This is a genomic window from Noviluteimonas lactosilytica, assembly GCF_020866925.1.
GTDB classification, from domain to species: Bacteria; Pseudomonadota; Gammaproteobacteria; order Xanthomonadales; family Xanthomonadaceae; genus Noviluteimonas; species Noviluteimonas lactosilytica.
On the sequence record NZ_JAJGAK010000001.1, the window covers coordinates 1,254,225 to 1,311,076 of the forward strand.

The following is a 56,852-nucleotide window of genomic DNA, read 5'->3' on the forward strand; positions in this document are numbered from 1 at the left end:
GCACCAACTCTCGCCGCCGGGCGGGCGGAAATAGAACTTGCCGACCAACTTGCGCTGCTCGGCGAGCTCGGGGAATTTCTCGGAAGCAGAAGGCGATTTGATCCGCTGCAATCGACTGCACGAACGAGTAAGGCGACGGTGCGGGCGAGACGCTTCAAACCAATACCACGACATACGCCAATTAGCCTGTAGAATCAACAGCTTGCACAGGCAATGATGCGGCGTTCGCGGAGTGTGGGAGGCGGCGCCTCAGCCCGCCTCCACGTCGACGTGGGCCAAGTAGGCCTCCGCGCCGTCGAGCAGCGCACAGGCCGCCATAGCTTCGCGGCGCTCTTCTTCAATTCCCAAGGCATTGCGCGTGGCTTGCAGCTGTTCCAGCAGGCTCGCAAGTGCTGTCATGCGCGAGGGGTCCTGATAGGTCCAGAACTTGGGAGAGACCATCAGCTTCTCCAAGTAGCCGATCACCCATTCCAGGCGGCTCACCTGCTTGTTGCGACGTTTGCGGTAGATGGGCTCGAAGACCATCAACTCCTGCGGGAAGGTCCACGTCTCAGCGTACGTTGGGCTCTCCAGGAGGATGCGTTCGACTGACCACCCCCGGGACAACCGCTTCGACACGGTGTTCTGCGACAGGTTGACCAGCTTCGCCAGCTCGCTCGTCGTGAGGCGGCGGCCATCGGGAAGTGATACTCGGCCGCGCACGCGACGCTGATTCGCGCGCTGGGTCCGCTTGGATGCCCACCGCACGTTCCCCGGGCGATACCCCTTAGATTTCGTTCCGGCGATGTTGTCGACCGTCCAGTGCGTCTCGGGCTGCGGTCCGAGGTGAATTAGCCATTCGCGGAAGTCGCCGAACGCCGGGTGGAACTCGGTATGCGTGGTACGGGCCCACTGCTTGCGGCTGCGGTAGCTGTTGTACTCGCGGGGGTATCGGCGATGGAGGTCGGTCAGCCGTTTCGACATGACCACATCACGCAGGAGGGTCAGGTACGCAACGTTGTACCCGAGCTGCCGCTCCCACAACTCGTGCACCTGCTTCGATGGGCCCAACACCGGTATGAATTGCAGGTCCTCGCAGCGTGCCACGGCACGCGTCACAGCGAGCGTGATCTTCTTGTTGTGGACGAGGTCTTTGAGACGAGGAGGCAAGTGATCAAAGCCTGCATACGATGCAGTAGTGCACGCTGTCACGTCCGAAATCGCCGCGAGGTTGGTCTTCAGGACCGACAAGTGCGGCAAGTCGATGATGCCGGTGAGGAAATCCGGCGAACCTACGACTTCGGCCTGTGGCTGATGTTGCAAGTGACATGTCATGCAAAATGCCTTGGTGTCCTGATCATCGTCGCGATCAAGCTGCGTGTCAGTCGTACCGCGCGTGCGCGTCATGACGCACCCCCTTGGCGGTCGAACTCGACGTACTCGCGAATGTCTCGCCCGAGGTACCGCACGCGTCCTTTCACCTTGACGAACTTCGGCCCCGTGCCGGCGGCACGCCAGTAGGACATCGTGCGCACGCAGACGCCTAGGGCGCGCGCGGCCTTCGGCGTGGTGAGCAGGTCCTCCTCGTCGGGGATCAGCTCCAAGTGTGGGTTGAAGGGAACGATGGCACGCTTGCGAAAGATTTCGGCCAGCGCAGCGTGCTTAGGCGTTACGGCCAGATGCCGGTCGAGGTCCTTCGGCCAGTAGCGCACCTCGTCACCGATTCGGAAGTGGTGAGGACCAATTCCTTCTGCCCTCATGCTGTCGAGGGTGCGGGGTGATACGCCGATGTAGCAGGCAGCGTAGAAGCGGCATAGACCCGGCGCGGGCAATTCCAGGTTGCTCTTACCCATGGCCCTGCCCCCCTTCGGTACCACCCTTCTTTAGCAGTGCACGCACGGCAGCTTCGTCGTACATGATGCGTTTCGGCCCGATGCGGACATACATCGGCCCCGCGCCAGTCTCACGCCAGTTAAACAGGGTGCGCACCGATACACCCAGCAATGCGGCTGCTGCCTTGCAGGACAAACGCTTTGGCATATCGTTCACGATGCACCCCCTTGCTGTTCGAACAGCGGGCGAATCGTCGAAGTCAACCAGTAACGGCGGCCATCCTTTCCATCGGCGGGGGGAATTCGCCCGCACTTGAGGTACGCGTAGACCGTGGAGTGGCTGCAGCCATAGAGGTACATCAAATGCCCGACGCGAAGCCGGCCAGGTTGGTCGAGCGGCACGGGCAGCGGCTTGGGGCGAATCGCGTGGGAGCGCGAGGTGGAGTTGCTGATTTTCATGTTGCGAGCACCAAAATCTGGAGTAATGAAGTCGGCCCCATCCGTGGCCATCACTCCATTGGTGTCCGCTTGAACTTGCGCAACGCGCTCAGTTCTCAGCTGGATGAAATCTTATTTCTTCCTCGCCATATTGCAAGGTTTGTCAGTCACTCCTTGCCTATTCGTTAAGGCCTTCGACCATCAAAGACCACTTCTCCATCATGTCGCGACGCTTTTCGAAATACTGCGCCTTGTTGTACGTCGACGCGATCCGATTTCGCGGCTCATGTGCCAGTTGCTTCTCAATGATCTCTGAGGCAAAGCCCGCTTCGTGAAGCACCGTCGACGCGGTAGCGCGGAAGCCATGGCCACTCAGGCGGCCCGAGTAGCCGAGGTATTCGAGCGCCCTGTTGATCGTCGTGGCGGACATGGGCTCATGGGGATCGCGCCGGTTCGGGAAGAGCCAATGCGTCGACAGCCCCATCGCCCTCAACTCGCCCAGCAGGGCCACCGCGCGCAGACTTAGCGGCACCAGATGGTCGCGTCCCATCTTCATGCGCGCACCTCTGATCGACCACAGGCCGTTCTCTAGGTCGAATTCGTCCCAGGTGGCGTTACGCAGCTCTGACGTGCGCACGAAGGTGAGAAGCAGTAGCTCGATGGCGATGGCCGTGGCGGGGCTCGTGAATCGGCTCCGGTGACCGTACGAGCGAACCGCCTCCAGCAAGCCTGGTAGTTCCGCCTGTGCAAGACCCGGGTGATTACGAACTCGCGGGCGGATGATCGCGCCCTTAAGATCCGCCGCAGCATCTCGGTCGCACAGCTTTCTCGCGATCGCGAAGCGGAACACCGCACCGCATAGCTGACGCTCGAAAAGCGCCATGCTCACCGCTCCCTTCTTCCTGTCGTTCTTCTTGCCGGGCGGCACGCGACGTGCCGCGACGGCTTCCAGCGCGATGAGCAGTTGCGCGGCCGTGATCTCGCTGATCGGAAAATGGCCGAGGGACGGGAAGATGTCCGCGTTGAGCGCGCGCTGCACCTGCGCGGCATAGCCCTCGGACCACGTGTTCTTCTTCTTGCCCATCCACTCCAACGCGACGGCTTCGAACGTCGAGGCCTCGCGGGCGCGCTTCAGTTCAAGGGGGTGGTGCCCAGCCGCAACGGTCGTCCGCGCGCGGTCATGGAGGTCACGCGCGTGACGGAGCTGAAGCTCTGGGAAGGGGCCCACCGTGAAGGAGTACTGGCGGCCGTGGAGGCGATACTTGTAACACCACGACTTCGCGCCCGAGGGACGGACTCGGAGGTAAAGCCCTCCGCCGTCGGTCAGCTTGTACTCGCGTTCGCGAGCCCGCGCGTTAGTTACTGCAGCGGCCGACAGGGCGCGCCTCACGGCATGATCCTCAATCGAAAACCCACGCGAGAATTGTATCGCGGGACCACCAAGCGGACCACCAAAGTGCGCTGATGGTTCTTTAGGGGGATTGAGGAAAAATAGCTAAAAACACGAACAAAACGTGAATTCGACGAAGTGACCTTGAGGCCCTTTTAGTCAGTGTTACGACACTGGTGATTTTCGATCATCAACAGCATGGAGGGACGACCGGGGCCGCGGGCCCGCTCGGGGCCCTCCATGATGCCCGTTTTCCCCCGGCACCGGGGCCGCCCCTCAATGCGATGGTGATGCGGCCCATTCGAGCGGCGTCGTCGTGGGGCGGAATGCCCGGAATCCCACGAGACGCCGCTCTTTTACGTCAGTAGGCGCCCATCACCGAAACATTGCCGAATGCGTTCTCGCCGACGACCAGCAGGTAGTACGTTCCGGCGGGCGGATTCGTGATCTGCACCGTTTCGCTGTTGCCAGGCTTGGCCGAGCTGCGATCGAAACTCGTCGCCGTCGGCACGCGATCGCGAGCCACGTACAACGACACGTTGCCGGTGCCGCCGTACGTGCGCAGGTTCAAGCTGGTGCGGCCGGCGGGCACGACGATGCGGTACGTCACCGCCTCGCCGGCCGTGCCGCCCAGGCCCGAAACGGCAACGCGGTTGCTCAGGAGGGTGCCGGTGTCGACCGGGATATCCTGGGTGGAGGCGGACACCGCCGCAGCGGCGTCGACGATGCCCGAGCCGATCGACTGGCTGAAGGGCGGCGCCACCGTGAACGGCTGCGCGGTGCTGCGCAGGATGGTCTTCACCTGTGCTGGCGTCAGCGCCGGCCTGCCGGCAGCGACGGCGGCGCTCTGCATCAGCGCGACCACGCCGGCCACGTGCGGGCTGGCCATCGAGGTGCCGATCATTCCGACGTACGAATCGCCACCCGGACTGGCGATTGGTGCCTGCGTGCCGGTGTTGCCCAGCGACCAGATCCAGCGGTCATTCGGATCGGAACCGCTGGTGGCATTGCCGCCCGGTGCCGCCACGGCAACGGATGCACCGTAGTTGGAGAAGTGCGAGCGTGCGCCATCGATACCGGTCGCGCCGATCGTGATGACGTTCTTGCAGCTGGCCGGCGAGAACTGGGAGGCGTCGGTATTGCTGTTGCCCGCTGCAACCACCACGGTGGTGCCGCGACTGACCGCGCTGTCGATGGCGTCCTGCGTCACACGATCGCTGCTGCAGGCGCCGTAACCGCCGAGGCTCATGTTGATCACTTCGGCCGGATTTGCATTCGCCGGCACACCCACCACGGTGCCGCCGGACGCCCACACGATCCCGTCGGCGATGTCGGAGGTGTAACCACCGCCCGTACCGAGCACGCGCACCGGCTGGACCTTGGCGTTGAACGCCACGCCAGCCATGCCGATGTTGTTGTTGGTCACTGCTGCCACGGTACCGGCGACGTGGGTGCCATGGAACGAGCTGGGATCGCCACCCGCCCAGTCGCCCGGATCGTGCGCATCGGCATCGCGGCCATCGCCATCGTTGGCGACAGCGGTGTCGTTGATGAAGTCGTAGCCCGGCACGATATTCGCGTTGAGATCGGCATGGTCGAGATAGCCCGTGTCGAGCACCGCCACGACAACACCCTCGCCGGCCGTCGTGCCCCAGGCTTCCGGCGCGTGGATGCCGGTGGTGGGGTGGCTGTAATGCCATTGCAGGCCGTAGTACGTGTCGTTGGGAACGAAGGCGAGACGCTGCTTGAGGTAATCCGGCTGCGCGAATTCGACTGCCGGATCGGCTCGCAATTGACCGAGCAACGCATCGGCCTCGGTCTGCGTCAGGCCGCGCGACAGTCGAACCAGGTCGGCGCCGATGGCGAGCTTGCGAACGTGCTCCAGGCGCAGTGCGGTGCGTGCACCGTTGGCCTGGATCGCAAGACCGGCGACGCCCGCGCGCGTCGCAGCGGCATTGACCTCGCCCACCAGGATGTCGGCGTTGCGCGAAGCCGCTGCACCGCTCTTGTACTTGACGATGAAGCGATCAAAGCGCGTCTGCTGCGCCAGGCGCTCCGGCAAAACCTTGCGGCCGGAAACCGGCGATGCCGCTCCCGTTGTGGCGTTCGCCGCCTGCGCATCCAGCGACGACGCAATCGGTGCCGTGCGATTGGCATGGACCGCCGCGAGCGCGGACAGGGCGGTGAATATGGCGCCGGTCAGCGCGCCGACTCCGAGAAAACGGGTGCTTCTTTTCATTACTCTCTCCACAGAAATTGATGCGTCGTGAACTGTTCGATATGCGCGGGGATCCCGCGCATATCGGTGGCGGTCGTGCTGGGCTGGAACGCTCCGCTTACCAGCCGAGGCCCAGGCCAGCGCCGACCGAGGTGTCATCGCTGCTGCTGGCGCCGCCGATGGTCACCGTGGCGCGATCGGAGATCGCACGCTGATAACCGATCGAGATCGCGGTGGCGCCGTTCTGGAAACCGACGCCGACGCCGAAGCGGTTCTGGGTACGGACACCGGCCGCACTGGTGGCCATGTTCAGCATTGCCGCGCTCATTGCGCCCTGCTGGTCGATGCGGTGGTCCTGCTGGTCGAGGCGATTCCACACGTCGCCGGTCAACTGGCTGAACTGATCGCTCAACGCGTTGATGCGGCTGTCGGTGTAGGTGTTGGCACGGGTGAGCGTCTGCGTCGCGGTGGTGTCGGTGTAGGTGTTGGCCGACGCCAGCGTCGCCGCATCCCCCGTCTGCATCTGCTGCATGTTCACCGCATCGGTCGCGTTGACGGCCGCGGCGACGTTGGTCACGCGACGCTCGTTGCCGTCGCTGCCGACCGAAACCGTGTTGGCTTCGTTCGCCACCGAGCCCTGACCGATCGCCACCGCACCATCCGCAGTCACCGAGGCGCCTTGACCGATGGCGGTCCCGTTGGCCGCGGTCACGTTGCTATCGGCGCCCACTGCCACCGCGTTGGTGGCCACAGCATCGATGGTGCTGTTGTTGCCGAGCGCCGTACCGTTGGCGGCGCCGACGGTCGAACCGTTGCCGACCGCGGTGTCGTTGACGTCGTTCGCGTGACTGCCGTTGCCGATCGCCAGACCGTCGCCGGTGCCGCCGGGCAGGCCGGCGCCGGTTTCCAGCGACGACAGGCGGCCGTCGATTCCGCTCAGCACCCCGTCGATCGCCGCAAACGCAGTACCGACGTTGCCGTAGCTGGCGCCCTGGATCGTGTAGCTGGGCGCCGTGAACATGCCGTTGGCGTCGAACATCGCACCGCCACCGAACATCGCCGCCATCGACGACAACTGACCGAAGTTGGCCGCATCCATCGCAGTCGTGCCGGCCTTGACGTTACCGATCGTGGTGCCGCTGGCGCCCGACAGGGTCAGCGTGTCCTTGCCGGCATCGTCATAGCTGACCGCGTGGGCGATCGTTCCGGCGAAGTTGCCGATCTGCGTCTCCAGCGTATCGACGCGACCTTCGACCACGGTGACACGGTTGTTGGTGTCGAACAGCTGGCTGCCGTTGACCGCTTCGCTGCTGGTCGCGCTGAGTGCGCCTGCCGCCACGTTCGCGATCACCGTGCCGTTTGCACCGGCCAGGGTCGCGCGATCCTTGCTGGCATCGTCGTAACCCACCGCGTTCGATGCGACGGCACCGACCGCGGCAGCGACCGTGTCGAGCTGGTCCTTGTTCACTGCATCGGTGGCCGCGGTGCCTGCTGCGACATTGGTGATCTGCCGTTCGTTTCCTGCCGAACCGATCGACAGCGCGTTGTCACGGTCGGCCAGCGAATTGGCGCCGATCGCGACGGCGTTTTCAGCCACGACCGTGCTAAATGCGCCCAATGCGGTGGCGTTGTCGTTGAAGGTTTCCGATCCAAGGCCGAGGGCGATCGCGCCGATTCCCATCGCCACCGTTGGGCGCAACTCGTAACTGCCGTCAGCGAGGACCCTCGCACCGAACCCGCCAATCGCGATGCCCTGCGCATCGCCGACGTAACTGCCAGTGCCGATCGCGACGCCCTGATAGGCACCGCCGGCGACCGTGGCCATCAAACCCAGCGCGAGGCCGCCCGTGGCGTCGGCACCGATGGAGGCGGCAGCGCCCATTGCGACGCCGCCTGAAGCGCTGGCGTCGACGCCCGGACGCGCACCAGTCCATATCCCTTCCGTCGTTCCGGTATTGATCGCCACCGACACGTCGGCGGCCGCACTCGACCCGGCGCCCATGGCCACGGCATAGAGGCCCGATGCATTCGACGAAGTGCCCATGGCCACGGCATTGACGCCCGATGCATACGACGAGGTGCCCAAGGCCACTGCATCCATGCCGGTCGCCACGCTGCCGAAACCGATGGCATTCGAGGTCTCGCCGAGCGCAGTGGCGCCGGTGCCGATGGCGTTCGCACCCATCGCGCCGGCGTAACTGCTTCCGCCAATGGCGTTGGAGTAGTCGGCATCGGCCATTGACTGGAAGCCAAGCGCACTGCTTTCCACGCCCTTGGCGACGCTCAGCGCACCGCTGGCCGTGCTGGACTCGCCCTCGGCGACGCTCATCGCGCCGACCGCGGTCGCGTTCATCTGCAAGGCCTGCGCCTGGTCTCCCAGCGCGAGCGAGCCGTCGCCGATGGCGGCCGCCTGGAAGCCGAGTGCGACGGCGTGGGAGCCGACGGCCATCGTGGCTTCGCCGGGCCCGATCGTGCCGTCGCCGTCGAGATCGACACCCATGCCGCCACCGAGCGCGATGCTGCCGTCGCCAACCGCGGTCGACCAATACCCTCCCGCCACGGCAGCGGTGCCTTCGGCCCAGCTCAGACCGCCGAGGCCCATGGCGCCCTCGCCGATGGCAAAACTGGAATCACCCAGCGCGACGCCGTATGCACCGCTCACGGCGCGCGAGTGCGCACCAAGCGCGACACCACCCAGCCCATTGGCGCCGGCGCCAAAACCTCCAACGAGGCTCCCGTCGCCGTACGCCTGGGCATCGCCGCCGATCGCGGTCGAGCCCGTGCCCATCGCGACGCTGAGCGCGCCGACCGCGGTTCCGCCCTGCTCGGCTTCGGCCGCGGCCGCGGCGCCGATCGCCGTATTGCCGAGACCGACCGCCCATCCGTCGCCCGCAGCGTAAGCACCCTGGCCGACCGCGACACTTGCCTCGCCGAACGCCATCGCGCCCTGGCCGAACGCACTCGCGCCCAGGCCGGCGGCGATACTGTTCGCGCCGACCGCGGTGGTTGCGTTCTGGATCGCCGCGCTGCTGCTGCCGATGGCCAACGCACCGGCACCGGCAATCACCGCATCGTCGCTGCCATCGTGGGCACCGTCGGCGGCAAAGTAGTTGTCCGCATCGCCAACGGCGGACGGCACTGCCTGCGTGGCGGCATTGATCTGATCGAGCAACGCGCAATCGACCTGCTTGCCGACCGTTCCGTCGGAGTTGCGGATGTTGCAGGTTTCCCCGTTGCGCTCGATCGTGACTTGCTCGGCACGCGCTTGTGGCATCGCCAATGCGGCGAATCCGAAAGACACCGTCGCCGCACCCAACATGGCATCGGCCAGACGTCGACGCCCGCTTTTCTTGCCACCCACCTGGCCCAGCTCCGAGGTGACCACCATCATCTGCCTGGCGTCGCTCCACACCAAGCCGAAAATCTTGTTCATCAACTTTTCCCCACGTTTCGTTGAGTGAAAGCAAACGACGCCCGTCGGCCATGAACGGTCGAATGAACGACCGCCGCCGCTGCATCAATGCAGGTTGTTTTTGATCCGCCCTGGTTTCGACCGCTGCGCGAAGTCGCTTGAAACTTTCTCGACAGCCGGCGCGAGCGGCGAAACTAATTGGCCGCGGCGACGGTTGTCACGCACGCCTGGCTCATCGAATACTCACCGTTTGCTCACACTGCGCGCGATGTCCCACGCGCGGCGAATGCGCGCGATGCGATGCATGCAGCGTTACGACATTGGTGATTTTCGATCATCAACAGCAGGGCGCGCGCGTTCGACGACGCGCGCGCACCTGCCCGGCCGGGCCTTCAGTGCAGCACGCCCAGCAACGCCTTGGCCGTGGCTTCCGACGACGACGGGTTCTGCCCCGTGATCAGCCGGCCATCGACGATGGCCAGGCTCTGCCAGTCGTCGACCTTCTCGAACTTGCCGCCGAGGCGCTTGAGTTCGTCTTCGACGAGGAACGGCACGACATTCGTCAGGTGCACCGCTTCCTCTTCCGAGTTGGTGAAGCCGGTGACGCGCTTGCCCTTCACGATCGGTTCGCCGTTCGATTCGACATGTCGCAACACGGCGGGCGCATGGCACACCGCGGCGACGGGCTTGCCGTTGTCGTAGAAGTCTTCGATCAACTTGATCGAGTCCTGGTCTTCCGCAAGGTCCCACAACGGTCCGTGTCCGCCGGGGTAGAACACCGCGTCGTAGTCGGCGGCCGACATGCGATCGAGCGGCCACGTGTTGGCGAGCACGACCTGCGCTTCCATGTCGGACTTGAAGCGGTCCTGCGCATCGGTCTGGTTCTTCGGATCGTCGCTCTTCGGATCGATCGGCGGCTGCCCGCCTTTCGGTGAAGCGACCGTGACATCGGCGCCCGCATCCTTGAACACGTAGTACGGCGATGCGAATTCCTCCAGCCAGAAGCCCGTCTTGTCGCCGGTGTTTCCGAGTTTGTCGTGGGAGGTCAGGACCATGAGGATCTTCATGGGGTGGCTCCGGAGTCGAGGCACCGGCGATTGTCCGCGCCCATGGGTTAGGCGCGGGTTACACCGACGTTCAACGCTTCATCGCGCGCGGCGTGGCACGGTTGGGCCATGCAAACGCGACGCCTGCGCATCGCAGCGACTGCCCTCGTGCTCGCCACGGCCACCGCCGTGGCGACACCGCACGATTGCGGGCAGCGCTTCCTGGAGGACCTGGGTTGGCGATTCGTTCCATCGGATGGAGCCACGGTCGAGATCAGGCCGGGCACGCCGTGCGACCGCGCGGACCTCGTCGACGCATGGCGCGCCGGCGATCTCGTTGTGTCGATTCCGCGTCGCTTCGACGACGCTGCGCGCGCGCGATTGAACGACGTGCTGCTGCATCATCCCGCGACACGATGTGCCTACGGCTTTGCACTCGGAGCAGCGACGCGGCGTGCCGTCGATCGGCTCGCCGGCAATCCCGGTTATCGCTTCTCTGCCGTGCAGGTCGGCTGGATCGGCTTCGGTCCCACTGGCTCCGCGCGCGACGGCTGGAAGCCGATCGCGCTGTTCGGTCGCGGGTACCAACCGCGCGGCGCGAATTCGCGCGCGATCGAAGCGTTCTACGCGGGCCACGTGCGCAGCGAATGCGGCGTGGGGCGGCAGATCGCGCAGTACGCGACGCAGGCGGAGTTGTACGGCATGCAGGCGTTCGACGAAGCCTTCGATGCCGACGAAATCGTGATCGGCACGTTCAACCGCCTGCATCCCACGCGCAGCATTCTGCTCGGAACGTCGGCGGGTACGTTCACCCACGACGGGCGCGCGATCGCCGCGTCGAAGGCCGGGCGCCAGGCGTTCATGGGGTTGCCGGGTTTCATCTTCCACGTGTTCGACCGAAGTAAGCTCGACGACATCCACAACCAGGCGGAGAACTTCGTCGTCTACGACGTCGATGCAAGCGCTGCCGCGGCGCTGCGCGCGCATGCCGGTTTCGAGTACTACAACGCGCGCAATCGTCGCATCTGGGAGCTCGCATGCTCGTTGCCGGGACCGAAGCCGCGGCGGCATTTCGAGCGCCTGCTGTTTGAACGAGATCCGACGTTGCGCGCTGCGTTGTCGCCGCAAGCGCAAGCGACGCTTGCATCGCTCGATGCCGAACTCGCTGATCCCTTCTACACGGGCTTCGACATTTACGTGCACAAGCAGGGCGTCAAGCCCGTGGGCTTCCATATCGCACGCCTGCTCGATCGCAATCCGCGCACGCCCTTCCGCATCGAGTTGGCGCTGCACAACCTGCACACGACGCTTTATGACCGGTGGGTGGCGTATCGGGTGGCCGTGTGCGGGCGCCCCGGCCCGTTCGCCATCCAGCGCAGCGCGGCCAGTCGCGTCGGGAATGGTCGATAGCGCGTCGTAGTGATGGAGGATGTCTTCGAGTGCGTTGGCGCGTTCGTGGTTCCTTCACGCGCCGACTGGCTTCCTTGCAGGCATGGCACGTGCGACGAAGGCCCTCGACCCGACGAAACCCACCGCGAAGCGCGAAGCGAGCGGACGCTCGAAGCGCAAGCCGCCGGTCAAGGCGTTCGTGCGGCGCGTGCAGGGCGGATTCGCCGGCGCGTTGTTGCGCCGGTTCGTCGACGCGGACCTGATGACGCAATCGGCCGCGCTCGCGCTCTACGCGATCCTGTCCCTCGCGCCATTGCTGCTGTTGCTCGTCTGGCTGACGTCCGCGTTGTTGCCGGGCACGCAGGACGCCGTGATGGACCAGGTGCGCCTGCTCGCGGGCGTCGAGGCCGAACGCGTCGCGCGCACCATCGTGTCGAATGCGCAGGCGCGGCCCGACACCGAGTCGATCGCGGGCTGGTGGAGCGTCGCGTTGTTGTTCGTCGGTGCAACCGCGGTGTTCGCGCAGTTGCAGGATGCGCTCAACCGCATCTTCCGCACCGAGGCCTCGCGCCTGCCCGGCGCGCTCGCGTGGTTGCGCAAGCGCGTGTTCTCGCTCGGCCTGGTGTTCGCGATGGGCTTCCTGCTGCTCGTCTCGATGACGATCACGACGGCGTTGCAGTTACTGTTCGGTCGATTCGACTGGATGTTGCCGATGATCGCGAACGTCGCGTCGTGGCTCGTCTACGCCATCGGCTTCGCGCTGATGTACCACTACCTGCCGGATCGCTCCGTCGGGTGGCGACGCGCGTTGCAGGGCGGCGCGATCACCGCCCTGCTGTTCGTGCTCGGCCGCGCGGCGATCGCGTGGTACCTGCAGCGCGCCGACCCCGGATCGGCCTACGGGCCGATGGGCACGATCGTGCTCGCGCTGGTGTGGATCTATTACGCGGCGCTGATCGTGTTCGTCGGCGCGCTCGTGACCGCGGTGGTCGACGAGCGCGCCAAGGCGAAGGGGGCGAAGGCGAAGACCGCGAAGACGTGATCAGGCGGCTTCGGCGAGCGTCTCCCCGCTGCCGCCCAGTTCCTTCGGGAAGTCCTTCAGCTTCGGCAGGCCGTCGCGCATCGGCAGGACGGTCTCCGCGTAGTTGACGTGCAACGCGGGCTCGAACTTGAGCGACGGCAATGTCGCCGCGTACACGTCGACCAGGTTGAACGGCGGATGGAACGTCATCAGGTGTCCGCCGCACTTCGTGCAGAACTGGCGATCGCTGTTCGGCGTCTTGTTGTAGTGCCCGACAAACTCGGCGCCGCGCGTCACGCGCACCGACGCCGGTTGCCACAGGGTGAATGCGTTGACAGGTCCGGCCGACCAGCTGCGACAGGAACTGCAATGGCAGTAGCCCATCGCTTCCGGTGCGCCGGTGGCTTCGACTTCGACGGCGCCGCAGAAACACGAGCCGTGATACGTGCTGGTCATGTGGATCTCCCGGGGGAATGACGCCGTGACGCCGGCGTCGTGCGTTGCGGTGCGATTGCAGTTTCGATGTTGCGCAGCGCCGTTTCGAAGGCCGAGAGCACGGGCGCGTTGTCGTCGAGCGCCCACGCCACGAAACTGCCGCCTTCGAGCGCGCCCAGCAGCAGGTGCGCCGTTTCGAGTGCGTCCACGTCGGGCTCGAGCACGCCGGAGGCGATGCCTTCTTCGATCTGTTCGACGAGCCAATCGATGTGCAGCTGGAAGAAGCGCGCGATCACGGGCCGCATCGAGGCAGGCAGCGCGGCGCGCTCGGCGGCGAGTGCGCCGCACAGCGGGAGCAGGCCGCGTTCCATGCCGTCGAGGAACAGTCGCGAATACGCGCGAAGCCGTTCGCGTGCGTCCGCGCGCGTGGTGGCGAGATCGGCGAGCGTCGCGACGAACTTCGCGAGGTAGTCGTCGACCAGCGCCGCCAGCATCGCTTCCTTCGTCGGGAAGTGGTGGTGGATGCTGGCCTTGCGGATCGCGATGCGTTCGGCGAGGTCGGCGTAACTGAAAGCCGCGTAGCCCTTCGTCCGGAGGAGGACCTCGGCTTCCGCGAGCAACCTGGCGCGCGTTTCGGGCATGGCGCTATTTGCCTACTAGTAGGTAGGCCGCGCAAGTGCGCAATCATGTGGGTACGCGGCTTGCATCGCGCAAAAAAGAAGCCCGGCATTGCCGGGCTTCTTCGATCGACCTTACGGATGAGTTCGCTTACGCATACCGCACGTCGAAACGGTCGAGTTCCATCACCTTCGCCCACGCGGCCACGAAGTCGCGCACGAAGTCCGCTTCGCCGTCGCTCGACGCATACACCTCGACCAGCGCGCGCAACTGCGCGTTGGAGCCGAAGATCAGGTCGGCCATCGTCGCGGTCCAACGCACCTTGTCGGTCTTGCGATCGCGTCCCTCGAACACACCAGGCTCGGCATCCGACGGCTTCCACGCGGTGTTCATGTCGAGCAGGTTGTGGAAGAAGTCGGTGCTCAGCGTGCCGGGGCGATCGGTGAACTGGCCGTGCTTCGTGTTGCCCGAGTTCGCACCGAGCGCACGCATGCCGCCGACGAGCACCGTCAACTCCGGTGCGGAGAGCGTGAGGAGCGCCGCCTTGTCGATGAGCGCGGTCGCCGCGAGTTTCTCCGCGCCCTTGCGGATGTAGTTGCGGAAACCATCCGCCGCGGGTTCGAGCACGAGGAAGGAATCGGCATCGGTCTGCTCGGGCGTGGCATCCGTGCGGCCCGGCGTGAACGGCACTTCGACGGTGTGGCCGCCCTTCTTCGCCGCGGCTTCGATTGCCGCGTTTCCGCCCAGCACGATGAGGTCGGCGAGCGAGATCCGCTTGCCGCCGCCGCTTTCGTGGCCGCGCTGGATCTCCTGCAACTTCGACAACACCTTGTCGAGTTCCGCGGGTTCGTTGGCTTCGAAGTTCTTCTGCGGTTCGAGCCGCACGCGCGCGCCATTGGCGCCGCCGCGCAGGTCGGTGCCGCGGAACGTCGACGCCGAGGCCCAGGCCGCCTTCACCAGTTGCGGGATCGAAAGACCGCTGTCGAGGATCTTTTTCTTGAGCGCCGCGACGTCGTTCTTGTCGACGAGCGGATGATCGACCGCAGGCACCGGGTCCTGCCAGATCAGGTCTTCCTTCGGCACGAGCTTGCCGAGGTAACGCGCCTTCGGTCCCATGTCGCGATGCGTGAGCTTGAACCACGCACGCGCGAACGCATCGGCGAACTCCGCCGGGTTCGCCGCGAAGTGGCGCGAGATCTTTTCGTAGATCGGATCGAAGCGCATCGCGAGATCCGCGGTGGTCATCATCGGCTGGTGCAACTTGCCGGGGATGTGCGCGTCGGGGACGTTCGTGTTGGCGTCGCCCTTCGGCTTCCACTGGTGCGCGCCGGCGGGGCTCTTCGTCAGTTCCCATTCGTTGCCGAACAGCGTTTCGAAGTAGCTCATGTCCCATTGGGTCGGCGTCGCGGTCCACGCGCCTTCCAGGCCGCTGGTGATCGCGTGCGCGCCGATGCCGCTTTCGAACGTGCTCTTCCAGCCGAGGCCGAGTTCTTCGACGTTCGCGCCTTCCGGTTCGCGGCCGACGTGCGTCACCGGGCCCGCGCCGTGGCACTTGCCGAACGTGTGTCCGCCTGCGACGAGCGCGACGGTCTCGTAATCGTTCATCGCCATGCGACCGAACGTGTCGCGGATGTCGCGACCCGATGCGACCGGATCGGGATTGCCGTTCGGGCCTTCGGGATTCACGTAGATCAGGCCCATCTGCACCGCGCCGAACGGATTGGCGAGTTCGCGCTCGCCGCTGTAGCGCTCGTCGCCGAGCCACGTGGATTCCGGGCCCCAGTCGATCGGCTGCGGTTCCCACACGTCTTCGCGACCGCCGCCGAACCCGAAGATCGGCCCGCCCATGTCCTGGATCGCGACGTTGCCCGCGAGGATCATCAGGTCGGCCCACGACAACTTGCGCCCGTACTTCTGCTTCACCGGCCACAGCAGGCGGCGCGCCTTGTCGAGGTTGCCGTTGTCCGGCCACGAGTTGAGCGGTGCGAAACGTTGTTCGCCCGAACGCGCGCCGCCGCGTCCGTCGAAGATGCGATACGTCCCCGCGGCATGCCACGCCATGCGGATGAAGAACGGACCGTAGTGGCCGTAGTCGGCGGGCCACCAGTCCTGCGAATCGGTCATCACGCCGCGCAGGTCCTTGACGACCGCATCGAGGTCGAGCGTCTTGAATTCGGCGCGATAGTCGAAGCCTTCGACCATCGGGTCGCCCAGCGTCGACTGGTGCAGCACATCGAGGTTGAGCTGGTCCGGCCACCAATGCGCGTTGTTGCGGGTCTTGCGATGACTCATGACCGGGCACTTCGATTCGTCGTTCATGGGCGGCTCCGTGACGGGTGGCGGGAGGGTGGATTCCTGATGTTGAGCCTCCCGCGGCCATCGGGATAATCGAACGTTCGAATCGGGGCGATAGCTTCAATGAATCGCCCCGACAGGTTGCTGCAGTGCGTCAGGGCTGGAACCAGTCCGATGCGCCGCCTTGCGGCAGGTTCACCCAGGTGCCGCTCGCCACGTTGAACAAGCGCATGTACGGATCGCCCACGTAGAGACCGCTGCCGGGCTCGGACGGCATGTAGACCGTGCGATCGGTCAGCAGGCGCGTGGCGTCGCGCGAGAACTCGACGGCGACGTACTCGATGTTGTCCACGATCGGCGGCGTCACTTCGACATCCGTGCTGCCGTCGGCCGACATGACCCACACGTGGTCGTAGACGATCAACGGGCCGGAGTCGCTGAACTGTCGCTTCGTGTACGCGAAGCGCGAGCCGCCCTGCGACCACAACGGATATTCGCCTTGCGCGCGCGGCACGAGCACGTCGGTGGCGAAGTTCACCGCATCGATGCTGCCGTCGCCCGCGTACAGTCCATTGGTGCCGGAAGGATGGAAGACGAGGTAACGGAAATCGTCGAACGTCTGCGCGGTGAGCAGCGTGGCCGCGCCCGTGCTCGCGTTGACGCTGTACGCGCGCGAGAAGTACGGAGGCTCCAGGCCGCTTCCGCGGAAGCTCGTCGAGATGAACAGGCGCGTGCCATCCGACGACCACATCGGTCGCGTATCGATGTATGCAGGACCGGGCGGGCAGAAGATGTTGCGCTGCCCCGTCGCGTCGGGACGCACGATCGCCAGGCATGCGCCGGACGCGCCTTGCGCGATGTAGGCGATCATCCCGCCGTCGCCGCGCCAGGCGGGCCCATGGTGGTCGGCTGTTCCGAAGGTCAGGCGCGTGCGGTTTCCGCCCGTCGCGGTCATGCGCCAGAGCTGTCCGGCGCCGCCGCCGGACCTGAATGTGTAGACGAGCGTGTTGCCCGAAGGCGACCAGCGCGGATCGAAGCGATACGTGCCCGCGGTCATCGGCGCGAGTTGCAGGAAGCCCGTGCCGTCGATGTTGACGCGATAGAGCGTCGAAGAGCGAAGCGTGAAATCGGTGTTGAACACGCCGCGCACGAATGCGACGCGGCTCTGCGCCGCGCATGGCACGGCAACGGCGAACAGCAATGCGCCGGCCGCGATGGCGATGGAAAGTGAACGATGCATGGTGCGACTCCTTTTTCGGCACGCATCGAATTCCACGCAGCGCACGCACCCATGCGGTCACAGGTGCGCAAAGTTCACGCCGCTACCAAAAAAAAGGGCCGTGCGCTTCCTGCGCACGGCCAAACCCATCCACCTTCAGGGAACTGATCGGTACGTCGAATCAGAACGTCGCGAGCACGGTGAAATCCGAGGAGGCCTGCTCGCCGTACACGCGCACGAAGTACTCGCCGGCCACGGGGCGGGCGATCGCGATCGCTTCGATCATCCCGAGGCGCGCGGAGCGCCATCCGTACGCCGTCGTCGACGGCACCACGTTGCGCGCGAGATACAGCGACACATCGCCTGCGCCGCCGAACGTGCGCACCGTCAGTTGCGAAGCGCCCGCGGGGACGGTGATGCGATACAACTTCGATGCACCGGCGCCGACCGTCTGGCCGGCAACCGGCGCAGCTTTCGCGAGCGGTGCGGCGAAGTCTTCTTCGCTCACGCCATTCGCCGCCACCTGCACCACCGCCGGCAGATCGAGGATGCCCGAGCCGATCGGCGTGGGGCCCGGCGGCTGGATCGGGAACGGACGCGCTTTGCCACGCATCACTGCGAGGACGAGGTCCGGCGTGAGCGGCGGATGTCCGTGCGCGACCGATGCGCTCTGCATCAGCGCGACCGCACCGGCGACATGCGGCGATGCCATCGACGTGCCGATGAGTCCCATCACCACGTCGCCTGCCGGGCTCGCGACCGGGGCCTGCGTGCCGCTGTTCGCGGTCGACCAGATCCACGCCTTGTCGCCGGTATTGCCGATGTACGCGTTGCCGCCGGGCGCGGCGATCGCGACGTTGGCGCCGTAGTTCGAGAAGTAACTGATCGCGCCGTCGGAGCCCGTCGCGCCGACCGTGATGACGCCGCGGCAGCTCGCCGGCGTGAAGTACGCCGCGTTGTACGCCGAGTTGCCCGCGGCGACGACCACCGTCGTGCCGCGCGAGATCGCACCGTCGATCGCATCCTGCGTCGCCGGATCGTCGACGCAACGGCCGTAACCGCCCAGGCTCAGGTTGAGTACTTCCGCCGGCGTCGGGTTGTTCGGCACGCCGGGCACCGTGCCGCCCGAGGCCCAGGTGATCGCATCGGCGATGTCGGAGGTCAGGCCGCCGCACTTGCCGAGCACGCGCACGGGCTGCACCTTCGCGCCGTAAGCGACGCCCGCGACACCCTTCGCGTTGTTGGTGACCGCCGCGATCGTGCCCGCGACGTGCGTGCCGTGCCACGTGCTGTTCGAGATGACGCCGCTGCAGAACGTTTCGTTGCCGGTGAGGAAGTCGCCGGGGTCGTGCGCGTCCGCGTCGCGGCCATTGCCGTCGCCGGCGATGTCGGGGAACGGGAACGGCTGATCCGGATCGGGCTGGCCGTACCAGCTGATGAAGTCGTAGCCCGGCACGATGTTCGCCGCGAGATCCGCGTGGTCGACATAACCGGTGTCGATCACCGCGACCACGACGCCGTTGCCGTTCGTCGTGTCCCACGCCTTCGGTGCACCGATGCCGCCCACCGCGTCGTGGAAGTCCCATTGCAGGCGCGTGAAGTAGGTGTCGTTGGGCACCGTGTCCATGCGCTGCTTCATCGTGTCGGCCTGCGCCCACGCGACGTTGGGATCGGCGCGCAGTTGCGCCAGCACGAGATCGCGCTCGACGGTATTCAATGCGCGCGACGTGCGCACGAGCGTGGCGCCGCGACCCATCGTACGCACGCGCTTCACCGACAGCATGGACGCCGACGACTGGCGCACGCCTGCCGTCTTCGCCGCGGTGGCGAGCAGCGTTTCCGGCGTGCCGGTGCCGCGCAGCTTGACGATGAAGCGCGAGAACGACGTCTCGGTGCGGTACTTGTCGAGCGTGATGGGCGCGGCGGATTTCATCATGCCGCGGTTGCTCGCGCTACGCACATCGACCGCGTTCGCGTTGACCGCCGCACCGCACAGCGCGACGCACAAGGTGGTTTTCAGGATCATGTTCATTGAGTGCGCTCCTTACAGGTCGATGCCGAAGCCGACGCCGGCCGAGCTGTCGTCGTTGGAGAACGCGCCGCCGATGCTGAACGAGGCGCGGCCGAAGGACTTCGAGTAGCCGACCGACAACGCCGACTCGCTGTTCTGCACGCCTGCGCCGACGGCGAGGCGACCGCGTTCGCCGTGACTGTTCGCGGCATTGATCGCCATGCTCATCATCGCGGAGCTCATCGCGCCCATCTGGTCGATGCGTTCGTCCTGGCGTTCGAGGCGACGATCGACTTCGCGACTGAGGTCGACGAACTGGTCGTTCATCGCGGCGATGCGCTGGTCGGTGTACGCGTTGGCGTTGGTCAGCGTGCGCGCGGCGACGGTGTCGGTGTAGGTGTTGGCCGACGCGAGCGTCTGCGCGTTGGCCTGGTCCAGCTGGCCCTTGTTCACCGCATCCTTCGCCGCGACACCGTTGGCGACGTTCTTCACCTGCGTGCCGTTGGAACCACCGAGCGTCACCGAATCCTGCGTGGTGTCGTCGTACGCGATGTCGTCGTTGTCGCCCGGTTGGGTCGGATCGGTGGGATCCGTCGGATCCGTCGGATCCGTGGGGTCGGTCGGATCGGTCGGCGGCGGAATCTCGATGCCGTCGATCGCCTGCTGCAAGCCGGTGAGCTTGGTGTCGACCGCGGCGAGCGCCGCACCGACATTGCCGTAAGCGGCGCCCTGGATGCGGTAGTCCGGTTGAATGAACACACCGTTGGTGAACGTCGCGCCGCCACCGAACGTGTTCGCAAGCTGGTTCGCCTGCGCCATGTTGACCGCGTCGTTGTCCTGTGTGCCCGCGGACACGTTGACGATCTGGCGCGTGAACGCACCGACGGTGGTGCCATCGCGACGCATCCACGACTGCGAAGCACCGACCGACACCGTGTTGTCGCGATCGGTCATCGAGTTCGCACCCAGTGCAACCGAGTTCTCGCTCAACGTCAGGCTGTTGTAGCCAAGCGCCATGCTGGCGGTGCCGAATGCCTGCGCGCCCTGGCCGAAGGCGATCGCGAATTGCGGCTGCTCGGGGCCGTCGGTGCGCCACGGCCCGACGTCGCACCCGGGCGTGTCCGGGGTCGGGCAGCTTTCCGGCGGCGGCGCCGCCTGCGGGCGATCGCCGCCCGTCTCCGCCTGCGTGCCGATCGCGATGGAACCGGTGCCCCACGAGTGTGCCTGGTAACCGATCGCGGTCGATTGCATGGTCTCCGCAATGGCGCCGTTGCCCACCGCCAGCGTCATCGGATTCCAGGCCATGGCCCACGCACCGATCGCCGTCGACTGGCGGTCGTGCGCGTACGCGCCGTAGCCGTAGGCCGTCGCGAACTCGTTGTCTGCATGCGACAGCGCACCGATCGAGGTGGTGTAGGCCGCGTAGCCCTTCGCGCCGGCACCGATCGCCACCGACTCCATGTAGTCGGCCATGGCGAAGGTGCCCAACGCGACCGACTTCCAACCGGCCTGCGCGCGGTAACCGACTGCGATGGCGAGATCGTCGTGGGTTTGCGCGCCGGGGCCGATCGCGACCGACACCGCGCCCATGCTCTGCGCGCCCGGTCCGATCGCCGTCGACAACATGCCGTCTGCGCGCGTGACAAACAACGCCTCGCTCTCACCGGGGATGTCCGTCAGGACCGCCTGGTTGCCGATCGCGATGCTGCCGTCGCCGTTGCTGGCGGCGTTGTAGCCGATGGCCATCGAGATGCCGCCCAACGCACTCGAGCCGTAGCCAAGCGCGGTGCTGTAGTCGCCGAGCGCGGCCGTGCCGAAGCCGAAGGCAGATGCGCCGATGCCGGTCGCGAGGCTCAGCGGGCCGACGGCCGTGCTGTCGTCGCCGAGTGCCGCGGCGCCGAAGCCGAAGGCCGCTGCGTTCTCGCCGAATGCGTAGCTGGAAGGACCCACGGCGACCGAGTTCGTGCCGTCGGCGATCGCGGCGTCGCTGCCGTCGCCTGCGCCGTTCGCATCGACGTAGTCGGTGGCGGATGCGAGGTCCTGCGTTTCGACGATCTCGTCATTGGTGTCGATGGCGGGATCGGTTGCGGCGATTGTTGCCTTATCGGCAACAGGCGGATCGACTGCGAAAACCGGCGGCGCTGCGAGTGCGAGCGCGATGGCGATCGGGATGGAACGGCGCGCGCACGCGGCCGTCGAACCGTTGACGATTCGATGCATGTGGGTGGACCCCTGGGGAGCGTTGATTGATTGCGGCCGCGATGCTTGCGGTCGCGCGTGGTGTGCAATGCTTCCGTGCTTCAGACATCATTCCAATGAGCGGCAGAACACTACTTTTCGCCGTGATGACTTGTCACGCACGCGATCTCCCCGATTTCTCGCGCACTTCTCACGCTTTTCGACCCGGTTCGAAATGAAGCACGACGCCCACGCCTTCGCCCCGTTCCGCATCGTGCCGCGCTTTGCCGCACCGCTCGTTCGCTGGTTCTCGAACGTCCCCATCGACGATGCGATGGATCGTCGCAACGCGCCGACGATGCAACTGCTCTTCGCGTTGATGGCGCTCACGTTGACGGTGAGTTGGGCGCGCCACTTCGCGGCGATGGAGATCGCGCCGCGCATGCACGTGCTCTTCGGCACGGACATGGTGACCGTCGCCTGCGCGCTGGTCGGCATCGTGTTGATCCGACGCGGCGAATTCCGGCTCGCGGTCGGCCTGTACCTCGCGTCGTTGCTGCTCGGCCTGCTCCTGAGCCACGCGGTACTCGGTTACCAGTTGCTCGCGGTCGACCAGACTTCGCAGATGCTGGCGCTCGCCGTCGGTGGCCTCGTCCTCGGGCGACGCGTGCTGTGGATGGTGTTCCTCGTGCTGATGGCAGTGGCGTGTGCGGGATTCGCGGCCGACGCAGCGGCAGCCGCCGCTGCGGGTGAGTCGTCCGCACTGGCGTGGCACTTCCTGCCCTCGGCTTTCTTCAGCCACTTCGTCGTCGTGGTGGTGCTCGATCGCTGCATCACCGCGCTGCGCACCGCGCTGCGCGAATCGGAAGCGCGGCGCGCCGCGCTGCAGTTCGAAATCGACGAACGCGAACGCATGCAGGCACGCCTGCTTCACGCACAGAAACTCGAAACGATGGGACGCCTGGCGAGCGGCGTCGCGCACGACTTCAACAACGTGCTCGGCGTCGTCATCGGCTACGCCGACGCGCGCCATCGCATCCACGACATCGGCGACGACCCGCGCGAGATCGCGCGCGACATGGCCGACGCGCTGGAAGGCATCGATGCATCGGCGCAGAAGGGCGCCGCGCTCGCGCAACGGCTGTTGTGCTTCGGACGCAGCGACGCACCGCCGCCGGTCGTGCTCGATGCAGGAGCGCTATTGGCGGACGTGCAACCGATGTTGCGCCGCCTGTTGCCGCGCTCGATCGCGTTGACGCTCGACCTCGCGCCGGAAGCGCTGCCCGTGCGACTGGATCGCGCGCAGTTCGAACTCGTCGTGCTCGACATCGCCTCGAACGCGCGCGACGCGATGCCCGAAGGCGGACAGTTGCGCATGTCGGCGCGACGCGCCGGCGACCACGTGGAGATCGTCTTCTCCGACACCGGCCACGGCATGACCGCGGCAGAGATCCAGCGCGCGTTCGAACCGTTCTTCAGCACGAAACCGGCGGGCAAGGGAACGGGCCTGGGCCTGGCGGCAACGCGCAACGTGGTCGAACGCGCGGGCGGAACGGTTGCGCTGGAGAGTGCGCCGGGGCTGGGAACCACCGTTCGCATCCGGTTGCCGTGCGTGGAGCAAAAACAGGGGTCAGAGCACCTTTTTTACAGCACGACGTAGCCTTCGCCGTGCACGCAGGTGAGCGGGAAGTCTTCCGCGCTCGCCTTCTGCACCTTGCGGCGCAGGCGATGGATCAGCGAATCCAGGCGATGCGGATCGAAGTCGTCGGGGTCTGGCGAGAGATGGCGGAAGATCGCGTCGCGCACGATCATCCTGCCGGGCTTGTCCATCAGCAGTTGCAGCAGGCGGCGTTCGGTCTTGCTCAACGCGATATTCGCGCCGGCCGGCGACATCAGGCACCAACCGTCGGCATCGAGTCGCCATGCCGGCGCGCGCGGGCCGAAGCGCGCGGGCTGCACGCGGCGCGCGACGCTGTGCAACGTCGCCGCGAACAGCCCGAGATCGACGGGCTTCGACAGATACGCATCCGCGCCTTCGGTGAGCCCGCGAATGCGATCCGCGGTTTCGCCGCGTCCGGTCAGCATCACCACGCCCATCGTCGGCCAGCTTTCGCGCAGCGAACGCGCGAGCGCGAAGCCATCGGCATCCGGCAGGCCGACGTCGAGCACGACGATGTCGGGCGGCGCTTCGAGCAGGCTCGCCTGCAATTGCGCCGCGGTGCGCATCGGCACGAGGGCGAAGCCATACTGGCGCATGCGCGGAACGAGGACGTCGTCGCGGAGTGTGTCGTCGTCTTCCACCACGACGATGCGAAGGTCGCCGTAGGCGACGTTGAAGGCGTTCATGCGGGCCGATGGTAGTGGACGAGTCCTGCGCAAGATTGTCCACGCGGTGAGGAACGCGGCCCACCCGTGGGCAACACTGTTCCATCTTCGGCTCAGCGGCGGTTCACGTCTCGGGCGTCGAACGCGTCTTACGCGCCCACGCGAAGATTTCGCGGAACACCGGGCGCAGGGCGCGCGCCTTGTCGGTCAGCGCGTACTCCACGCGGGGCGGCACCTGCGGGTACAGCGTGCGAAGCACCATGCCGTCGCGCTCGAGCTCGCGCAACTGCGAGGTCAGCACGTGCTGGGTGATGCCCGGCAAGGCCCGGCGCAGCTCGTTGAAGCGATGCACGCGCTTGCCCAGCAACCAGAGGATCTCGAGCTTCCACTTGCCGCTGAAGGACGCGATGGTGCCGCGGATCACGTCGTTGATCGGCACGACGCAACTCGCGTCGTCGTGGTCGCAGTCGTGCTGGGCGGAATCGGGGGAGTCGGTATGGTCGACCATACTTGGTGTGGTGTTCCGTCGTACTTGTGGGGGCGTTGCACCGTTCCTAGATTGCCGGCTCGCCGACACGCCCGCGTCGGCCCGAACGGTGACCATCATGAAGATTCTCCATCTCGATTCCAGCATCCAGGCGGAACAGTCCGTCACGCGCAGGTTGTCGGCCGCGATCGTCGAGCGCCTGCGCAAGGTGTCGCCGCAGGCCGTCGTGACCTATCGCGATCTTGCCGCCGACCCGCTGCCCGAACTCTCCCCCGAGCAGTTGCGCACGCCTTCGACCGCACGTGAATCCGCGCTCGACGAACTGCTCGACGCCGACACCATCGTGATCGGCGCGCCCATGTACAACTTCACCATCCCCTCGCAGCTCAAGGCCTGGCTCGATGCGGTCGTCATCGCCGGCAGGACGTTCCGCTATTCGGAGGCGGGCGTGGAAGGCCTGCTGGGCGACAAGCGCGTGATCATCGCGTCCTCTCGCGGTGGCGTGTATTCCCCGGGCGGCGCGATGGCGGCGTTCGACCACCAGGAGGCGTACCTGCGCAACATCCTCGGCTTCGTCGGCGTGCGCGACGTGGAAGTGATCCGCGCCGAAGGCGTGCGCATGGGCGAGGACGCCGCGCATCGTGCGATCACGGACGCGATGGCGTCCGTCGGGCAGCTGCGTTCGGTGGCCTGATCACGGGTGCGCGATCACGGCTGCGGTTCGGGTGTCGCGCGTATCGCAGCGATGCCTTCGCTCGTCCACGCGTGATAGACCAGCATGACGACGAAGACCGAGATCGCGATGAGCGGATGCACGAACCATCCGGCCAACGCGGCAAGCGCGAACAGCGTGACGCCCACGAGCGGCCGCACGCGCTGCGCGGTGAGTACGGAGACCACGTCCGGCGAGCGCAGCAATTCCGGGTGTCGCCGCAGATAGGCGAACACCGGGATCCATGCCGCCGACATCGCGCCCGCGATCAACGCATACGCCACGACCGCGGATTGCTGGTCGTGGCGATTGCCCGTTTCGAACGACGTCGCGAGCACGCCGGTTGCGAACGGCATCAGCACCGTCGTGCCGAGCACGCCGAGGTTGATCCAGTTGAACGTGCGGTCGATCCCGCGCAAATGGCGGAACAGCCCGTAGTGGTTCAACCAGATCACGCCGACATAGAGGAAGCCCAGGAGATACGCGAGATACCCCGGCCACCCTTCGATCAGCGCATGCGCGAGACCGCCCGGCTCCACTTCGGGCCGATGGATCTCCACCGCCAGCAACGTGATCACGATGGCGAACACGCCGTCGCTGAACAGCTCGGTGCGTGCGGTGGACGCGGGCGCGCTGGCGGTCATGGGTTCTTCGCGGGTTCGACGCGGCTCCAGAGTGCATCGAACGCCTTCGGATCGAAGAACGCAACCACGTCGACCACCCGTCCGTCGGCGACGCGCATGTACCACGTATAGGTGTTGACGTAGGGCACGCCGTCGCGCGCGACTGCGCGGCCGTCGAACAGCACGACCACGGTGTCGCCATCGGCGTAGAGCTTGCGCACTTCGGGCTTGAGCGGATCGCGCATGCGAGCACCGAACGGCCGGATGACGCGCGCCATGAAGGCTTCGCGGTTCTCATAGGTGCCCGCTACCTCGGAGGAACCGACGATCGTCCACCGCGCGTCGTCGGCGAGCAGGTCGAAGATGCTCTGCGTCCCGTCGCGCCATCGATCGAATGCATTCGAAATCAGTTTGCGGTTCGCGTCCTCCCCGCCGCCGGCCTGTGCACGCACAACGCCGGCGGCGAGGAGCATCGCGGCCGCGAACAACGCTTTCGTGGTCGTCCGCATCGCCATCGCCTCCTCAGATCGCGCTTTCCCACGCGGCCTGCTGGTGTTGCTTGAGGAAGTCCTCGACGGTCTTGGGCACCACGTTGCGGAAGCGGCCCTCGTCCAGTGGGACGATCTCGATCATGCGATCGATCATCTCCTGCGCGTCGAGTCGTCCATCCGGCGCGGTGAGGAAGCGATCGAACTCCTCGCGCAGCGCGGCGCGCTTGGTCACATGCTTCGCATCGTCGAGCCAGCGGAACGGATTGTCCGCCATCGTTTCGTTGTAGCCGGTGTAGTACGCGCCCGGGTTGATCGTCTGCACCTTGATGCCGTACTGCGCGAGTTCCTGTTGCAGCGCTTCGGCGATGGATTCCAGGGCATGCTTGGTCGACACGTACGTGCCCCAGTTCGCCGGCGTGAACAGGCCGCCCATCGACGAGGTGAAGACGACCTTGGCTTTCTGCTTGGCGTCGATCCATTTGCGCACGAAGCCCTGGGTGAGCGCGAGCGGCAGGAACACGTTCGTCTCGAAGTTGCGGCGGACGAGGTCCATCGGGATCTCGAACACCGGGCCGGCTTCGCCCATGCCCGCGTTGTTCCAGAGGACGTCGACATCCCAGGTCTGCGCATAGGCGACGTCGTACGGATCGGCGAGGTCGAGTTTCTCGACGCGCAGGTTCGTCAGCCCCAGCGCTTTCGCCTTCTCGCGCAACGGCGTGACCTGGGGGGCGATCTGCACCGATGCGATGACGTCGTGCCCCTTCTGCGCGAGGCCGATGGCCGAGGCCTCGCCGAAACCGGAACCGGCGCCGGTGATCAGGATGTGCTTCTTGTTCATGCGACTCTCCAACGTGGGGTTTACTTCGATTGACGAAAAGCGGCCTCTCCGGCCGCGGCGATGTCGCGGTCCTGCGGCACGGCGCCGCCCGACACGCCGATGGCGCCGACGACCACGCCGTCGGCATTGCGCAACGGTCGGCCGCCCGCGAACACGACGAGGCCGCCGTTGCTGTTCTCAAGCCCGAACGCGGGCGCGCCGGGCTTGCAGTACTCGAAGACGCCCTCGCTTTCGAGGTTGAACAGCACCGATGTGCGCGCCTTGCCGATGGCGAGCTCGATCGAGCCGATCACCGCGCCGTCCATGCGCGAAAACAACTTCAGGTGACCGCCGCCGTCGAGCACGGCGATGTTCACGGGAACGCCGAGTTCTGCGGCCTTGCTGCGGGAGGCGGCGATGGCCGTTGCGGCTGCTGCATCGGAAAGCAATGACATGGTCGCCTCGATCCGGTTGAGTAGGTCGCGATCAATGTGCAGTGCATGGGCGTTGGCCCGCTTGCACGATCGTGCTCAACCGCGTGAGGTCATCGATCCGCAACGTGTGCCTGGAGATGGATGAGGCGTTGCGTCGTTCTGCTCTCGACGACGAACACGCACATCGCGGCGAGCAGCCCCGTCGTCGCGAGCGTCGCGGCGCCGACCACCAGGCGCACGGCCCACGTCGCGATGCCCGTCTCCGCGTCGATGTACACGTAGGAACCCGCGAGCCCGCACACGGTCGCGATGCCGAACATCGCGACGGTGACGTAGAGCAGGTTCAACGACACGAGCAGCAAGCGGATGCGCCGCGATGCCAGCGTCATCGCCAGCGCGGGATCCGAGTACGAGCGCAGCAACGTGCCCGTTCCGCCGCTTGCTTCGGCGCGCATCTCGCGCCAGAGATTGATGGCGAGGCTGTAACGCACGCTTGCGCCGTTCTGCATGACCGCGCACGCGTTCATCAGGATGGCTGGTCCGCCGATGAAGGACAGCGGGACGAAGAGATCATTGGGGTTCATCGTGCGTCCTCCTGGCGATCCGTGCGGAAGCGATGTCGGCCCGCAGGATGCGCAGGACCTCCGCGACGACCTCCGGACTCGAGTAAAGGTCGTGGCCCGCATCCACGATCGATGTCGACGCAGCATCGGGAAGCAGCGCGCTGGCAAGCGGCACCACGCCGTCGCCCTCGGGGCGTGCGCCGGCACGGCGTCCCGCGATCGTGTGGTAAGCGATGCCGGGCGCAGGCAGTAGCGATTCGTTCGCGCGCCTGACGGGTTGCGCTTCCTGCAGCGTCGAGATGCTGTTGATGCTGGCGGTCTGGAATCCCTGGCGCAGCGCGGGCTGGATCGCGTCGGGGTGCGCGCGCGCGATGCGACGGAGCGATTGCATTTCGTCCGCACGATGCCCAGCAAGCCTGTGGGCGATCCGGCTGTACCAGCGATCGGCGAGCGGGCTGCCGCGATGCGGCGCGGCCAGGAAGATCGCGCGACGGATGCCGGGATAGGGCGCGAAGACCAGCAGTTCGCGCGCCATCCGCACGTCGTCGGCATCGCCTTGCAATGCCGATGGTGCCGCGGTGAACGATGCGGTCCACAACGTATCGCCACTGTCGGCGGACAGCAGGCGCGCGATGACGCCGCCGAGACTGTGTCCGACGATCACGATGCCCTCGCGCGCCGGATCGTCGCGCTCGGGATCGAGGATTTCGAACGCACGATCGAGGTAGCGTGCGATACGCCGGCGTGTCACCAGCAACGGCGTGTCGGTCGAATAGACCACGTGCCAGATCTGGAACGCGTTCCGCAGCGATCGGTCGCCCCAGACATCGTTCGAAAGCCGCGCCCAGACCAGCGGGCTGCTTCCCAGTCCGTGCAGCATCACGAGCGGGCGTTTGGCGGGGTCGTAGTCCTCCATCAGGTAGACGCCTGCGCGATGGGCGACTTCATCGCCGCCGAGCAGGCCCCAGATGGCGAGCCTGCCGATGGGAGATTCGCGCATGCCGACGGCGTAGGCCGCAGTCGTGTCTTCCGCCAGCGCCACTTCGGTGGCGCCCACGCGATGCGTCGGCAAGCGCAGCGGGTTGCCGATCACCAGCCGTGCATCCGCACCCGCGTCTGCCTCGAGCCACGCCGTCGCCGGCCTGAACACGCCGGAATACGGAAGCAACTCGCACACGGGTGCGTCGTCGCACCTGTCGGAGATCACGGCCAGCGGTACGCCGAAGCCCGGCTGTCGATGCCGCACGCCGCCCGGGATCCACACGGGAACATCGTCGGCCCTCGTGATGACGACCTCGGATGCGAAATACGGCGACAGCCCACGGAACTCGACGACGACGCGACTGCCGTTGATGCGACTGTCGCCTTGCGTCCAGTGGCTGCGCCCACGAAGCGCCGTCGACATCCACGCGTCCGTGCAAGCGTTGGCTTCCGGGATGCGGGTCGCGTCCAGCGAACAGGCGAGCGCCTCCCGCGAAGGTGTCTTCACGCGCGCGCCGGCGCAACCGGCGAGCAGCAACGCGAAGACGACACACGCCCACGCGCATGATCGTTCCCTGCCCATCCCTGCATCATCCACGCGGCACGCCCACGGGCTTGCACGAACGTGCGCAATGCGCGCCCCGCCCGCCCATGCCGTACGCTTGCCGCTTCGATACAAGGAACACCCCATGCAGACCACCGACCTGATCCGCGCCTACTACGACGCCTTCAACCGCGGCGATCGCGACGCGATGCTCGCGCTGCTCACCGACGATGTCGTGCACGACCTCAACCAGGGCGCGCGCGAAACGGGTCGCGACACGTTCCGAGCGTTCATGGCGCGCATGGATCGCAGCTACAGCGAGCAGTTGCGCGACATCGTAGTGATGGAGAGCGCAGACGGCGCGCGCGCATCGGCGGAATACGTCGTGCACGGCACCTACAAGGCGGACGACGAAGGCCTGCCGAGGGCCACGGGGCAGACGTACGTGTTGCCGGGTGGCGCGTTCTTCGACATCCGCGACGGGCGCATCGCGCGCGTCACCAACTACTACAACCTCGGCGACTGGATCGCGCAGGTCGAAGGCGCGCAGTGAGCGAGGTGCGGATCGAGACGGTGCCGGGCCCCGCGATCGGCGAGCGCATCGCCGACGTCGCGCGGCTGCGCATCGCCGTGTTCCGCGATTGGCCCTACCTGTACGACGGCGACGAAACCTACGAAGCGCACTACCTGCGGACCTACACGCGCGCCGCGGACAGCGCGTTCGTGCTGGCCTGCGATGGCGAGCGCGTGATCGGTGCGTCGACCGGAATTCCGCTCGACGCGGAGGCGCCGGAGTTCCAGGCGCCGTTCGTCGCACGCGGCATCGATCCCTCGCGCGTGTTCTATTGCGGCGAGTCGGTGCTGCTACCCGCGTATCGCGGACGCGGAATCGGCCACGCGTTCTTCGACGCACGGGAAGCGCATGCGCGTGCGCTCGGCCGATTCGACTGGATCGCGTTCGCCGCGGTGGATCGCGACGACGCCGACCCGCGCCGCCCGCCCGATCATCGCGGCAACGAGGCGTTCTGGACGAAGCGCGGTTACGCGCGTCGGCCCGACATGGCGATGCGCATGGCGTGGAAGGAAATCGGCGAACATGCTGCATCGGAGAAGCCGCTGACGTTCTGGCTGCGCTCGCTGGAGGACATCGGATGAAGGTCGCCGTCGCCAAATACGCCATCGGCATGCCCACGGGTTTCGATTCCTTCGCTGCCAGGCAGCGCGACATCCTTGTGCAAGCCGCGCACACGGGCGCGCAGGTCGCGGTTCTGCCGGAATATCTTTCGCTGGAACTCGCCGCGACATTCGACGACGCGGTGCGCAGCGACCTGCATGCATCGCTTGCCGCAACGCAGGCGTACCGCGATGCATGGCTGTCGCTGTACGCAGACCTCGCGCGCGCGTTGTCGTTGTTCGTGCAGCCGGGCACGTTCCTGACCGACGTCGGCGGCGGTCGTTATCGCAATCGCGCCTGGTGGTTTTCGCCCGACGGCCGCAGGGGCTTCCAGGACAAGCTGCAACTGACCGCGTTCGAGAAGGACACCGGCGTTGTCGACGGCGGCGATGCGTTGCATGTCGTCGAGGCACAGGGCATCCGCACCGGCATCAGCGTCTGCTACGACAGCGAGTTCCCGCTGCCGGTGCGCGCGCAATACGAAGCAGGCGCACGCCTGCTGCTCGTGCCGAGTTGCACGGACACCGACGCGGGTGCGCGACGCGTCGAAGTCGGCTGCCTCGCGCGTGCGCTCGAGAACCGCATCTTCGTCGCGCAGTCGGTCACCGCCGGCATTGCCGGATGGACTCCCGCGCTCGACGTCAACACGGGCGAGGCGACGATCTACGCGCCGATGGATCGCGGGCTGCCCGCCGACGGCATCCTCGCGCGCACGCGCGGCGACGAGACCTGGGCGATCGCGGACCTGGATTTCGCGTCGCTGGAAGCCACGCGTTCGAACGCGCAGGTCGCGAACGACCGCGACTGGAGCGGCCAGCTCGCGGATCGCGTGCGCCGCGCCACCGTGGAATGAATCAGCGGTTCGTGTAGCAGGCGTTGCCCAGCCCCGTCCCGATCGTCATCACGCCCCAACGCTTCGCCTTGCGCATGCGGTGACGTTCGCCGAGGCCCTGCGCGACCGCGTCGTTATGCAGCACGACGCGCGGCGGCGTGCCTTCGATCGCGTCGAGGCGTTGCGCGAGCGTATCGGGCAGATCGAACGGCGCCTCCCAATCGCCCGGCAGGTTCTGCGCGCCCATCGAGATGCGGCCGTCGCTTTCGATCAGGCCGGGCACCGCGATGCCGACGAACGGTGCGAGCGGAATGCGCAACGTGCGCGCCTGCGCGATGAGACCGTTGAGCATGCCCGCGAGACGATCGATCGCTTCGCGCCGACTGGGTTCGTCGTCCGCGTGACGCCAGTGCATGCGTTCGAGCATCGAGGCGCCGGAGCCGTCGTCGTTCTTCGCGAGGCCGTGCGCGACGAGGCCGCAGCGCAGGTTGGTGCCGCCGATGTCGACGGCGAGCAACGCGTCGCTCGATTCGGCGAGATCGTCAGGCAGCAACGACGCCCATCCCAGCAACGCCGCGTCATCGGGATCGGCTTTCAGACGCTTGAGCTTCACCTCGATGCCCGCGTCGCGCAGCACGCGCCGCGCGCGGCGCAGGCCAAGTCGACCGAATTCGCTCGTCGACATGCCGCCGCCCATCAGGATCGCTTCGACGTCGCGCCATTCCTCCTGTTCGAGGAACACGCGCACGACGTGCGCGAGGCGCGCCGCATACGACTCGATCGCGACATGCACCACGTGCGCCGCGGCGGCGGGGCCACCGAGCAGCACGCGGTCGATATCCTTCTTCGACAGCTCGCTCGACGGCGTATCGCCGAACGGATCCTTGCCGATGCGGTGCTTGTCGCGCGCTTCATCGAGCAGCGCGCGGAACGCGGTCTGGCTGGCGCGATCGCCGAGGAAGCCATCGCCTTCGGGATCGGGGATGGCGAGGCCGTAGCCGTCGATCGACAGACCCGGCAGCGAGGCCGCGCCGTGTTCGCCGCGCGTGTCGGAGCGTTTATCCATGGCGCGCAGCTTGGGCAGCGCGCCGTGAGCCGTCGATGATGGACGCCTGCCTGGCGGGAACTACCAGGGCAGCGTGGTGCCGTTGGCGTGCTGGAAGGTGCCCGAGCGTTCCGGCGTCAGCGCATCGATGCGTTCGATCAGTTGCTTCGCCGCCTGTTCCGGCGTGACATCGCCGCTGCCGCCGACCATCTCGGTCGCGACGTAACCTGGATGCAGCAGCACGACGGCGATGTTGCGCGGTGCGAGATCGAAGGCGAGCGACTTGCCGATCGCATTCAGCGCGGCCTTCGATGCGCGATAGCCGTAGTAACCGCCCGACGTGTTGTCTTCCATCGAGCCCATGCGACTCGTGATCAATCCGATCTTGCCGCCGTCGGCGATGCGCTCGCGCAACGCGTGCACGACCTGCAGCGGACCCAGCGTGTTGACTTCGAACTGGCGGCGGATGCCGTCGAAGGCGGGATCGGCGAACGAATCGCGCTCGAGGATGCCGGCGTTGGGGATGAGGATGTCGATGCGCGTGTCGCCCAGGCGCTTCGCGAGCGCGCCTATGGCCGCTTCATCGGTCACGTCGATGCCCGCTTCCACCTGCGCGCCGGTCGCATCGAGCGCATCGCTCGACTTGCGGCACACCGCGATGACGCGATCCCCGCGCGCGATGAAGTGACGGGTGAGCGCGAGGCCGATGCCGCGATTGGCGCCGGTGATGAGGACGGTCTTCGCCATGGCCGAGCTTCCGTGTCGTGGAGATGCAGGCGACGTGGGGTCGGGACGATTCGGCTTCAAGCGTCGCGTGGCGACACCTAGGCTGCGCGCCCCTTCCACGTCCGGCGCGCACCCATGCATCGCCTGCGCCGGTTCCTGCTGGCCTGCGTCTTCGTCGCCTCGTTCGTTGCCGGCTACACCTGGACGGGGACGGAGGCTCGGCACACGACGCGGGCGACCAAACCCTCGCCCGTCTGCGTGCTGGCGTTCGATGGTCGCGCAGGCACGATGATCGTGGATGCGAAAGCGATCGATCGCCTCGCACCGGGCGAGGTGATCGAAACGCGTTATGGCGCGCACGAGATCGCGCTGCGCATCGAACGCACGGAACGTCGCCGCGACCACCTGTACGTCGCGATGGTCGGTGTCGATCACGTCGATGGCGATTCGAAGCGCACGTCCGGGGCGTTCCATTTGTACGACGATGGCTCGGTGACGCACTTCGTGAACCACGCCGACGTGGTGTTCGACGTGCACGGTCGCGCGAATGCAAGACTCGTGTTCGGCAATCGGCGAGGCGCGCGGCAGGCTCCATGATTCGCGGGATCGATCCGCGCGCCCCGCACGACACTGCAAAGAACCAGACGATTCGGCTTCAAGCGGACTGGCGCCGCCCCTTAGGCTGCCGCGCTTCTTCCAACCCGGATCCGCCCATGAAGCGCCTGCTTGCTTCGCTGTTGTTCCTGCTCGCCCTGCCCTTGTCGGCCCTCGCCAGCGGTGGCGGCTCCCCGCCGCCGCCGTGGAATCCGCCGAACAAGATGACGGTCTTGTTCGCCTATTCGTCGGAGATGGAATCGCGCGGACAGGTGTGCTTCACGCGACCGAAGGATTACTACAAGCGCTTCTGCGTCGATGCCAACCGGCATGCGACGGAGATGACCGATTACCTCAACTACGTGTTCGAGGCCTCGCAGATCGGGCTGCAAGCGCTGCCGAAGGCGGCGCCGTTCGGGCGCCATTTCGATCCCGCCCCCGCCAATATCGACGCCAACAACGCCACCAGCCGCGCGTTGTTGCAACGTCACCAGGCCAACGTCGTGATGGTCGTTCGCGCCGATATGTGGGACGGCGTCGGCGGCATGTGCGGCTACGCGATGACCACGCTGCAGTACTGCTGGGGCGCATGGTTTCGACACGATTTCGAACCCTTCAAGCGGGTCGTCGCACATGAACTCGGCCACTGGTTGGGCATCACGCACTGGTACGGCGAGTGGTACCGGGATATTCCGATGTACGCGGCGGGGTATGGCACCTGGGCATTCGTCGACCTGGTGCATCCCCGCGGTAAGCGAGGCAAGAGCCTGATCGTCAGGGACACCTATTCGGACCACGAACGCTGGTGCAATTCCTTCCAGCGTTGCGGCGATTACCACACCGGTTCGGCTGCGCGTTACCTGCGTGACAAGTATGGACGCTGGAAGCGATGAGCGCCGTGGCGTGAACGCTGAAACGAACGGGCGACGTTCGACGGCGCGCCTTCCCATGCTCACGTTCACGCTGGTCGTGGTGGCGGGTTTCGCCGCCTGGCAGTGCCGCGATGCAATGAAGCGCTACGTCGAATTCGACGCGACGTCGCAGATGGTTACGCCGATGGCCACTCCGCCGAGCGCGACGACATTCGCGGGCGCCCCGCCCGTGCTGCAACTCGGCGCGCGCGTCGATGGCGGTGTGCCTGCGATGACGCCACTGGGCGCGCCGACCATCAAGGAAGCGCCGACGCAGGTCGTCGCCTTCGACGGAAAGCGCGGCGAGATCGTGATCGATCCGCGTGCGATCGACGCGCTTCGCCACGGCGAGTACGTGTTCGCCCGCTATGGCGAACACGTCGTCGCGCATCGCGTGCATCGAAAGGAGCGCCGCGACGACCACACGTATGTTGCGATGGCGGGCGTCGATCCGTTGGACGGCGGTCCGTTGGCGACCTACGCCTCGTATCACCTGTACGACGACGGCACCGTATCGCATTCGGTGAACCACGATGGCGTGGGCTTCGAGGCGCGCGGCATGGCAGGCGAGTCGATCGCGTTCGAGAACCTGCGCACGAACGACGCTCCGGCCGCGCCGCCTCACGCGCACTGAAGGCGCCATCGTGTCGTTGGGCATTGCCGGGCGTCTCGTCGCTGCGTCGATCGCGCTCTGCGGCGGGGCCGCGTACGCTTCTGCGTTCGCGGCCCCCGGCGCTGCGCACTTCGCTTTGCCTGCGCTGTGCGTGCTCGCGTGGCAATGCGTGCACGCCGCGACGCCTCGCCATGCGGCTTGGTCGGGATTCCTCTGGGGCCTGCCCGCCTTCGGCGGCGGACTCGCGTGGTTGCACCACGCGTTGCACGACCTCGGCGGTACGTCGCTGGCGATCACGTTGCCGGTGATGGTGTTCATCGTCGTTGTGCTTGCGGGGTATGTCGCCGGCGCGGCGTGGCTCGCGACACGCATCGGCATCACGAAGGGTGCGCGTGCCTCGGCGTTCGCGGGCACGTGGTTCGTCGCCGAGTACACACGCAGTCATGTATTCATCGGCTTTCCGTGGATGCTCGCGGGCGACAGTCAGTTGGACTTGCCGCTCGGCATGCTGGCGCCGTGGACGGGCGTGTATGGCGTCGGCTTCGCGTTGGCCGGCGTCGCGTCGCTCGCTGCATGGCTGTTGCCACGCAGGCGCATCACGGCGGCAGGCCTGGTACTCGTTGCGTCGCTTCCATCGACGCCGACGATCACGAACGCAGGCTCCCAAGAGGATGCGTGGCGCGTCACGGCCTTGCGGCTTCCCGCGGAACAAGCGCCGGGCGGCGACGCTGCATGGGCCTGGTATCGCGACCGCACGTTCGCACTGGGCGCCGACCATGATCTCGTCGCCTGGCCCGAGCATGTCGCCCCCGTCCATGCACACGAGCTGCGCGACGACATCGTCGCCTTGTCACTGCACGCGGCATCGCAGGGATGGCCGCTGCTGTTCGGACTGCCTGTTCAGGAACACGGCGGCCGCAGCTTCAACGCGATGCTCGCCGTCGGCGACGGCCACGGTCGCTACGACAAGCGCGCGCTCGTTCCTTTCGTCGAACACACGCCATACCGCCTCCTGATCGGGCGCACGCTGACGCTGATCGAAAACAAGATCGCCGGCTTCACGCCGGGCGCGCCGCGCGCGCCGATGGTGGCGAATGGCCGCACGTTGGCGTCGGCGATCTGCTACGAAGCCGCCTTCCCCGAGGTCGTGCGCGAGAACCTGCGCGCCGCGGGCGAGCCCGCGCTCCTTCTCTTGCCGAGCAGCGATCGCTGGTACAGCGACGGCGCGGGCGCGCGCCAGATACAACGCATGGCCCGCATGCGCGCGCGGGAAAACGGCATCGCGGCCGTGCGCGTCGCGACAGAAGGCACATCGCTGTTCATCGATCGCGACGGACGCGTGACCGCATCCCTCGACGCGCAGGGCGATGCGCTGCTGACAGGCACTGTGGCGATTGGCCAGGCCGTCACGCCATGGTCGCGTTTTGGCATGGCGCCGACGTGGCTCGGATTCGCGCTCGCGCTGGGGATTGCGTGCGCATTGCGGCGAGTTTCACGCCCGACCTCGCATAACTGAACGCCGGCTGTGTATTCCCGCATGCCATAAGTCACGCGCGTGCAATTTCACGTCCTGCGCGTTCGCGCGGCTCCGTTAGGCCTGTTTACATGCAGAACAGGTTGCACGCGTGAGGAGCTACGAACCCATCGACATCGGCGAAGCCGCACGCCGACTCGGCATCAGTGCCGCCGCGCTGCGGCTGTACGAAAAGCGCGGCCTCCTCCCGAAGGCGCGACGCACCGCGAGCGGCTATCGCCAGTATTCGCAGGAAGACCTCAAGCGCGCGCGCCTCGTGCGTCGCGCACGACGCGCGGGCCTGTCGCTGGCGCAGATCGCGCAGGCGATGCAACGCGATGCCACGCGCACCTGCCTGCAACGCCTGTTGCGCAACCATCTCGCGCGCCTGGAGGGCGAAGCGAAACGCATCGAACGCCTGCAACGTCATCTGCGCCGCTGGATGGGCGAAGACGTCGATTGATGCGCGAGCCCCGCGCGGCCTCCTTGCCGCGCGGGGTCGCTTCCCACCCTGGCCTCAGAACCGGAAGCGCGCGCCCAGGCGCCCGCCCATGCCTTCCATGTCGCCCACGCGGGCTTCGATTTCGCCGTAAAGATCGACGCGCCCGATCGTCCATTCCACGCCGCCGGCGAAGCGACCGAAGCTGCGATCGCCTTCGTCGGTCACGCGCACCTGGTCGAGGCCGAGGTCGTACAGCGTGTCGTCGCCGCCGCCGAATTCGCGCGCGATCGACATCGACGCGTACGGACGCACGCCGCTCCATCCGTCGGTGCCGATGCGCAGGCCAAGTTCGCCGGTCGACACCGCGGTGTCGTCCCAACGCACGTTGCCGGAAGCGCCGACCTGTTCGGGCAACGACACGTCGATGTGCGCGACGCGCAGGTTGGGCTCGATCCACATGCGCGAGAGTGCGAAACGATGGCCGCCTTCGAGTTCGAAGCCGATCGCACTGCCGTCGCCTTGCGCCTGCAGTCCGATCGAGTGCCAGTTGGTATCGACGTCGATGCGATCGCCGCGCAGCACGGCGTTGGCGAACCAGCCCTCGTTCGCGTAACGCGCATACAGGCCAAGGTTGAGCGAATCGAGTTGCGTGTCCTCCGCGCCGCGCAGATCCATTGTCGCCTTGCCGTAGCCGCCGGTGATGCCGGCGCGCCAGTTCCCGATCGTCATCTCGGCGCCCGCCTGCAGGCCGTGGTGGTTGCCCTGCCATTCGAGTTCGCGCGAGCCGAGTGCGTGCGAAAGTTTCGACGTGCCTTCGAAGTCGCCGCCGACGGCCTGCATCCACACGCCGTTCGCGTCCACGTCGTCATGCGTCGCGGTGAGGTGCGTCGACACGGATTGCACGCCCTGTCGCCAGACATCGCGCACGCCCGCGGGCACTGCGGCCGCGAGATACGCGGCGTCGGTGAGGTCGCTTTCGAGCGTCCAGCTGTCGAGGCCGTCCCAGGCGAGCCGGAAGCCGATGAAGCCGAGGTTGCGGCTGCCTTCGGCAAGCACGAGTTCGTTGCCGGTCTGCGCGCCCTGCGAGGTCAGCACCTGGATGCCCGACATGCCGAGCAACGCGCCGCGACCGACGAGATCGAGTGCCAGCGCGTTCGTGCCGGACAGCGTGCCGACGTCGATGCGATCGGATGCGTGATTGACGATGTCGAGATCGACGGCGAGCGTGCCGCCCGCGCCGTTCAACGTGCCGTCGATGGCGAACACATCGCCCGTGCGACCGTTGACTAGCGAGACCTCGCCCGCATTGTCGAAGCGTTCGAGGCCTTGCAGCAACATCGACGTCGCGCCGTCCTGCAGGGACACCGTGCCCGCGTTCGCGAAGCGATCGTCGCCGTCGCCGAACAGGCTCGAGCCGGAGGACATGAACGCACCGCCATTCGAAAACACATCGTCGCTGCCCGACAACTGCAGGCGCCCGATGACCGAACCGCTCGATCCCACGCGAATGTCCGCGGCGCCGTCGCCCCAATCGTTGCCCGCCACCTGGATCACCGGGCCCGTGCCGCTTTCCACCGTGCCGAGGATGTCGATGCGCGTGCCCGCGCCGGTCGCGGTGTCGATCGCGGTGGTCGCGCCGTACACGGTCGCGCCTTCGGCGACGCCGATCGTCGCGCCGCCGGTCTGCGAGGCCATCGTGATCGCGAAGCCGGATTCGGCGCGCACGTATTCGTCGACGAGCAGCGACACGTCGCCCGACACTGCGTTGAGGCCGATGGCGAACCAATCTCCCGTCGTCGCGTACGTCTGCGCGCGGCCGACGCGCGCGCTCACGTCGCCGGCATCGGTGCCGACGTACAACGCTGCCGAGCGTTCGCCGTATGTCGCGATCTCGTCGATGTCGACTCCGACGTTGCCGCCCGTCAGCACGCTCAGGCCGTAGGAATCGTTGCCGTAGGTCGTGAGGCGCTCGGACTCGACCCCGACCTCGCCGACGGTCTCGATGTGGAGCGCGTCCGACCCGTTGCCCATGGTGAACACCGACTGGTTGCGGACCGCGACGGTGCCGAGCGCGCCGATGTCGATGCCGCGCGACTCCTCGCCGATCGTGCCCGCGCCCTCGACATCCATGAACACGTCGCCGTTGAACGCGAGCGCGGCGATGCCCACGCCGTAATCGCCTTCGGTGCTGACCCAGCCCGCGGTGATCGAGATGTCGCCGAGCCCGGCGCCGGCGAGGATGCCGATCGCGCCCAGCCCGCTCGCGGACGCGGTGTCGACGGAGATCGCGATGTCGCCGCCTTCCCACGATTCGGCGAAGATGCCGGTCGCGAACAGGCCTTCGGCGCGAACGAAGCCCGCGTCGACCGACACCGAACCGTTCTCCGTCGACAGCCACAGGCCGCTGCCCAAATCGCCCTGCGCGATGCTTTCGCCCGCCAGCACGGTGATGTCGCCCGCCGTCGTCTGCGCGAACACGCCTGCGCCGTTCGCGCCCGACAACACGCTCGCGACGTCGACCGTGACGTTGCCGCCGAGGCTCTGCGCCTGGATGCCGATCGCACCTTCGACATGATTGGCGTAGACGTTGACGTCGCCGTTGGCGAGTGCCGCGACACCGAGCGAGCCACCGATCACCTGGTCGACGCGCACATCGACGGGTCCCGAGTTCGACACGATGTCGACCGCGGGCCACGCATCGCTGCGGATGACGGTGCCGTCCTCGGCGTGCAGCGACAACGCGCCCTCGCCATAGATCACCACGGCGGTGTCGCCTTCCGGCAACAGCGTGCCGTCGACGACGACGCCCTGCCTGAAGATCACTTCGAGATCGGAAACACCTTCATAGCGCACCTGCGGGAGTGGATCGGTGGTCGGCGTGCAGACGACCTGGCCAGACGCGGCAGCGCCGCATTCGTCCGCGGCGAACGCGGGAAGGGAAGCGGCGCCGCACGCGATCAACAGCGCATGGGCGAGGACGTGGCGGCGAAGATGGAGACGGGAAGGGGGAACGGCGGACGTCACAGCGGGAACTCCGATTTGGGGTCCGGCGACGCTCGACCTTCCACCTGCTGCAAGGTCAATTCATCAAAGGTCACGACGGGGGGACATCGTTGGCTTTTGGTTCATTAATCCCCGCTGGGTAGAATGGCCCCGTGGCTACCCCCGTTCTCGACCTCCAGACCTTGCGCAAAGGGTGCGCGCACTGCTCCTTGCAGCAGTTGTGCCTGCCTGCGGGCATCGGCGTGGAGGGATTGCAGCAGCTCGATTCGATCGTGCGGCGGCGTCGGCCCATCGCGCGCGGGGAAACCCTGTTCCGCACGGGCGATGACCTGTCTGCGGTGTACGTCGCGCGCGACGGCGCGTTCAAGACGATTTCGATCAGCGAAGACGGCGAGGAACGCGTTGTCGGGTTCCATCTGCCCGGTGAGTTGATCGGGCTGGATGCGCTCGGTGACGAGCGGCATCGGTGCGATGCGGTTGCGCTGACGACGGCCAATGTGTGCGAGGTGCCGTTCGATCAACTCGCCGACATCGCATCGCAGGTGCCGGGCCTGCAGCATCAGTTGTTGCGCGTGATCGGCCGCAGCGTCGGGCGCGACCAGGATCACCTGGACATGCTCGCGCGTCGGCAGGCGTCGGAGCGCATCGCGTTGTTCCTGCATGGGCTGGCCGAACGCTTCCGCCACATCGGGCAATCGGATGCGCAGTTCAAGTTGCCGATGAGCCGCGAGGACATCGCGCATTTCCTCGGCCTGGCGCTGGAAACGGTGAGCCGCGGCTTCACGCGCCTGCAGGAAGACGGCGTGATCGAAGTCGACGGGCGCCGCATCGCGATCCTCGACCGCGTCGAACTCGATCGCCTCGCGCATCACCCCGAAGCCGCGGATGCGCGGCGTCGCGTCAGCAACTGACGCGCGACTTCGGGCGACGCTGCGACTTCCGGCGACGCTGCGACATCAGGCGACGCTGCGGCATCCGAGCGCTTCGAGCGCGCCATGCACCGCAGGCACGTGCACCAGCCACGGCCCCGCGAGCGTCGCCAATCCCGCGAACAGGATGACCATCGCCGACGCCATGCGCCAACCGCCGCGTTGCAGGCGTTGACCGAAACGCGCGCCGGCCCAGGTCAGCGGCAACATCACGGGCAGCGTCGCGAGTCCGAACGCCAGCATCGTCAGCGCGCCGTGCCACGCACTCGCCTGCAACCACGCGGCGACGAGCAATTGCGTGCTGAGGCCGCACGGCATCCAGCCCCACAAGACGCCCAGGCTCATGCGCTTGGCCGCGGTGTCGGCGGGCAGCAATCGACGTTGCAATGGGCGCACGTGTTGCCACAGGCGCGCACCCGGCACGGAGAGGAACGCGAAGCGCCCGCTGCGATCGAGCAAACGCAATGCCGCGAGCACGAGCACGATGCCGACGGCCGCGCGCGATGCGACGACGAGGCCGGGCATGCGCACGACGCCGAGCAACGCGGAACCGACGCCGCCGGCCAATGCACCCGCGATCACGTAACCGGCGATGCGGCCGAGATTCGGCTGCGCGGCGGTCCACCACGTACTGCGCTGGCCGACCGACAAACCCGTTGCGATGCCCCCGCACATCGCCGCGCAATGCGCGCCGCCTAGCAGGCCGGTTAGCAAGGCGCCGCCGAGCACGAGCCAGTCAAGCGTCATCGCGGCGCTCCGGGGATTCGTTCGCGACGGGCGGTTCGTCGTCGGCGAGGATCGACAACGCAGGCGTTTCGAGATCCTCGAACTGTCCACCGCGCACGGCCCACGCGAACGCCGCGATCGCCACGATCAGCAGCATCAGCGCGAGCGGAACCAGCAGCAGGAGGATGCTCATGCGCGTACCCCATCGTGTCGGCGGCCCAGGCGCAACGCGTTGAGCGTCACCGTCAGCGAGGACAGCGCCATGCCGAGCGCGGCGATCCACGGCGTGACGAGGCCCATCGCGGCGATCGGCAACGCGACGAGGTTCCAGCCAACGGCCCACGCGAGGTTCTGGCGAATGATGCGGCGCGTGTCGCGCGCGAGCGCGATGGCGTCGGGAATCCGATGCAACGCGGGCGTCGCGAGCACGAGATCGGCGGCGCGCTGCGCGAGCGCCGCGCCGTCGCCGACCGCGATGGAGACGTCCGCGCCTGCGAGCACCGGCGCGTCGTTGAGGCCGTCGCCCACCATCGCGACGACGCGGCCCCGCGCCTGCAACGCATGCACGCGCGCGAGCTTCTGCTCGGGCGTCTGGCGCGCATGCGCTTCCTCCAACCGCAACGTGTGCGCGAAGCGATCGACGGCGACCTGTCCGTCGCCGCTGCACAGATGCAGCGCGAGACCCTGCGTGCGCAGTGCGTCGAGCGTCGCGGCCGCATCCGCGCGTGGGGCTTCACGCACTTCGAAGCGTGCGATCGCGTGGTGTCCGTCGCCGAGCCACAGCGCGCCGTCGTCACCGGGCCCCGCTGCGAAACGCGCGTGACCGAGGCGCCACTCGGTGCCGTCCACGACGCCGCGCACACCCTGCCCCGGCACGCTGCGCACGTTGCGAGCGGACACCGCATCGTGCGCGAACGGCGCGAACATCGCCGCGAGCGGATGCCGGCTGTCGCGTTCCAGTGCCGCGGCGATGCGCAAGGCCTCGTCGCGCGTGTATCCGTCGAACGTCTCGACGCTGGCCAACGCCGGCGTCGCATCGCCCAGGGTGCCGGTCTTGTCGAACACCACGTCGGTGATGCGCGCGAGCCGATCCAGCGCATCCGCGCCAACGGGCAGCACGCCCATCTTCGCGAGCGCGCCGTTGGCGGCGGCGAGCGCGGCGGGGATCGCGAGCGACAACGCGCACGGGCAGCTGATGACGAGCAACGCGAGCACGACATCGAGCGCACGTTCCGGTGCGTGGGCTTGCCACGCGACGTAGACGATCGCCGCGACGATCAGCAACACGGCGACGAACACCATCGCGACACGATCCGCGGTCGCCGCGATCGCAGGGCGATGCGCCTGTGCGCGATCGACCAGCGCCGCGAGTTGCGACAGGCGCGTGGCCGCGCCGGTCGCCGCGACGCGCACGCGCGCCGGCACTTCGCGACACGCCGTCCCCGCGAAGACGGCATCGCCGTCGCGCTTGTGCACGGGCCGCGATTCGCCGGTCAACATCGATTCCTCGAACCAGGCTTCGGTGCCGAGCAACGTGCCGTCGGCGGGGACCGATTCGCCGGCCGCGACGCAGGCGATGTCCCCGGCCTGCAGCGCCTCGAGCGGGATCGTTTCGCGCGCACCGTCGCGCTCGCGCACCGCGAACGCCGGCCGCGCACGCGCCAGCGCATCCACGCGGGCACTCGCGGCAGTGCGCGCGCGTTGTTCGAGCATGCGCGCGCCGAGCAACAGGAACACGAACATCACCGCCGCGTCGTACCAGACATGCGGCGCACCGACGAGCGTGGCGTACAGGCTGGCGAAATACGCCAGCAACACCGAGGTCGCGACCAGCGTGTCCGCGCCGAGCCGGCGCTCGCGCAGTTCGCGCGCGCAACCCGCGAGGAACGGCCAGCCCGAATAGAACACGACGGGGGTCGCGATGAGGAAGGCGACCCAGCGCAGGAAGTCGCGCATCGGGATCGACATCGCGCCTTCCGTGTCGAGGTACAGCGCTTCGGTGAACATCATCGCCTGCACCGCGCCGAGGCCGGCGATGCCGAGGCGCAGCAGCGCGCGATTGCGTTCGGCCACGCGCGCACCTTCGCGATCGACGCCAGTGGCAAGCCACGGTCGATAGCCGAGCGACAACAGGCGACGCAGCGGTTTCGACAGCGACGTTCGCGTCGGGTCCCAGGCCAGGCGAATGCGGCCGGTGACCGCGTTCGCCGAAACCTCGAGCACACCGGGCTCGCGCCGCAACGCGCGATCGATGAGCCATGCGCAGGCGGCGCAGCGCATGCCGTCGGTGAGCAGCACGAGTTCGCGGCCCCCGGGGATCGCGCGCGCGTGCGCTGCGAGGATGTCTTCGCGATCCCAGCACGACAGGTCGTCGGCATTGGGGTCGACACGGCCCGCGTGCGTCGTGCGCAACTTGTAGTAGTCGTCCAGGCGCGCGTCGCGGATCCATTGCGCGGCGGCGGCGCATCCGTCGCAGCAGAAGCCGCGTTCGACGCCTTCGATCGACAGGCGCGGCGCGTGCGCGGGCAGAGGTTCGCTGCAATGGAAGCACAGCGACGCATCGACAACGCGTGCGTCCCCGACACCGGCGGCAATCGTGTTCATTGCGCGCTCGCGAGCGCCGGCTGCACATCGGCGCCGGCGGCGCGCGCCTCCCAGCGACCGCGCAGGCGCCAGCTGCGATCCATCGGCGCGAGTTCGACGAGCCAGTCGTGGCCCTCGTCGAAGGATTCGACATGGCCGCTCCACCCCGTCGTCGAGGGCGTGAGCGCAATGCGCATGTCTTCCGCCGCGATCACCGGATGACGCAGCACGAGTTCGAGCTGCACCGCGCGATCGAAGCCCTCGCCCGCGGGCACCACGTCGAACACGCGACCGACGCGGCGCACCTGCGCGGACAATCCCAGCCGACGTGCTTCGAGGTCGGGCGCGAGGTCGGTGTCCTGCACCTGCGCGGTGCGCTTCACCGGATCGGCGACGGCGTCGATCGGACCTTCGGCGAGCCACAGCAGCGCGAGGCCCGCCACCACCGACAGCGCCGGCAGCGAAAACACCAGCCACACCAGCGGCTGGCGCCACGGTGCGAGTGGCGGGCGTTCGATCATCGCGATACCGGCCCGAAGAAGGTGCTCTCGACGATCTGCGTCGTGCGCTTCTCGCCGTCGAGGGCGGAGACTTCGAACCGCAGATCCTTGCGGCCGGCGACGCTCGCGGACGGCGCGAACACGGTGACCGGCACCGACGCGACTTCGCCGCCCGGCACTTCGATCGTCGGCGACTCGCGCAGCACGAGCCCCTGCGTGCCCGACACCAAGGTGACCGCGAAGTGCCGCGCTTCGTCGCGCTTGTTCGCGATCTTCAACGTGTAGCTGTTTTCGATGCCGTCTGCCGTCGTGCGATACAGCGCATTGCGATCGCGCAACGCTTCGACGGTGAACGGCGCGCGCGAGGCGATGCCGACGGCGAACGCGACGATCATCGCGAGCAGGATGCCGCCGTAGATGAACACGCGCGGCCGCAACACGCGCGTGGACTTGCCGTCGACCGCGTGCTGCGTGGTGTAGCGGATCAACCCTTGCGGGTAGCCCATCTTGCCCATCACTTCATCGCACGCGTCCACGCACGCGCCGCAGGCGATGCACTCGTACTGCAGGCCGTTGCGGATGTCGATGCCGGTCGGGCACACCTGCACGCACATCGTGCAGTCGATGCAGTCGCCGAGCTCGGCGACTTCGAACTTCGGCATCGGCGCGACTTCGCCGGCCTCGAACGTGATCGTGCCGCGCGCCTGCAGGTTGGCGTTGGCGGTGGTCGGATTCAGCGCCGCGCGGCGCACGTAGTCGGTGGCGACATCGAGCGCCAGCAGCCCGCGCGCGCGTTCGAGCACGCTCTGCAGGCCGCGCCGACGCGGGCCGCGCGGTTCGCCACGCATTGGATCGTAGGCGATCAGCAGCGTGTCGCGATCGAACATCGCGCCCTGGAAGCGCGCGTACGGACACATGTACTTGCACACCTGCTCGCGCAGGAAGCCTGCGTTGCCCCAGGTCGCGAACGCATAGAACAACACCCAGAAGGTTTCCCACCCGCCCCACTGGAACGGCACGATGCGAGAGCCGAGATCCTGGATGGGCGTGAAAAACCCGACGAAGGTGAAGCCGGTCCACAACGCGAACACCACCCACGCGATGTGCTTGGCGCCCTTGCGCACGAGCTTGCGCGCCGACCACGGCGATGCGTCGAGCTTCATGCGCGCGTTGCGGTCGCCCTCGATCGCGCGCTCGATCCACAGGAACACTTCGGTCCACACCGTCTGCGGACACGCGTAGCCGCACCACAACCGCCCCGCGATCGCCGTGACGAAGAACAACACGACGCCCGCGACGATCAGCAGCAACGCGAGGAACAGGAAGTCCTGCGGCCAGAACGTCAGCCCGAACACATGGAACTTGCGTGCCGGCAGGTCGAACAACACCGCCTGCCGCCCGTCCCAGCGCATCCACGGGAACAGGTAGAACATGCCGAGCAGCCAGAACACCGCGCCGATGCGCAGGCGCACGAAGCGTCCCGACACATCGCGCGGGTACACCTTGCGCTCGCTGACGTAGAACGTCCCCGCCTCTTCGACGAGCGCCAGGTCGATCGCCTTCGACATGGCTCAGCGCCCCGGCAGCGGACGGTTGAAGCGGCTACCCGGCCGCAGCAGCCACCACGTGAACAGGCTCGACGACGCGGTCGCCGCCCAGAACAGGAAGAACCCGATCGTATATCCGAGCTCGCGTCCCACCGCGATGCGCGGGAACGTGATGTCCCGCAAGGCAATGGGATCGACGAAGGCGAAGAACACCATCGTCGCCACGCCCGCGGCGAAGAAGCTCGGCCACGCGATCGCACCGATGCGTTGCGCCATCGGGCGCGGCGGATGGTCGAAGGTCGCGTTCATCACTGCGCTCCCGCCGCCGTGGCCTGCGAATTCGACAGCGACCAGACATAGGCGGCGACCAGGCGCGCGCGCGTCTCGCCGAGCAGTTGCTCGTGCGCGGGCATGCTGCCGTGGCGGCCCTTGGCGATCGTCGCGTACAAACTCGCACTGTCGCTGCCGTACAACCAGTAGTCGTCGGTGAGATCCGGCGCGCCGAGGTCCTGCTTGCCCTTGCCGTCGACGCCGTGGCAACTCGCACATACCGCCTCGAACAGCGGCTTGCCGCGCGCGGCGCCGTAGTTGTTCTGCATCAGGCGCGCGGGATCGGGCAATGCGCGCACGTAGGCGACGACGTCGCTCACCGCATGTTCGCCGCCGAGACCGGTGAGCACCTTGCCCCACTCCGGCATCACGCCCTCGCGGCCCTTCATCACCGTCGCCAGGATCTGCTCGGGCCTGCCGCCCCAATGCCAGATGTCGTCGGTGAGGTTCGGATAACCGACCGCGCCCTGCGCGGACGAGCCGTGGCACGTCGCGCACGTGTTGTTGAAGATCGCGCGACCGAGGCGTCGCGCCGCGGGATCCTGCGCGAGCACGTCGATCGACTTGCCGCGATACGGCGCGAACGTTTCATCGAGCCGCGCGTTGTCCGCGGCCTTCTGGATCGCATGCTGCCCGCTCGACGTCCATCCGCCGACGCCCGCGAATGCACCGAGCCCCGGGAAATACAGCAGGTACCCGATCGAGAACACGATCGTGATCCAGAACAGGTTGATCCACCACTTCGGCAGCGGCTTGTTGTATTCGGTGATGTCGCCGTCGTCCCAGTAGTGGCTGGTGTCTTCGGGCTTCGGGTCGCCGGGACGGCGCTTCGCGGTCCACCACAACAGCCAGCCGCAGCCGACGATGTTGATGACGACGAGCGCGATCACGTACCACGACCATCCGGGAGTCATCATCGTGCGTCCTCCTCGCGTTCTTCCTGCAGCGGCAGGCGCGCGGCCTTGTCGAACGCTTCGCGGCGGCGCGGGCTCCACGCCCAGGCCCATCCGCCGATGAACACCGCCAGCAACAACGCGGTCACGATGCCGGCCACCATGTCAGTTCCCCCTCGGTGCGTGACGGCCGAGCGCCTGCAGGTAGGCGACGACGGCGTCCAGTTCGGTCTTGCCCGCGACGTCCTTCGCCGCGTTCGCGATCTCGTCGTCGGTGTACGGATCGCCGATTGTCTTCAGCGTGCGCATGTGCGCGGTGATCGCCTGGCCATCGATCGTGTTGTGTTCGAGCCACGGGAACGACGGCATGTTCGACTCGGGCACCACCGCGCGCGGATCGATGAGATGGATGCGATGCCAGTCGTCGGAGTAACGCCCGCCGACGCGCGCGAGGTCCGGCCCCGTGCGCTTGCTGCCCCACTGGAACGGATGGTCGTAGACCGATTCGCCGGCCAGCGAGTAGTGGCCGTAGCGTTCGGTTTCGAAGCGCAGCGTGCGCACCATCTGCGAGTGGCAGTTGTAGCAACCTTCGCGCACGTAGACGTCGCGGCCCGCGAGCTGCAGCGCCGGGTAGGGCTTCACGCCGGGCAGCGGTTTGATCGTGTCGGCCTGGTACATCAGCGGCACGATTTCCGCGAGCCCGCCGAAGGACACGACCACGGCGATCAGCACCGCCATCAGGCCGATGTTCTTCTCGATCTTCTCGTGCGCGTTGTGCGGCTTGTCGGATTCGGTATCCATGCGATCAGGTCTCATGCAGGAGCATTGGCGGCGAGCGCGTTACCCGTCGCCGGGTTCTTCGCGGTGGCGTACGTCTTCCAGGTGTTGAACGCCATCAGGAACATGCCGGCGAGCACGAGCGCGCCGCCGCTGAAGCGGACCAGGTAGTACGGATACGTGGCATTGAGCGCTTCGACGAAGCTGTAGGTCAGCGTGCCGTCGGCGTTGGTCGCGCGCCACATCAGGCCCTGCATCACGCCGGCGATCCACATCGATGCGATGTAGAACACGACGCCCAGGGTGTGCAGCCAGAAGTGCGCGTCGATCCACTTGATCGAGTACATGCGCTCGGCCCCGAGCAGGCGCGGCAGCATCGCGTAGATCGCGCCGACCGAGATCATCGCCACCCAGCCGAGTGCGCCGGCGTGCACGTGGCCGACCGTCCAGTCGGTGTAGTGCGACAGCGAGTTGACCGTCTTGATCGACATCATCGGCCCCTCGAAGGTGGCGATCATGTAGAAGCTGATCGCGACGATGAGGAACTTGAGGATCGGGTCGGTGCGCAGCTTGTACCAGACGCCCGACAACGTGAGGATGCCGTTCAGCGCACCGCCCCAGGACGGCGCAAGCAGGATCAGCGAGAACACCATGCCGAGGGACTGCGCCCAGTCCGGCAACGCGGTGTATTGGAGATGATGCGGGCCGGCCCACATGTACACCGCGATCAGCGCCCAGAAGTGCACGATCGACAGGCGATACGAATACACCGGACGCTGCGCCTGCTTCGGCACGTAGTAGTACATCATCCCGAGGAAGCCGGCGGTCAGGAAGAAACCGACCGCGTTGTGCCCGTACCACCACTGCACCATCGCGTCGACCGCGCCGGTGTAGACGATGTATGACTTGGTGAAGCTCGCCGGCAGCGCGATGTTGTTGACGATGTGCAGCAGCGCGATGGCGATGATGAAGCTGCCGTAGAACCAGTTCGCCACGTAGATGTGGCGACCCGTGCGCTTGGCGATCGTGCCGAAGAACAGCCAGCCGTATGCGACCCAGACGACCGTGATCAGGATGTCGATCGGCCATTCGAGTTCGGCGTATTCCTTGCTCTGGGTGATGCCGAGCGGCAGCGTGATCGCTGCGGACACGATCACCAGTTGCCAGCCCCAGAACACGAAGCTCGCGAGCTTGTCGGAGATCAGGCGCACGCCGCACGTGCGTTGCACGACGTGCAGCGAGGTGGCGAACAGCGCGCTGCCGCCGAAGGCGAAGATCACCGCGTTGGTGTGCAGCGGTCGCAAGCGGCCGTACGACAGCCAGGGAATGCCTTCAGCCAGGGTCGGCCAATACAGCTGCGCGGCGATGAACAGGCCGACGGCCATGCCGACGATGCCCCAGAGGATCGTCGCGAGGGAAAACTGGAGTACGACCTTGTCGTTGTAGGCGACGCGTCGCGGCGCCTCCGAGGCATCGGTCGCCACGGTTGCAGTCGGAAGCACGACATCGTTCATGGGGGTCCCCGCTGTGAGTGCGCGCAGTCTCGCGAACACGGGCCCCGGCCACCTTGATCCGGATCAAATCGCGCTTTTCGAAGCAGCGCTCTCCGCCGGCGGGGGCCGCGTTCCGGATTCTGAATCCAACGGGGGATGGAAAGGTTTGCCGGACTCCGCTCGTCGGAATCCGGCCGTCTCCGGCGCCCCGGCGCGTTCACGCGCCCGCGTTACATGTCTCCCCGTTACAGCTGCGCGCGCACCGCCTTCACGAACTCCGGATCGGGCTTCGCACCCACCTGCTCCGTGCGCGCGACGATGCGCCCCTTCGCATCGAGCAGCACCAGCGCGCTGGTGTGGTTGAAGTTGCCGTCGGCGAGTTCGCGATAGCGCACTCCGAGCACACCCGCGACCTTGCGCACGTCGTCGGGCGCGGGCGCGGCGAGCGTCCATTGCGTCGGGTCCACATGGCGCTGTTTCGCCATCGCCTTCAGCTGCGCGGGCGTGTCGTGCTTCGGATCCAGGCTGATGAGCACGACGCCGACCTTCGCGCGTTCAGCCGGCGGCAGCGCGCGTTCGACCGCCTTGCCCGATTCGACGATCAGCGGGCACATGTACTGGCACGAGGTGTAGAACATCGCGACCACGCGCGGCTTGCCCTGCAAGGTGCTCCAGTCCTGCGTGCGGCCCTGCGCGTCGGTGAGCGGCAAGGCGAGCTTGTAAACCGAGTCGCCGGGGAGCGGCGCGGGTTTGCCGGCCGTGGCTAGCGGTGCGATGAATGCGAGCGTGGCTGCAGCAAGCGCGATCGCCGCGCGCGCGGTGAACGTCTTCATCGATGTCATGGTGCGCTCCTGGCGCAACGGAATCCGAGGTTGGCGGTGGCGTCGCGCCCTTCGAGCGAAGAGAGCATCGCCACGCGCATCAGCACGGCGTAGTTTTCGCGGTCGTCCATCGACAATGCGCCGGCGCCGCAGAATTTCAGCTTGTCCGGGTCGCCCTGGTCGCGGTTGTCGCCCGCTATGAGCAACGCGGAGTAATCGTCGGTCCATTCCCACACGAGGCCGTGCAGGTCCTGCACGCCGTAGGCGTTCGGCGACTGCAGGCCGGCGCGCGGCAAGGCTTCGTTGGAAGGTCGGGAATACCAGCGGAGGATGCGCTCGCGCCATGCGGGATCGCTGCGTGCGTCGCGGCGTGTTTCGTCCGCCGCGGCCGCGTATTCCCACTCGTTCCAGGTCGGCAGGCGTGCGCCGATCGATTGACAGTACGCATCGGCGGCGAACCAGCTGACCCACGTGACGGGCTGGTCCGCGCGCGCATTCGCGCCGAGCTTGTCGGCGCTTTCCCAATGCTGCAGGTAGCGGGATTCGGCGAAGACATCCGCCACGTCGCCGCGCTTCCATTCCGGATGCTTGCGCACGAAGTCGAGGAACTGCCCGTTGGTCACCGGCGTGCGCATCAGCGCGAACGGTGCGATGCGAACGGCCTTGCCCTTCGCATCGTCGTAGCGCAGCGCCGTCTTGAACGAACCACCGGGCAATCCGGCATACATGCTTGCAGAAGCGCGCGACGCCGCCGGGCCCGCCGCCATCGTCGCCCCCGCAACGATGCATGCGAACACCAGGCTACCGGCGGCGACGCGACACATTTCAGTGACCCTCGGAAGCGTTGGCCGGCTTTGCCGCGCGGATCGCGGCGGCCTCTTCCTTCGTCACGTGACCGCCCGGATTGCCCCAACTGTTGAGGACGTAGGTGGAGATGTTCGCCACTTCGTCGTCGGTGAGCTGGTTCATCGGCGGCATGTTGGAGTTGTAGTCCTTGCCGTTGACCGTGACCTTGCCGACGAGGCCGTGCAGGATCGCGTTCGGCACGCGCTTGGGATCGGCCGCGATGTAGTCGGACTTCGCCAGCGGCGGGAACACGCCTTCCATGCCCTGGCCTTCCGGCTGGTGGCAGGTGGAGCAGGTGCCAGCGAACAACGCCTGGCCCGCTTTCACCTGGTCCTCGACGGTGAGCGCACCGGTGGAGGCCGCTTCGGTCGCCTTCTCGACCGCCGCGAGACTGGGCTGCGCGCGATCGCCGAGATACACGGCATCGACTTCCTTGCCGGAGTAGATGTCCTTGCGTTCCGCGCCTTCGGCCTTGAGCACGGCGAGTGCGCCCTTGTTGAACGCGCGGAAGATGGAGTGGTCGACCAGCATGTAGCTGCCGGGCACTTCGACGTGGAAGTCCATGATCGCCGCGCCGCCCGCCGGGATCAGCGTGGTCTGCACGTTCTCGTTGTAGCGCGTGCCGCCTTCGAACCACACCTTGTCGAAGATCTCGCCGATCACGTGGAAGCTGGAGACGAGGTTCGGTCCACCGTTGCCGACATACAGGCGCACGGTTTCGTTGGTGTTGGCCTTGAGCGCCTTGTCGCCGGTGAGCGCGCCTTCCATGCCGTTGAACAGCACGTAGGTCGGGTGCTCTTCGATCGCCTTTTCCATGTCGAAGGGCTGCAGGCCCTTCTCGCGATACTTGCCCGTGGTGTAAAAGTCGCCCTGCATCACGTAGTACTCGCGATCCACCGGCGGCATGCCTTCCGGCGGTTCGACCAGGATCAGGCCGTACATGCCGTTGGCCACGTGCATGCCGACCGGCGCGGTCGCGCAGTGATAGACATACAGGCCCGCGTTGAGCGCCTTGAAGCTGAAGCGCGACACGTGGCCCGGCGCGGTGAAGCTCGATGCCGCGCCACCGCCCGGCCCGGTCACGCCGTGCAGGTCGATGTTGTGGGGCATCTTGCTGTCCGGCATGTTGCGAAGGTGGAAGACGACCGTGTCGCCCTGGCGCACGCGGATGAAGCTGCCGGGCACGGTGCCGCCGAAGGTCCAGAAGGTGTAGGTCACGCCTTCGGAGATCGGCATTTCCTTTTCGACGACATCGAGTTCGACGATCACGCGCGCCGGTGTCTTCCTTCCGGTAGCGGGGGGTACCATCGGTGGCGCCGTCACGACGGCCTTGATGTCGGGCCCCTGCGGCGGGCCCATGTCGCCCTTCAGCGAGCCACCACTGTCGGCGTCTTTCGCGACGGGTGCGGTCTTGTCGGCCCCGCCGCATGCGACCAGCGCGAACGCGCAGGCGGCAGCGAGGGCCCAGGTACGGAAGCGGTCAGCCATGATGGTGTTTCCCCTTGCGTGGACTTGCGTGGGGGCGGATGCGCCCTTCGGGTGCAGGATCGCGCTGCCTTGCGCTGCGTTTCCTGATCCAGATCAACTCCGGTGGCTGATGGAAACGGCCAACCGCGTTGGCTTGATCCGGGTCAAGGTCGCGAAAACCGCCCGGTTCGACCTTGTGCGTAGCGAAAACACCGGGGAAAACACATGCACCTCCAACGCACTGCCGTCGCTCTCGCCGCTTGCCTGCCGTTCGTCGGAATGGCGCAGGACAAACCCGCGGAGCCCGCGCCCTTCGACCTGGAATGGAACGCGCGGCTGCGACACGAGTCGGTCGACGACGCCGCATTTCCCAACGACTCGGATGCCACGACGTTGCGCCTGCGTCTCGGCTTGCGCGCGCACTGGGGCACGCATTGGTCGGCGCTGCTCGAAGGCGAAGGCATCGCCGCCACGGGCGACTACGACAGTGGCGCGAACGGGCGCATCGGCTACCCGGTGATCGCCGATCCGCAGGACGCGGAGCTGAACCAGGCGTACGTCGCGTGGAAGTCCGATCGCGTGCAGGCGGCGCTCGGGCGCCAGCGCGTGCAGTACGGCAACCAGCGCTGGCTCGGCAACAGCGGCTGGCGACAGAACGAACAGACCTTCGATGCGTTGTCGTTCGAGGCCAAGCCGTCGAAGCAATGGGCGTTGCGCTACGCGTTCCTGGACCGCGTGCATCGCGTCAACGGCGACGACGCGCGTGATCCGCTGGCACGCGAACGCGATCTGACGACGCATGCGATCGAAGCCTTGTTCGTGCCGCGCGCATCGATGCAATGGCGCGGGTATGCGTTGCTGCACGACGACCAGGACGTCGCGACCGCTTCCACCGCGACGTACGGCCTGCGCATGAATCTCGGCGAAGGCCCGGGCTTCGCGCTCGCCGCCGAATACGCGCACCAATCCGACTACGCGGACAATCCGTTGTCGTTCTCGCACGACTACTGGCTGATCGAACCGGCGTACGCGTGGCAGGACGTCACCGTGCGCGCCGGCATCGAGCATCTCGGCGGCGATGGGCGCCACGCGTTGCAGACCCCACTCGGGACGCTGCATGCGTTCAACGGCTGGGCCGACAAGTTCGCGGGCGCGACGCCGCCCGGCGGCCTCGACGATCGCTACGCGTCCCTCGTCGGCAAGGCCGGTTGCGCGAAGTGCGAGTGGATCCTGGCCTTCCACGACTACCGGGCCGATGTCGGCGGGCGTTACGGCAGCGAGTGGAACGCGTCGTTCGCGTTCCCCGTCGGCAGCAAGCTCAAGGGCATGTTCAAGCTCGCCGATTACGAGGCGGACGGCTTCGCGCGCGATACGACGAAACTCTGGATGCAACTCGAGTGGGCGCACTGATCGACGCGCGCCGGCGCATGCGCGATCAGCACGGCACCGGCGGCAACGTCTCCTGCAACGATTCCGGCGCGAGTTCGCGGGCACGCAACCACGCCGGATCGAACAGCGTCTGCGCGTATCGCTCCCCACGATCGCACAACAGGCTGACGATGCTGCCGTGCTCGCCGCGCATCTTCATGCGCGACGCGAGATGCAGGCAGGCGGCGAGGTTGGTGCCCGACGAACCGCCGTAACGCCGGCCGAGCCAGCGTTCGAGCCACCACGCGCACGCGATCGAACGTTCGTCGTCCACTTCGACCACGTCCTCGACCACGTCGAAGAGGAAGCCCGGCTCCACGCGCGGGCGACCGATGCCTTCGATGACGGTGGCGCGCGTGGCGACGGCTGCGACGTCGCGTGTGCGCCACCCTTGCGCGAACGCACCACCGGTGGGTTCGGCGACGCACAGCCGCGTCGCGAGGCCCTGGTAGCGCAGGTAGCGTCCGATCGTTGCGGACGTGCCGCCGGTGCCCGCGCCGCAGACGATCCACGTCGGTTCGGGCATCGGTTCCATCGCCATCTGGCGCAGGATCGATTCGGCGATGTTGTTGTTGCCGCGCCAGTCGGTCGCGCGTTCGGCGAGGCCGAACTGATCGAGGTGGCAGGCGCCGTTCGACGCATGCCACGCAGCGCGCGCATGCACGTCGGGCGGATCGTCGACCAGATCGCAGCGCCCCCCGAGCGCCTGCACGTCGGCGATCTTGCGCGGTGCGGTGCTGGCCGGCATCACCGCGATGAACGGCAGTCCGAGCATGCGCGCGAACCACGCTTCGGAAATCGCGGTGCTGCCCGACGACGCATCGACGACTGTCTGCCGCTCGCGCAGGCGTCCGTTGCACAGCGCATACAGGAACAGCGAACGCGCCAGGCGATGCTTCAGGCTGCCGGTCGGATGCGCCGCCTCGTCCTTGAAGTAGAACGGGATGCCCGGGAACTGCGGCAGGTCCAGGCGCAGCAGGTGCGTGTCGGCGGACCGGTTGGCCTCGCGGCGCAACTGGCCGATCGCATCGCGGATCCAGCCGCGGTCGGCGACGATCAGCGGGTCCGTCATTGCGCGAACCACCAGCGCACGAAGCCGAGCGGCTCGTGCGAGCGCGCGGTCGCGTAAATCGACGCGAAGAGCAGCAACGCACCGAGGAACGACAGCACGCGCGCCCGCTTCGTCTTCGCGCGCCGCAACGCGTACACGCCGAGCACGACGTAACCGACGAGCAGCGACAACTTCACCGCCAACCATCCGTTTGCGAACATCGCGCCCGGCAGGATCGTGAGCAGCATCAACGCGGCGGTGAGCAGCGCGGTGTCGATCGCGTAGCTGGTCCAGCGCACGGGCGCGGCGTTGGGCCATTGCGCGCCGGCGAGCGCGAAGCTGCCGCGCAGCGCGAACAGCCCGCCGCTCATGAGCGCGACCATGATGTGGAACGCCTTGATCTGGAGGTAATAGTCGTTCATGGCATCACGCGATCATCAGCCCGGCTTTCCGTCGATGCGCGGCGAGAGATAGATGCGCCCGATGCGCGCGACCCACGGCGTGAACGCGACCAGCCACCCGATCGCCGCGATCACCTGCCAGCGCATCGGATCGCCCGCGAACTCCGCCGCGACGCGTACGACCGCGACGAATTGCACCGCGACGAACGCGAACCACGCGACCGCCGGCATCACCAGCGGCCGGCCCGAATGCCCCTGCGTGACGCGCGTGACCATCGCCACCAGCACGCTGCCGAAGAACCCGACGAACAACGCATGCGCGGGCCCGCGGCCCAGCATGTACACGCCGGTCTGCAGGTACGCGATGCTCTGCACCAGGTACAGCGCGAACGTCACCGGCAACCACGCGAAGCCGACGAACAACACCATCAGCAGCCCGGGCGCCTTGCCGCGCGGCCACCAGCGCCAGCACAGGTAGGCGGTCAATGCGAACAACGGCAGGTCCGCGACCCACGCCCAGGCGTACGCATGCACGAGCTCGAAAGCGAGATGCAGCAGCAACAACGCGAAGCCCGCGCCGAGCACCCACATCGGCCGCCACGGCTTGTAGCCCGGCACCGTGTTGCCCGCGAAGAACGGGAACATGCGATGCGCAACGGTGAGGTACACCGGCAACAGGAAGCCGAACGTGCCGAGCTTGATCGCAACGAACGCCCACATCGCCGAACCACCGGCGACGAACACCGCCC

At 67.0% G+C, this 56,852-nt stretch carries 54 protein-coding genes and 3 pseudogenes (2 of these 57 cut by a window edge); 14 read left to right on the top strand and 43 right to left on the bottom strand.

Annotated elements, in window-relative coordinates; genetic code table 11:
• The 10 genes and pseudogenes from LK996_RS06080 to LK996_RS06120 form a co-directional block, all read right to left on the bottom strand.
• Positions 1-78: pseudogene (locus LK996_RS06080) on the bottom strand (histidine phosphatase family protein) (its annotated part extends 312 nt beyond the left edge of the window); the annotation flags it as partial.
• Between the two features lie 171 nt (positions 79-249).
• Complete coding sequence (locus LK996_RS06085) at positions 250-1,386, bottom strand: hypothetical protein (protein WP_230526228.1); 1,137 nt, start codon at positions 1,384-1,386, stop codon at positions 250-252.
• Positions 1,383-1,832, bottom strand: coding sequence for a helix-turn-helix domain-containing protein (locus LK996_RS06090; protein ID WP_230526229.1), 450 nt, complete (start codon positions 1,830-1,832; stop codon positions 1,383-1,385). The genes LK996_RS06085 and LK996_RS06090 overlap by 4 nt, the downstream gene beginning before the upstream one ends.
• Positions 1,825-2,028, bottom strand: a complete 204-nt coding sequence (locus LK996_RS06095; protein ID WP_230526230.1) for a helix-turn-helix transcriptional regulator — start codon at positions 2,026-2,028, stop codon at positions 1,825-1,827. The genes LK996_RS06090 and LK996_RS06095 overlap by 8 nt, the downstream gene beginning before the upstream one ends.
• A complete protein-coding gene (locus LK996_RS06100) occupies positions 2,025-2,270 on the bottom strand; it encodes a helix-turn-helix domain-containing protein (protein WP_230526231.1) in 246 nt (81 codons plus the stop codon). Before LK996_RS06100 ends, LK996_RS06095 begins: the two co-directional genes overlap by 4 nt.
• 157 nt (positions 2,271-2,427) lie before the next feature.
• The gene (locus LK996_RS06105; RefSeq protein ID WP_230526232.1) at positions 2,428-3,639 is read right to left on the bottom strand and encodes a tyrosine-type recombinase/integrase; all 1,212 of its coding nucleotides are present in this window, start codon (positions 3,637-3,639) and stop codon (positions 2,428-2,430) included.
• Between the two features lie 361 nt (positions 3,640-4,000).
• Positions 4,001-6,016 (bottom strand): S8 family peptidase, encoded by a 2,016-nt coding sequence (locus LK996_RS06110; RefSeq protein ID WP_230526233.1) that lies wholly within the window; start codon positions 6,014-6,016, stop codon positions 4,001-4,003.
• Positions 5,976-6,728: pseudogene (locus LK996_RS16745) on the bottom strand (YadA family autotransporter adhesin); the annotation flags it as partial. The gene LK996_RS06110 and the pseudogene LK996_RS16745, both read right to left, overlap by 41 nt.
• A gap of 159 nt (positions 6,729-6,887) precedes the next feature.
• Positions 6,888-9,290, bottom strand: a pseudogene (locus LK996_RS06115) (ESPR-type extended signal peptide-containing protein); the annotation flags it as partial.
• 371 nt (positions 9,291-9,661) lie between these two features.
• Positions 9,662-10,336 carry a type 1 glutamine amidotransferase domain-containing protein gene (locus LK996_RS06120; RefSeq protein WP_230526235.1) on the bottom strand — a complete coding sequence of 225 codons (675 nt, stop codon included), beginning with the start codon at positions 10,334-10,336 and terminating at the stop codon, positions 9,662-9,664.
• A gap of 108 nt (positions 10,337-10,444) precedes the next feature.
• Here LK996_RS06120 and LK996_RS06125 point away from each other — a divergent pair, with 108 nt between their 5' ends.
• The gene (locus LK996_RS06125) at positions 10,445-11,725 is read left to right on the top strand and encodes a hypothetical protein (RefSeq protein WP_230526236.1); all 1,281 of its coding nucleotides are present in this window, start codon (positions 10,445-10,447) and stop codon (positions 11,723-11,725) included.
• Positions 11,726-11,807: 82 nt separating this feature from the next.
• On the top strand, positions 11,808-12,746 hold the full coding sequence (locus LK996_RS06130; protein WP_230526237.1) for a YihY/virulence factor BrkB family protein: 939 nt from the start codon (positions 11,808-11,810) through the stop codon (positions 12,744-12,746).
• On the opposite strand, the gene LK996_RS06135 is transcribed toward LK996_RS06130, so the two are convergent.
• The 6 genes from LK996_RS06135 to LK996_RS06160 form a co-directional block, all read right to left on the bottom strand.
• On the bottom strand, positions 12,747-13,181 hold the full coding sequence (locus LK996_RS06135) for a GFA family protein (protein ID WP_230526238.1): 435 nt from the start codon (positions 13,179-13,181) through the stop codon (positions 12,747-12,749).
• Positions 13,178-13,801, bottom strand: coding sequence for a TetR/AcrR family transcriptional regulator (locus LK996_RS06140; protein ID WP_230526239.1), 624 nt, complete (start codon positions 13,799-13,801; stop codon positions 13,178-13,180). The genes LK996_RS06135 and LK996_RS06140 overlap by 4 nt, the downstream gene beginning before the upstream one ends.
• A gap of 127 nt (positions 13,802-13,928) precedes the next feature.
• A complete protein-coding gene (katG, locus tag LK996_RS06145) occupies positions 13,929-16,097 on the bottom strand; it encodes a catalase/peroxidase HPI (protein WP_230526240.1) in 2,169 nt (722 codons plus the stop codon).
• A 130-nt stretch (positions 16,098-16,227) separates the two neighbouring features.
• Positions 16,228-17,313: a TolB family protein gene (locus LK996_RS06150; RefSeq protein ID WP_230526241.1), complete on the bottom strand. Its 1,086-nt coding sequence runs from the start codon at positions 17,311-17,313 to the stop codon at positions 16,228-16,230.
• Between the two features lie 160 nt (positions 17,314-17,473).
• Positions 17,474-19,324 carry a S8 family peptidase gene (locus LK996_RS06155; protein WP_230526242.1) on the bottom strand — a complete coding sequence of 617 codons (1,851 nt, stop codon included), beginning with the start codon at positions 19,322-19,324 and terminating at the stop codon, positions 17,474-17,476.
• 12 nt (positions 19,325-19,336) lie between these two features.
• On the bottom strand, positions 19,337-21,523 hold the full coding sequence (locus LK996_RS06160; RefSeq protein ID WP_230526243.1) for a YadA-like family protein: 2,187 nt from the start codon (positions 21,521-21,523) through the stop codon (positions 19,337-19,339).
• Positions 21,524-21,716: 193 nt separating this feature from the next.
• Between LK996_RS06160 and LK996_RS06165 the strand changes: the two genes are divergently transcribed.
• Positions 21,717-23,141, top strand: a complete 1,425-nt coding sequence (locus LK996_RS06165; protein WP_230526244.1) for a sensor histidine kinase — start codon at positions 21,717-21,719, stop codon at positions 23,139-23,141.
• Here the strand turns inward: LK996_RS06165 and LK996_RS06170 are convergent.
• Together LK996_RS06170 and LK996_RS06175 are read right to left on the bottom strand one after the other, a co-directional pair.
• Positions 23,126-23,827: a response regulator transcription factor gene (locus LK996_RS06170; RefSeq protein WP_230526245.1), complete on the bottom strand. Its 702-nt coding sequence runs from the start codon at positions 23,825-23,827 to the stop codon at positions 23,126-23,128. The genes LK996_RS06165 and LK996_RS06170 overlap by 16 nt on opposite strands.
• Before the next feature lie 103 nt (positions 23,828-23,930).
• On the bottom strand, positions 23,931-24,314 hold the full coding sequence (locus LK996_RS06175) for a winged helix-turn-helix transcriptional regulator (protein WP_230526246.1): 384 nt from the start codon (positions 24,312-24,314) through the stop codon (positions 23,931-23,933).
• Between the two features lie 97 nt (positions 24,315-24,411).
• Between LK996_RS06175 and LK996_RS06180 the strand changes: the two genes are divergently transcribed.
• Positions 24,412-24,987, top strand: coding sequence for an FMN-dependent NADH-azoreductase (locus LK996_RS06180; RefSeq protein ID WP_230526247.1), 576 nt, complete (start codon positions 24,412-24,414; stop codon positions 24,985-24,987).
• 14 nt (positions 24,988-25,001) lie between these two features.
• Here LK996_RS06180 and LK996_RS06185 read toward each other — a convergent pair whose 3' ends face one another.
• The 6 genes from LK996_RS06185 to LK996_RS06210 all read right to left on the bottom strand — a co-directional run bounded on the left by LK996_RS06185 (position 25,002) and on the right by LK996_RS06210 (position 29,497).
• Complete coding sequence (locus LK996_RS06185; protein ID WP_230526248.1) at positions 25,002-25,649, bottom strand: TMEM175 family protein; 648 nt, start codon at positions 25,647-25,649, stop codon at positions 25,002-25,004.
• Complete coding sequence (locus LK996_RS06190) at positions 25,646-26,137, bottom strand: nuclear transport factor 2 family protein (RefSeq protein WP_230526249.1); 492 nt, start codon at positions 26,135-26,137, stop codon at positions 25,646-25,648. The genes LK996_RS06185 and LK996_RS06190 overlap by 4 nt, the downstream gene beginning before the upstream one ends.
• 13 nt (positions 26,138-26,150) lie before the next feature.
• Positions 26,151-26,957, bottom strand: coding sequence for an SDR family oxidoreductase (locus LK996_RS06195; RefSeq protein ID WP_230526250.1), 807 nt, complete (start codon positions 26,955-26,957; stop codon positions 26,151-26,153).
• Between the two features lie 20 nt (positions 26,958-26,977).
• Complete coding sequence (locus LK996_RS06200; RefSeq protein WP_230526251.1) at positions 26,978-27,391, bottom strand: GlcG/HbpS family heme-binding protein; 414 nt, start codon at positions 27,389-27,391, stop codon at positions 26,978-26,980.
• 89 nt (positions 27,392-27,480) lie between these two features.
• On the bottom strand, positions 27,481-27,954 hold the full coding sequence (locus LK996_RS06205) for a hypothetical protein (RefSeq protein ID WP_230526252.1): 474 nt from the start codon (positions 27,952-27,954) through the stop codon (positions 27,481-27,483).
• A complete protein-coding gene (locus LK996_RS06210) occupies positions 27,941-29,497 on the bottom strand; it encodes a lipase family alpha/beta hydrolase (protein ID WP_230526253.1) in 1,557 nt (518 codons plus the stop codon). Before LK996_RS06210 ends, LK996_RS06205 begins: the two co-directional genes overlap by 14 nt.
• 106 nt (positions 29,498-29,603) lie before the next feature.
• Between LK996_RS06210 and LK996_RS06215 the strand changes: the two genes are divergently transcribed.
• From LK996_RS06215 to LK996_RS06225, 3 genes are read left to right on the top strand one after another with little or no spacing between them, the layout of a single operon-like run.
• Positions 29,604-30,011, top strand: coding sequence for a ketosteroid isomerase-related protein (locus tag LK996_RS06215; RefSeq protein ID WP_230526254.1), 408 nt, complete (start codon positions 29,604-29,606; stop codon positions 30,009-30,011).
• Positions 30,008-30,613 carry a GNAT family N-acetyltransferase gene (locus LK996_RS06220; protein ID WP_230526255.1) on the top strand — a complete coding sequence of 202 codons (606 nt, stop codon included), beginning with the start codon at positions 30,008-30,010 and terminating at the stop codon, positions 30,611-30,613. Before LK996_RS06215 ends, LK996_RS06220 begins: the two co-directional genes overlap by 4 nt.
• Positions 30,610-31,485 carry a carbon-nitrogen hydrolase family protein gene (locus LK996_RS06225; protein ID WP_230526256.1) on the top strand — a complete coding sequence of 292 codons (876 nt, stop codon included), beginning with the start codon at positions 30,610-30,612 and terminating at the stop codon, positions 31,483-31,485. Before LK996_RS06220 ends, LK996_RS06225 begins: the two co-directional genes overlap by 4 nt.
• 1 nt (position 31,486) lies before the next feature.
• On the opposite strand, the gene LK996_RS06230 is transcribed toward LK996_RS06225, so the two are convergent.
• Positions 31,487-32,530 (bottom strand): ROK family protein, encoded by a 1,044-nt coding sequence (locus LK996_RS06230; protein WP_230526257.1) that lies wholly within the window; start codon positions 32,528-32,530, stop codon positions 31,487-31,489.
• 60 nt (positions 32,531-32,590) lie between these two features.
• Positions 32,591-33,256, bottom strand: coding sequence for an SDR family oxidoreductase (locus LK996_RS06235; protein ID WP_230526258.1), 666 nt, complete (start codon positions 33,254-33,256; stop codon positions 32,591-32,593).
• Positions 33,257-33,370: 114 nt separating this feature from the next.
• Here LK996_RS06235 and LK996_RS06240 point away from each other — a divergent pair, with 114 nt between their 5' ends.
• The 5 genes from LK996_RS06240 (at position 33,371) to LK996_RS06260 (ending at position 37,329) form a co-directional block, all read left to right on the top strand.
• Positions 33,371-33,832: a hypothetical protein gene (locus LK996_RS06240; RefSeq protein ID WP_230526259.1), complete on the top strand. Its 462-nt coding sequence runs from the start codon at positions 33,371-33,373 to the stop codon at positions 33,830-33,832.
• 116 nt (positions 33,833-33,948) lie between these two features.
• Positions 33,949-34,722: a hypothetical protein gene (locus tag LK996_RS06245; RefSeq protein WP_230526260.1), complete on the top strand. Its 774-nt coding sequence runs from the start codon at positions 33,949-33,951 to the stop codon at positions 34,720-34,722.
• Between the two features lie 55 nt (positions 34,723-34,777).
• Positions 34,778-35,374, top strand: a complete 597-nt coding sequence (locus LK996_RS06250) for a hypothetical protein (RefSeq protein ID WP_230526261.1) — start codon at positions 34,778-34,780, stop codon at positions 35,372-35,374.
• Between the two features lie 10 nt (positions 35,375-35,384).
• The gene (lnt, locus tag LK996_RS06255) at positions 35,385-36,869 is read left to right on the top strand and encodes an apolipoprotein N-acyltransferase (RefSeq protein WP_230526262.1); all 1,485 of its coding nucleotides are present in this window, start codon (positions 35,385-35,387) and stop codon (positions 36,867-36,869) included.
• Between the two features lie 109 nt (positions 36,870-36,978).
• Positions 36,979-37,329: a MerR family transcriptional regulator gene (locus LK996_RS06260; RefSeq protein ID WP_230526263.1), complete on the top strand. Its 351-nt coding sequence runs from the start codon at positions 36,979-36,981 to the stop codon at positions 37,327-37,329.
• Positions 37,330-37,383: 54 nt separating this feature from the next.
• On the opposite strand, the gene LK996_RS06265 is transcribed toward LK996_RS06260, so the two are convergent.
• Positions 37,384-40,332 carry an autotransporter outer membrane beta-barrel domain-containing protein gene (locus tag LK996_RS06265; RefSeq protein WP_230526264.1) on the bottom strand — a complete coding sequence of 983 codons (2,949 nt, stop codon included), beginning with the start codon at positions 40,330-40,332 and terminating at the stop codon, positions 37,384-37,386.
• Between the two features lie 131 nt (positions 40,333-40,463).
• On the opposite strand from LK996_RS06265, the gene fnr reads away from it, so the two are divergent.
• Complete coding sequence (gene fnr, locus LK996_RS06270) at positions 40,464-41,222, top strand: fumarate/nitrate reduction transcriptional regulator Fnr (RefSeq protein WP_230526265.1); 759 nt, start codon at positions 40,464-40,466, stop codon at positions 41,220-41,222.
• Positions 41,223-41,267: 45 nt separating this feature from the next.
• Here the strand turns inward: fnr and LK996_RS06275 are convergent, their stop codons facing one another.
• The 13 genes from LK996_RS06275 to nirK form a co-directional block, all read right to left on the bottom strand.
• The gene (locus LK996_RS06275; protein ID WP_230526266.1) at positions 41,268-41,987 is read right to left on the bottom strand and encodes a sulfite exporter TauE/SafE family protein; all 720 of its coding nucleotides are present in this window, start codon (positions 41,985-41,987) and stop codon (positions 41,268-41,270) included.
• Entirely contained in the window at positions 41,977-42,159 is a 183-nt protein-coding gene (gene ccoS / locus LK996_RS06280; RefSeq protein ID WP_230526267.1) for a cbb3-type cytochrome oxidase assembly protein CcoS, read from the bottom strand. Before ccoS ends, LK996_RS06275 begins: the two co-directional genes overlap by 11 nt.
• Positions 42,156-44,570 (bottom strand): heavy metal translocating P-type ATPase, encoded by a 2,415-nt coding sequence (locus tag LK996_RS06285; RefSeq protein WP_230526268.1) that lies wholly within the window; start codon positions 44,568-44,570, stop codon positions 42,156-42,158. Before LK996_RS06285 ends, ccoS begins: the two co-directional genes overlap by 4 nt.
• Positions 44,567-45,070: a FixH family protein gene (locus LK996_RS06290; RefSeq protein ID WP_230526269.1), complete on the bottom strand. Its 504-nt coding sequence runs from the start codon at positions 45,068-45,070 to the stop codon at positions 44,567-44,569. Before LK996_RS06290 ends, LK996_RS06285 begins: the two co-directional genes overlap by 4 nt.
• Positions 45,067-46,617: a 4Fe-4S dicluster domain-containing protein gene (locus tag LK996_RS06295; protein ID WP_230526270.1), complete on the bottom strand. Its 1,551-nt coding sequence runs from the start codon at positions 46,615-46,617 to the stop codon at positions 45,067-45,069. Before LK996_RS06295 ends, LK996_RS06290 begins: the two co-directional genes overlap by 4 nt.
• Before the next feature lie 3 nt (positions 46,618-46,620).
• Entirely contained in the window at positions 46,621-46,905 is a 285-nt protein-coding gene (locus LK996_RS06300) for a hypothetical protein (RefSeq protein ID WP_230526271.1), read from the bottom strand.
• Complete coding sequence (ccoP, locus tag LK996_RS06305) at positions 46,905-47,843, bottom strand: cytochrome-c oxidase, cbb3-type subunit III (protein WP_230526272.1); 939 nt, start codon at positions 47,841-47,843, stop codon at positions 46,905-46,907. The genes LK996_RS06300 and ccoP overlap by 1 nt, the downstream gene beginning before the upstream one ends.
• Positions 47,840-47,983, bottom strand: coding sequence for a cbb3-type cytochrome oxidase subunit 3 (locus tag LK996_RS06310; protein WP_230526273.1), 144 nt, complete (start codon positions 47,981-47,983; stop codon positions 47,840-47,842). Before LK996_RS06310 ends, ccoP begins: the two co-directional genes overlap by 4 nt.
• A gap of 1 nt (position 47,984) precedes the next feature.
• Entirely contained in the window at positions 47,985-48,620 is a 636-nt protein-coding gene (gene ccoO, locus LK996_RS06315) for a cytochrome-c oxidase, cbb3-type subunit II (RefSeq protein ID WP_230526274.1), read from the bottom strand.
• An 11-nt stretch (positions 48,621-48,631) separates the two neighbouring features.
• Positions 48,632-50,110 carry a cytochrome-c oxidase, cbb3-type subunit I gene (ccoN, locus tag LK996_RS06320; RefSeq protein ID WP_255656403.1) on the bottom strand — a complete coding sequence of 493 codons (1,479 nt, stop codon included), beginning with the start codon at positions 50,108-50,110 and terminating at the stop codon, positions 48,632-48,634.
• 224 nt (positions 50,111-50,334) lie between these two features.
• The gene (locus tag LK996_RS06325) at positions 50,335-50,931 is read right to left on the bottom strand and encodes an SCO family protein (RefSeq protein ID WP_230526275.1); all 597 of its coding nucleotides are present in this window, start codon (positions 50,929-50,931) and stop codon (positions 50,335-50,337) included.
• The gene (locus LK996_RS06330; protein WP_230526276.1) at positions 50,928-51,734 is read right to left on the bottom strand and encodes a formylglycine-generating enzyme family protein; all 807 of its coding nucleotides are present in this window, start codon (positions 51,732-51,734) and stop codon (positions 50,928-50,930) included. The genes LK996_RS06325 and LK996_RS06330 overlap by 4 nt, the downstream gene beginning before the upstream one ends.
• 1 nt (position 51,735) lies before the next feature.
• Positions 51,736-53,244, bottom strand: coding sequence for a copper-containing nitrite reductase (gene nirK / locus LK996_RS06335; RefSeq protein WP_230526277.1), 1,509 nt, complete (start codon positions 53,242-53,244; stop codon positions 51,736-51,738).
• A 204-nt stretch (positions 53,245-53,448) separates the two neighbouring features.
• Between nirK and LK996_RS06340 the strand changes: the two genes are divergently transcribed.
• Positions 53,449-54,633 (top strand): alginate export family protein, encoded by a 1,185-nt coding sequence (locus tag LK996_RS06340; RefSeq protein ID WP_230526278.1) that lies wholly within the window; start codon positions 53,449-53,451, stop codon positions 54,631-54,633.
• A 25-nt stretch (positions 54,634-54,658) separates the two neighbouring features.
• On the opposite strand, the gene LK996_RS06345 is transcribed toward LK996_RS06340, so the two are convergent.
• The 3 genes in view from LK996_RS06345 to LK996_RS06355 are tightly spaced (at most 15 nt apart) and all read right to left on the bottom strand, a layout consistent with a single transcriptional unit that may run on beyond the window.
• Positions 54,659-55,723, bottom strand: a complete 1,065-nt coding sequence (locus tag LK996_RS06345; RefSeq protein WP_230526279.1) for a PLP-dependent cysteine synthase family protein — start codon at positions 55,721-55,723, stop codon at positions 54,659-54,661.
• Positions 55,720-56,124, bottom strand: coding sequence for a SirB2 family protein (locus tag LK996_RS06350; protein ID WP_230526280.1), 405 nt, complete (start codon positions 56,122-56,124; stop codon positions 55,720-55,722). Before LK996_RS06350 ends, LK996_RS06345 begins: the two co-directional genes overlap by 4 nt.
• A gap of 15 nt (positions 56,125-56,139) precedes the next feature.
• On the bottom strand, positions 56,140-56,852 hold the 3' portion of the coding sequence (locus LK996_RS06355) for an NnrS family protein (RefSeq protein ID WP_230526281.1). It continues 484 nt past the right edge of the window; 713 of the gene's 1,197 nt are visible here — the last part of the coding sequence; the start codon falls outside the window, past its right edge; the stop codon is at positions 56,140-56,142.

Coding starts and splice junctions, on each gene's coding strand:
- LK996_RS06085 (WP_230526228.1), bottom strand. CDS start 1,386: ATGACGCGCACGCGCGGTACGACTGACACGCAGCTTGATCGCGACGAT.
- LK996_RS06090 (WP_230526229.1), bottom strand. CDS start 1,832: ATGGGTAAGAGCAACCTGGAATTGCCCGCGCCGGGTCTATGCCGCTTC.
- LK996_RS06100 (WP_230526231.1), bottom strand. CDS start 2,270: ATGAAAATCAGCAACTCCACCTCGCGCTCCCACGCGATTCGCCCCAAG.
- LK996_RS06110 (WP_230526233.1), bottom strand. CDS start 6,016: ATGACACCTCGGTCGGCGCTGGCCTGGGCCTCGGCTGGTAAGCGGAGC.
- LK996_RS06120 (WP_230526235.1), bottom strand. CDS start 10,336: ATGAAGATCCTCATGGTCCTGACCTCCCACGACAAACTCGGAAACACC.
- LK996_RS06125 (WP_230526236.1), top strand. CDS start 10,445: ATGCAAACGCGACGCCTGCGCATCGCAGCGACTGCCCTCGTGCTCGCC.
- LK996_RS06130 (WP_230526237.1), top strand. CDS start 11,808: ATGGCACGTGCGACGAAGGCCCTCGACCCGACGAAACCCACCGCGAAG.
- LK996_RS06135 (WP_230526238.1), bottom strand. CDS start 13,181: ATGACCAGCACGTATCACGGCTCGTGTTTCTGCGGCGCCGTCGAAGTC.
- LK996_RS06140 (WP_230526239.1), bottom strand. CDS start 13,801: ATGCCCGAAACGCGCGCCAGGTTGCTCGCGGAAGCCGAGGTCCTCCTC.
- katG (WP_230526240.1), bottom strand. CDS start 16,097: ATGAACGACGAATCGAAGTGCCCGGTCATGAGTCATCGCAAGACCCGC.
- LK996_RS06150 (WP_230526241.1), bottom strand. CDS start 17,313: ATGCATCGTTCACTTTCCATCGCCATCGCGGCCGGCGCATTGCTGTTC.
- LK996_RS06155 (WP_230526242.1), bottom strand. CDS start 19,324: ATGAACATGATCCTGAAAACCACCTTGTGCGTCGCGCTGTGCGGTGCG.
- LK996_RS06160 (WP_230526243.1), bottom strand. CDS start 21,523: ATGCATCGAATCGTCAACGGTTCGACGGCCGCGTGCGCGCGCCGTTCC.
- LK996_RS06165 (WP_230526244.1), top strand. CDS start 21,717: ATGAAGCACGACGCCCACGCCTTCGCCCCGTTCCGCATCGTGCCGCGC.
- LK996_RS06170 (WP_230526245.1), bottom strand. CDS start 23,827: ATGAACGCCTTCAACGTCGCCTACGGCGACCTTCGCATCGTCGTGGTG.
- LK996_RS06175 (WP_230526246.1), bottom strand. CDS start 24,314: ATGGTCGACCATACCGACTCCCCCGATTCCGCCCAGCACGACTGCGAC.
- LK996_RS06180 (WP_230526247.1), top strand. CDS start 24,412: ATGAAGATTCTCCATCTCGATTCCAGCATCCAGGCGGAACAGTCCGTC.
- LK996_RS06185 (WP_230526248.1), bottom strand. CDS start 25,649: ATGACCGCCAGCGCGCCCGCGTCCACCGCACGCACCGAGCTGTTCAGC.
- LK996_RS06190 (WP_230526249.1), bottom strand. CDS start 26,137: ATGCGGACGACCACGAAAGCGTTGTTCGCGGCCGCGATGCTCCTCGCC.
- LK996_RS06195 (WP_230526250.1), bottom strand. CDS start 26,957: ATGAACAAGAAGCACATCCTGATCACCGGCGCCGGTTCCGGTTTCGGC.
- LK996_RS06200 (WP_230526251.1), bottom strand. CDS start 27,391: ATGTCATTGCTTTCCGATGCAGCAGCCGCAACGGCCATCGCCGCCTCC.
- LK996_RS06205 (WP_230526252.1), bottom strand. CDS start 27,954: ATGAACCCCAATGATCTCTTCGTCCCGCTGTCCTTCATCGGCGGACCA.
- LK996_RS06210 (WP_230526253.1), bottom strand. CDS start 29,497: ATGGGCAGGGAACGATCATGCGCGTGGGCGTGTGTCGTCTTCGCGTTG.
- LK996_RS06215 (WP_230526254.1), top strand. CDS start 29,604: ATGCAGACCACCGACCTGATCCGCGCCTACTACGACGCCTTCAACCGC.
- LK996_RS06225 (WP_230526256.1), top strand. CDS start 30,610: ATGAAGGTCGCCGTCGCCAAATACGCCATCGGCATGCCCACGGGTTTC.
- LK996_RS06230 (WP_230526257.1), bottom strand. CDS start 32,530: ATGGATAAACGCTCCGACACGCGCGGCGAACACGGCGCGGCCTCGCTG.
- LK996_RS06235 (WP_230526258.1), bottom strand. CDS start 33,256: ATGGCGAAGACCGTCCTCATCACCGGCGCCAATCGCGGCATCGGCCTC.
- LK996_RS06240 (WP_230526259.1), top strand. CDS start 33,371: ATGCATCGCCTGCGCCGGTTCCTGCTGGCCTGCGTCTTCGTCGCCTCG.
- LK996_RS06245 (WP_230526260.1), top strand. CDS start 33,949: ATGAAGCGCCTGCTTGCTTCGCTGTTGTTCCTGCTCGCCCTGCCCTTG.
- LK996_RS06250 (WP_230526261.1), top strand. CDS start 34,778: ATGCTCACGTTCACGCTGGTCGTGGTGGCGGGTTTCGCCGCCTGGCAG.
- LK996_RS06275 (WP_230526266.1), bottom strand. CDS start 41,987: ATGACGCTTGACTGGCTCGTGCTCGGCGGCGCCTTGCTAACCGGCCTG.
- ccoS (WP_230526267.1), bottom strand. CDS start 42,159: ATGAGCATCCTCCTGCTGCTGGTTCCGCTCGCGCTGATGCTGCTGATC.
- LK996_RS06285 (WP_230526268.1), bottom strand. CDS start 44,570: ATGAACACGATTGCCGCCGGTGTCGGGGACGCACGCGTTGTCGATGCG.
- LK996_RS06290 (WP_230526269.1), bottom strand. CDS start 45,070: ATGATCGAACGCCCGCCACTCGCACCGTGGCGCCAGCCGCTGGTGTGG.
- LK996_RS06295 (WP_230526270.1), bottom strand. CDS start 46,617: ATGTCGAAGGCGATCGACCTGGCGCTCGTCGAAGAGGCGGGGACGTTC.
- LK996_RS06300 (WP_230526271.1), bottom strand. CDS start 46,905: ATGAACGCGACCTTCGACCATCCGCCGCGCCCGATGGCGCAACGCATC.
- ccoP (WP_230526272.1), bottom strand. CDS start 47,843: ATGATGACTCCCGGATGGTCGTGGTACGTGATCGCGCTCGTCGTCATC.
- LK996_RS06310 (WP_230526273.1), bottom strand. CDS start 47,983: ATGGTGGCCGGCATCGTGACCGCGTTGTTGCTGGCGGTGTTCATCGGC.
- ccoO (WP_230526274.1), bottom strand. CDS start 48,620: ATGGATACCGAATCCGACAAGCCGCACAACGCGCACGAGAAGATCGAG.
- ccoN (WP_255656403.1), bottom strand. CDS start 50,110: ATGAACGATGTCGTGCTTCCGACTGCAACCGTGGCGACCGATGCCTCG.
- LK996_RS06325 (WP_230526275.1), bottom strand. CDS start 50,931: ATGACATCGATGAAGACGTTCACCGCGCGCGCGGCGATCGCGCTTGCT.
- LK996_RS06330 (WP_230526276.1), bottom strand. CDS start 51,734: ATGTGTCGCGTCGCCGCCGGTAGCCTGGTGTTCGCATGCATCGTTGCG.
- nirK (WP_230526277.1), bottom strand. CDS start 53,244: ATGGCTGACCGCTTCCGTACCTGGGCCCTCGCTGCCGCCTGCGCGTTC.
- LK996_RS06340 (WP_230526278.1), top strand. CDS start 53,449: ATGCACCTCCAACGCACTGCCGTCGCTCTCGCCGCTTGCCTGCCGTTC.
- LK996_RS06345 (WP_230526279.1), bottom strand. CDS start 55,723: ATGACGGACCCGCTGATCGTCGCCGACCGCGGCTGGATCCGCGATGCG.
- LK996_RS06350 (WP_230526280.1), bottom strand. CDS start 56,124: ATGAACGACTATTACCTCCAGATCAAGGCGTTCCACATCATGGTCGCG.